Source organism: Streptomyces pseudovenezuelae (assembly GCF_029892565.1).
Lineage (GTDB): Bacteria > Actinomycetota > Actinomycetes > Streptomycetales > Streptomycetaceae > Streptomyces > Streptomyces pseudovenezuelae_A.
In genome coordinates this window covers 225,227-282,009 of record NZ_JARXVH010000007.1, presented here as the reverse complement: position 1 = coordinate 282,009, position 56,783 = coordinate 225,227, and the positions used below count along the sequence as shown (strand labels likewise).

Genomic DNA, 56,783 nt, shown 5'->3' with positions numbered 1-56,783 from the left:
CGGGCCGAGTTGGTGGAGCGCGGCCATGACCTGACCTCCGAGACGGACACCGAGGTGGTCGCGCACCTGTTGGCGGAGGAGTTCTCCGTGACCGCCGATCTCGCGGAGGCGATGCGGTTGGTGTGCCGGCGGCTTGAGGGGGCGTTCACGCTGGTCGCCGTCCATGCCGACGCGCCGGACGTGGTGGTGGGGGCGCGGCGGAACTCGCCGTTGGTGGTGGGTGTCGGCGAGGGGGAGGCCTTTCTCGCCTCGGACGTCGCCGCGTTCATCGCCCACACGCGGTCGGCGGTGGAGTTGGGGCAGGACCAGGTGGTGGAGCTGCGGCGGGACGGGGTGACGGTCACCGGGTTCGACGGCAGTCCGGCCGAGGTCCGCTTCTACCACGTCGACTGGGACGCCTCCGCCGCCGAGAAGGGCGGCTACGACTACTTCATGCTCAAGGAGATCGCCGAGCAGCCGAAGGCCGTCGCCGACACGTTGTTGGGCCGCATCGACGCGGAGGGGCTGCTGAGGCTGGACGAGGTCCGGATCCCCGTGCATGAGCTGCGGGAGGTCGACAAGGTCGTCATCGTCGCGTGCGGTACGGCCTTCCACGCCGGGCTGATCGCCAAGTACGCCATCGAGCACTGGACGCGGATTCCGTGCGAGGTGGAGTTGGCGAGCGAGTTCCGGTACCGGGATCCGATTCTGGGGGCGCGTTCGTTGGTGATCGCGATCTCGCAGTCCGGGGAGACCATGGACACGCTCATGGCGCTACGGCACGCCCGTGAGCAGGGTTCGAAGGTGCTGGCCATCTGCAACACCAACGGGTCGACGATTCCGCGGGAGTCGGACGCGGTGCTGTACACGCACGCGGGTCCGGAGGTCGCGGTCGCGTCGACGAAGGCGTTTCTGACGCAGCTGGTGGCGTGTTACCTGGTGGCGCTGTATCTCGGTCAGGTGCGGGGCACCAAGTGGGGCGACGAGATCGGGGCCGTCATCCGGGACCTGGCGCAGATCGGCGGCGAGGTCGAGCGGGTCCTGGAGACCATGGAGCCCGTACGGGAGTTGGCGCGGTCCCTCGCCGACAAGAACACGGTGCTGTTTCTGGGCCGGCATGTCGGCTACCCGGTCGCGCTGGAGGGCGCGTTGAAGCTGAAGGAACTCGCCTACATGCACGCGGAGGGTTTCGCGGCGGGAGAGCTGAAGCACGGGCCGATCGCTCTGATCGAGCCGGATCTGCCGGTCGTGGTGGTCGTGCCGTCGCCTCGGGGGCGGTCCGTGCTCCACGACAAGATCGTGTCCAACATCCAGGAGATCAGGGCCCGGGGCGCGCGGACGATCGTCATCGCGGAGGAGGGGGACGAGGCGGTGGTGCCGTACGCCGACCATCTGATCCGGATCCCTGCCACACCGACCTTGCTGCAACCGCTGGTGGCCACCGTGCCGTTGCAGGTCTTCGCGTGTGAACTGGCCACGGCGCGGGGCAACGAGGTGGATCAGCCGCGGAACCTGGCGAAGTCGGTGACGGTGGAGTGAGCGGGTTGTCTTGAGCGCGGGAGGGGCGGACGGCTGTGTGCCGTCCGCCCCTTGCACGGTCCTTCAGTCGAGCAGTCGAGCGCCGGTCAGTACGTGCAGGTCTTCGTGACCCAGCCCGTCTTGGAGCCGTAGCCGCCGTAGTACCACTGATCGCTCGTCTTGCCGCAGGCCGTGTACGAGCCGCCCTTGTAGGACTTGCCGTCGTTGCAGATCGCACCGCCCTTGCCCTTGGGCCAGACGCCGATCGCCGTGGCGGACGTCTTCGGGCTGGTGCGGATGTTGACGCTTTCCTTGGGCTTGATGGGGCTCAGGACCTTGCTGCAGTCCGTCGGCAGCGCGGCGGCCGACACGGCGGCGGGCCGGGCGGTCGTCTGGGCGACGGCCACCCCGCCGGTGAGCGTCGTACCGACGAGCGCGACGGCCGCTGCCGCGGTTCCGAGTGCCTTCAACTTCATAGCTTGCGTTCTCCCGTTGACGTGCGTTCGCGTCCGCAACCGCGGATGCGGGTCAGGGGGAACGTTACTTGGGGCGCGGGCATGTCATGATCGCGGGTCCTTCAGGGACTTGAGGTACTCGGCCTTTAAGGTGCTCGGCATGAGCATCATCGGGGTCGGTATCGACGTGGCCGAGATCGATCGGTTCGCGGCGTCGCTCAAGCGGACGCCTGGGATGGCCGAACGGCTCTTTCTGGAGAGCGAGTTGTTGTTGCCCAGCGGGGAGCGTCGGGGGGTTGCCTCGCTGGCCGCACGCTTCGCCGCCAAGGAGGCGTTGGCCAAGGCGCTCGGGGCGCCGGCCGGGCTGCTGTGGACGGACGCCGAGGTGTACGTCGAGGAGAGCGGGCAGCCTCGCCTGCGGGTGAAGGGGACCGTCGCCGCGAAGGCGGCCGAGTTGGGTGTGCGGTCCTGGCATGTGTCGCTCAGCCATGACGCGGGGGTCGCGTCGGCCGTGGTGCTCGCCGAGGGCTGATCCGTCCGCCCGGGTGCGTTGATCCGCGCCTGCGCGAGAGACTCGACCCATGCGTACTGCGTACAGCGTGGAGACGGTAAGGACCGCAGAGCGGGCGCTCATGGCGCGGCTTCCCGAGGGGGCGCTGATGCAGCGCGCCGCCGCCGGGCTCGCCGTCGCCTGTGCCGAGTTGCTCGGGCGCGTCTACGGGAGCCGGATCGTTCTGCTCGTCGGGAGCGGGGACAACGGGGGCGACGCGCTGTACGCCGGCGCGCGGCTCGCCCGGCGGGGCGCGGGGGTCGCCGCCGTACTGCTCGCTCCCGAGCGGACCCATGCCGGAGGGCTCGCGGCGTTTCGGCGGGCCGGGGGGCGCACCGTCGATCCGGCCGATGGCGAGGAGACCGTCCTCCGTGCCGACCTCGTCGTCGACGGCATCGTCGGGATCGGCGGCACCGGCGGGCTGCGGCCCGACGCCGAACGGCTGGCCGGGTTCGCCGCCGAAGCCCGCGTTCCCGTCGTCGCCGTCGATCTGCCCAGTGGCGTCGAGGCGGACACCGGGGAGGTGCGCGGGGCCGCCGTACGGGCCGATCTGACCGTGACCTTCGGGACGCACAAGCCGGCGTTGCTGATCGATCCCGCGCGGGAGTACGCCGGGTCGGTGCGGCTCGTCGACATCGGGCTGGGGGACGTACTCCCCGAAGAGCCCGGGTTGGAGGCCTTGCAGCATGTGGACGTGGCCGCGCTGCTGCCCGTGCCCGGCGCCGAGAGCGACAAGTACCGGCGCGGTGTCGTCGGGATCGCGGCGGGGTCGGCCCGGTATCCGGGCGCGGCTGTGCTTGCCGTCGCCGGGGCACTCCGGGGTGGTGCCGGGGCCGTGCGGTACGTCGGGCCGGCCGCGGACGCGGTGATCGCGCGGTTCCCCGAGGTGCTCGTGTCCGACCAGGGGCCCAAGCACGCCGGGCGCGTACAGGCGTGGGTCGTCGGGCCCGGGGCCGGGGACGACGCCTCGGTCGTCGGCGAGGTCGTGTCGGCCGACGTGCCGGTGCTGATCGACGCGGACGGGCTGCGGCTCGCGGACCGGGATGCCGTACGGGCCCGTACCGCGCCGACGCTGATGACCCCGCACGCCGGTGAGGCCGCCGCGCTGCTCGGCGTGGCCCGCGAGGAGGTCGAGGGGGCGCGGCTGGCGTCGGCCCGGGAGCTGGCGGCGCGGTACGGGGCGACCGTCCTGCTCAAGGGGTCGACCACGCTGATCGCCGACGCCGCGGGCGGTGCCGTACGCGTGAACTCGACCGGCACCGGGTGGCTGGCCACCGCCGGGAGCGGGGACGTGCTGTCCGGGCTCGCCGGGTCACTGCTCGCGGCCGGGCTCAGCGCGCTGGACGCGGGCAGCGTCGCCGCGTATCTGCACGGGCTGGCCGGGAGGCTCGCGTCGGACGGGGCGCCGGTGGGGGCGCATGACGTGGCGGAGGCGGTCGTACGGGCTTGGCGGGATGTGCGGGACCAGTAGGAGGGACAGGGGGAGGGACCAGCGGGAGGGACCAATGAGGGGGTGTACGCGGCTACGTATGGGTGACCCCGTCCGCGTGCCACCCCGGTCCCGGCCCCCGGGCGCGTTTCTCTGATCGCATGATCAGCAGACGTATCGCATGTCGAAGTGTTGCCGTGGTCCTGGCCGTCGTGACGGCCCTTCCCGTGACCGCCCTCTCCGGCGGTACCGCCTGGGCCGCCGATCCCGTGCCGCCCGCTCCCGCGCCCCCTGCCCCGGCGCCGCCCGTCTCCGGACCCGAGACCGAGCTTGTGCCCGGGGTCGCTCCGGGGCCGTATCAGCCCTGGCAGATCGATACGCCCGACCAGGTGTTGCCGCCGCAGGTGTACACGCCGACGCGCGCGGAGGACGCCGTGGAGCCGCGGGACGCCGCGGAGGGGACGTACGACCTCGTCGAGTACGTGCCGCTCGGGGACGCCGTCGCGAAGGTGGCGTGCAGCAAGCGGACCGGGCCCTATCAGCGGCCGGTCGAGCGGTGGCTGAAGCTGAAGGCGGACGGGAAGCAGTCGGTGGCCGACTGCAAGGCCATCCGGAAGTTCCAGCAGAAGCAGAAGATCAAGCCGGCCATCGGGTTCGCCGGCCCCGTTACCTGGGCGACCATGCAGTTCATCGGTGCCCGGAAGAATCCGAACGCCAAGAAGTTGTGCCCGGTGAAGTCGTACCGGGTCGCCTGTGTCGATCTCAATCGCGAGCTGACCTGGGTGCAGAAGGGCAAGAAGGTCGTCTTCGGGCCGGTGCCGATGCGCAGCGGGCGCACCGGACACCGGACCCGGCCCGGGTGGCACAAGGTCTTCTGGAAGCACAAGAACCACTGGTCGACGCTCTACAACTCGCCCATGCCGTATGCCCAGTTCTTCGACGGCGGGCAGGCCTTTCATGCCGTCTACGGCAGCATTTACACCACCACCGGGTCCTGGGGCTGCGTCAACCTGCGCCTCGGCGACGCCCGGAAGCTGTGGGGTGTGCTGAAGAAGGGCGACCGGGTGTACGTCTGGGGGCACCGGCCCGGGAGCTAGGACCCCGGCGGCGGGCGTTAGTCGGTGGGCGGGGTGAAGTACCGGCGCGGGTTGTCCACCAGCATGGTCGTCAGCTGTGCCTCCGTCACACCCGCGGAGCGCAACGCCGGGAGCACCTCGTCGTGCAGGTGCGTGTAGTGCCAGTTCGGCGCGATCTGCTCGCGTACGCCCGGCGGGAACCAGTCGATGTGGCAGGACGCGTCGTGCGACAGCACCATCCGGTCGGCGAAGCCCTCGCCCGCGAGCTTCGCGACGGTCGCCACCCGCTGGTCGCCCGGCAGCAGGATGTCGAGGCCGAAGCGGTCCATGCCGACGTACGAACCGTTGTCGATGAGCCGGTGCAGGTAGTCGAGGTCGGCGGTGTCGCCGCTGTGGCCGATGACGACCGCCGCGAGGTCCACGCCCTCGCTGCGCAGGATGTCCTGCGCGACCAGGCCGGTGCGGGCCTGCGCGCTGGTGTGCACGGTGATGGGGGCGCCGGTGCGCAGATGGGCCTGGGCCACCGCGCGCATCACCCGCTCGACGCCCGGGGTGAGTTCGTTCTCGATCGCGCACTTGAGGAACGCGGCCCTGATGCCGGTGTCCGCGATGCCCACGGTGAGTTCGCGCACGAACAGCTCGGTCATCGCCTCGGGGCCGCCGAGGATCGTGCCGGGCCCGTGGTACTGGAAGAAGTGGGGGACGTCGGTGAGCGTGTACACGCCGGTCGCCGCGACGATGTCGAGGTCGACCTGCGCGTTCACCTCGGCCACGCGCGCGACGTTGCGGCCGAGCCCGATGACGGTGGGATCGACGATCGTGGTGACGCCGGTCGCGGCCAGGGCCTTCAGCCGGGTCACCGCGTCGGCGATCCGCTCCTGCTCGTCCCAGGTCTCAGGCAGGCTCTGCCGGAGTTCCTCGGTGAGGACGAAGACGTGCTCGTGCATCAGGACGGTGCCGAGGTCGCTTGCCGCTACGGGGCCGCGGACGGTCTGTACTTCCGGAGACGAGGGCATGCGGATCCTTAGACGTGATGTGCGGTGGGGTGCGGTGATGTGCCGGGGCAGCGTGGAGGTGCCCTGATGTGCTCGACGTTCACGACTCTCGCAGCGGCCCGGCGACGCCGTCTTTCGCGCCGGCGCGCATTCCTTTCCCGGGGACGCGCGCTCCGGGAAAGGAATGCGGAAGCGCCCTCGCGCCGGACCACCGGGTGTGTCCCCGGTGTTGTCGCACCCCTCTGAGAGACTGGGGACGCCATGAATGAGACAGCCACCGCCCCGACCGCACCCCTTCGCGCCCGTGCCGAGATCGATCTGGCCGCCCTGCGGGCCAATGTGCGGGCCCTGCGCGCCCTCGCGCCCGGTGCGCAGCTCATGGCCGTCGTGAAGTCCGAGGCGTACGGCCATGGGGCGGTGCCGTGCGCCCGCGCGGCCGTCGAGGCGGGGGCCGGCTGGCTCGGCACGGCGACGCCCGAGGAGGCGCTTGCGCTGCGGCGGGCCGGTGGGCTCACGCCCGAGCGGGTTCGGATCATGTGCTGGCTGTGGACTCCCGGCGGGCCCTGGCGGGAGGCCGTCGAGGCCGACATCGACGTCTCCGTGAGCGGTATGTGGGCGCTGGAGGAGGTCACCGCGGCCGCCCGCGCCGCCGGCATCCCCGCGTGCGTGCAGCTCAAGGCCGACACCGGGCTCGGGCGGAACGGGTGTCAACCGGGCGACGACTGGGCCGAGTTGGTGGGCGAGGCCCTGCGCGCGGAGGCGGAAGGACTGGTCCACGTCACCGGGCTCTGGTCCCACTTCGCCTGCGCCGACGAGCCGGGGCACCCCTCCATCGCCGCCCAGCTCACCCTCTTCCGGGAGATGCTCGCGTACGCCGAGGGCCAGGGCGTGCGCCCCGAGGTGCGGCACATCGCCAACTCGCCCGCCACGCTCACGCTCCCCGAGGCCCACTTCGACCTCGTCCGCACCGGGATCGCCGTCTACGGCATCTCGCCCAGCCCGGAGGTCGGCACCCCGGCCGACTTCGGACTGCGCCCGGTGATGACGCTCGCGGCGAACATCGCCCTCGTGAAGCGCGTCCCCGGGGGCCACGGCGTCAGTTACGGGCATCACTACACCACCCCCGGCGAGACGACCCTCGGCCTCGTGCCCGTCGGCTACGCGGACGGCATCCCGCGGCACGCCTCCGGCACCGGTCCCGTCCTGGTCGACGGCAAGTGGCGGACGGTCGCGGGGCGGGTCGCGATGGACCAGTTCGTCGTCGACCTCGGCGGGGACGAGCCGCCGCCCGGCACGGAGGCGGTGCTGTTCGGACCCGGCGACCGGGGCGAGCCCACCGCCGAGGACTGGGCGCAGGCCGCGGGCACCATCGCGTACGAGATCGTCACGCGCATCGGAACGCGCGTTCCTCGCGTCTATGTGAATGCGTCTCCGTGAATGCGACTACTTGAATGAGGAACCAGCCGTGAACCGGGAACAAGTGGGGTAACCCCTCGGAGGGCACCTCACCGGTGGCATCTGTCACTGGGGCACCACCGGCATCCCGGGTATCACCTGCATTACGGGCATCACCCGCATCACCCGATCCAGCGAACAGCAAGCAGTCCGGCGAAAGAGGAGCAGTACACGTGAGCGAGAGCAGTGCGGAGGCCGTCGGGGCCGTCGCAGCCGTAGCCTCCGCCACGGCGGCGGGCGGCAACTGGCGCCGGGCGACCGGGATCGCGGGCGCCGCGATAGGCGTGATCGCCGCCGGCGCGGCGGCAGGCGTCGCCATCGAGCGGCTCACGGTCGGCCGCGGCATGCGCGAGAAGGCCAAACTCGCCCTCGACTCGACGGGACCGTATGGCGGTCTGCGCGGCATGCCCGGCAGGGCGTACGCCGAGGACGGCACCGAGCTGTACTACGAGGTCGACGACGTCGACCCCGAGGCCGTGCCGTCGATCGGTCCGCGCCGGCGCCGGCTGTTCGGCCGCAAGGCGCCCGCCCCCGTCACCGTCGTCTTCAGCCACGGCTACTGCCTCAGCCAGGACTCCTGGCACTTCCAGCGTGCCGCCCTGCGCGGTGTCGTACGCGCCGTGTACTGGGATCAGCGCAGCCACGGCCGGTCCGGGCGGGGCGTGCAGCAGCATCAGGACGGCGTGCCGGTCACCATCGACGAGCTGGGCCGCGATCTGAAGGCCGTGCTCGACGCGGCCGTGCCCGAGGGGCCGATCGTGCTGGTCGGGCACTCCATGGGCGGCATGACGGTGATGGCCCTGGCCGACCAGTTCCCCGACCTGATCCGCGACCGTGTCGTCGGCGTCGGGCTCGTCGGTACGTCGTCCGGGCGGCTCGGCGAGGTCAACTTCGGGCTGCCGGTGGCCGGGGTCAACGCGGTGCGGCGGATCCTGCCGGGCGTGCTGAAGGCGCTGGGCACGCAGGCCGCGCTGGTGGAGAAGGGGCGGCGGGCCACCGCCGATCTGTTCGCCGGGATCATCAAGCGGTACTCGTTCGCCTCGCGGGACGTCGACCCGGCGATCGCGCGGTTCGCCGAGCGGATGATCGAGTCCACGCCGATCGACGTGGTCGCCGAGTTCTACCCGGCCTTCACCGACCACGACAAGACCCTGGCCCTTGCCCACTTCAAGGACCTGCCGGTGCTGGTGCTGGCCGGCGTCAAGGACCTGGTGACGCCCAGCGAGCACAGCGAGGCCATCGCCGACCTGCTGCCGGACGCCGAGCTGGTGCTGGTCCCGGACGCCGGGCACCTGGTCATGCTGGAGCACCCCGAGGTGGTCACCGACCGGCTCGCGGACCTGCTGACCCGCGCGGGCGCCGTGCCCGCAGGAGCTACCGTGGGTGGCTATGGAAGCACCAGCGGCACCGCACAGCCGGGCTGAGACCGAACTGACCGTCACCTCCCCCGACCAGATGCGGGAGTTGGGCCGCCGCCTGGCGAAACTGCTGCGCGCCGGTGACCTCGTGATGCTCAACGGGGAGCTCGGCGCGGGCAAGACGACGCTCACCCGGGGACTCGGCGAGGGGCTCGGGGTGCGGGGCGCGGTCACCTCGCCGACGTTCGTGATCGCGCGCGTGCATCCGTCGCTGGGCGAGGGGCCGCCGCTCGTCCACGTCGACGCGTATCGCCTGGGCGGCGGGCTCGACGAGATGGAGGACCTCGACCTCGACGTCTCGCTGTCCGACTCGGTGATCGTCGTGGAGTGGGGCGAGGGCAAGGTCGAGGAGCTGACCGACGACCGGCTCGACATCGTGATCCACCGCGCCGTCGGGGACACCACGGACGAGGTACGGCACGTGACGGTGACGGGGCTGGGGGAGCGGTGGGCTGCCGCGGACCTCGGTGTGCTGTCCGCCTGAGCGTGCGGTGTGCCTGAGAGCCCTGCCGGTCCGACGGTGGCCGATGGTCGGTTTTGATGAAGGTTCCGACAACGCGTCGGCAAGATATTGCGTTCGATGTCTCGTACGTGGTCACATGGTACCCAATCCGTAGTTAGGTCTGCCTAACTACGTCCGCCCCCGAGCTCAGGAGGCGTCCATGGCGGTCACGGAACGAATGGAACAGGACGAGGCGTCGGCGCGCCGGGCGTCCGGGGTGTCCATGCGGGACCTGCTGGCCTCGTGCGCCGCGGCGCGGGCCGTCTCCACGCCGCCGCGCCTGCCGGACCCCGAGGTGGCTCAGCCGCCGGCCGAGCACCGCAAGGCAGCCTGACCGCTCAGCGGATCACCACGACCGGCTGGCCGATCGTCGCGAACATCCACATCGCGTCGCCGTCCGCGCGGGACTCGCGGATGCCGCCGGTGCGCACGTTCGCGCCGGGGGTCGGGCTCGCCGCGTTCTCCACGGCCGCGCTGAAGCCGATGGCCACGCCGTCCGCCGTGGCGAAGCGCACCACGTGTTCGATGGGGGTGCCGTCCGTGCCGGTGATGGCGTTCGAACGGGACGTGACCGCGTAGCTCCCCAGGGACGGGTCGATACGGCCCGGGGTGACCTTGAAGGTGCGCTTGACCTTGTCGTGCGCGCCGACCAGCCACACCCGGTCGTCGTCCACCGAGTACACGACCCGCTCGCCCGTGCCGGAGCCGGCGGGCAGGGCCACGGGGTTCTTCTTGTCGCGGGGCGCCTTCGACGCGGCCACCGAGGGCTTGCCGCTCTTCTGCGGGCCCGCCAGGTCGGCCGGGACGCTCGCGGACGCCTGGTAGGCGAGGAAACCGACCGACGCGAGCGCCGCCGTGGTGAGTCCCAACACGAACCCGGAGCTGCCGCCTGCCACCGTCGCCCACCTCAGCCATTCACGTCGTACGCCGTACTCCCGGGCGACCGTAGCAGTCCGCACCCGCCCCTCCGGGCCGTCGCCGCCGGGGACACGGGCCCTTTCGGGCGGACCTCCTGCGCGATCGGGGCGTCCGGCCGGTGCGTCCGACAGGGGGCGTGGGGAGCCGTAGGCTGTTTGTGTGCTCTTGCTCGCTCTGGATACCGCCACCCCTGCCGTCACCGTCGCGCTGCACGACGGCACGGACGTCATCGCCTCGTCGAGCCAGGTGGACGCGCGTCGGCACGGGGAGCTGCTGCTGCCGGCCGTCGACCGTGTGCTCGCCGACGCCGGACTGAAGCTCGACGCCGTCACCGGGATCGTCGTAGGGATCGGGCCCGGTCCGTACACGGGCCTGCGCGTCGGGCTGATGACCGCCGACACGTTCGGGCTCGCGCTCGGCGTCCCCGTGCACGGACTGTGCACGCTGGACGGTCTCGCGTACGCCGCCGATGTCGACGAGGGGCCCTTCGTCGTCGCGACCGATGCCCGGCGCAAAGAGGTCTACTGGGCGACCTACGCCGACTCCCGCACCCGGCTGACCGACCCCGCCGTGGACCGGCCCGCCGAGATCGCGGAGCGGGTGGCCGGACTGCCGGCCGTCGGCGCGGGCGCGCTGCTGTACCCCGAGACCTTCCCGCGCGCGTACGAGCCGGAGCACGTGTCGGCCGCCGCGCTGGCGGGGCTGGCCGCCGAGAGACTGGCGGCCGGCGAGGAACTGCCCGCGCCACGGCCGCTGTATCTGCGCCGGCCCGATGCCCAGGTCCCCAAGAACTACAAGGTGGTCACCCCCAAGTGACCACACCCGCGACACCTCGACTGCGCGAGATGCGCTGGTGGGACATCGACTCCGTGCTGGAGCTGGAGAAGGAACTCTTCCCCGAGGACACCTGGTCCCGGGGCATGTTCTGGTCCGAACTGGCCCACGCGCGCGGCGCCGAGGCGACCCGCCGCTATGTCGTCGCCGAGAACGGCGCCGGCCGGATGATCGGGTACGGCGGCCTCGCCGCCTCCGGTGACCTCGGTGACGTCCAGACCATCGCGGTCGCCCGCGACCACTGGGGCACCGGCCTCGGCGCGCTGATCCTCACCGAACTGCTGCGGGCGGCGACGTCCTTCGAGTGCGCCGAAGTGATGCTGGAGTGCCGCATCGACAACATCCGCGCCCAGAAGCTGTACGAGCGCTTCGGCTTCGAGGCCATCGGATTCCGCCGCGGCTACTACCAGCCCGGCAATGTGGACGCGCTCGTGATGCGTCTGACCGACCCCACGACAGTGCGAGGAACCGAGATCAATGGCTGACACCCGGGACGAGCCGCTCGTCCTCGGCATCGAGACCTCCTGCGACGAGACCGGCGTCGGCATCGTGCGCGGCACCACGCTGCTCGCCGACGCCGTCGCCTCCAGCGTCGACGAGCACGCCCGCTTCGGCGGGGTCGTGCCCGAAGTGGCCTCCCGTGCCCACCTTGAGGCGATGGTGCCGACGATCGAGCGCGCGCTGAAGGACGCGGGGGTGAGCGCGAAGGACCTGGACGGCATCTCGGTCACCGCCGGTCCCGGTCTCGCCGGCGCCCTCCTGGTCGGCGTCACCGCCGCCAAGGCATACGCCTACGCGCTCGGCAAGCCCCTCTACGGCGTCAACCACCTGGCCTCCCACATCTGCGTGGACCAGTTGGAGCACGGCCCGCTGCCCGAGCCGACGATGGCGCTGCTGGTGTCCGGCGGGCACTCCTCGCTGCTGCTGTCGACCGATATCACCTCCGACGTCCGCCCGCTCGGCGCGACCATCGACGACGCGGCGGGCGAGGCCTTCGACAAGATCGCCCGCGTGCTCAACCTCGGCTTCCCCGGCGGCCCGGTCATCGACCGGTACGCGAAGGAGGGCGACCCGAAGGCGATCGCGTTCCCGCGCGGGCTCACCGGGCCGCGCGACTCCGCCTACGACTTCTCCTTCTCCGGGCTCAAGACGTCCGTGGCCCGGTGGATCGAGGCCAAGCGGGCAGCCGGTGAGGACGTGCCGGTGCGGGACGTGTCCGCGTCCTTCCAGGAGGCCGTGGTGGACGTACTGACCCGCAAGGCGGTGCGGGCCTGCAAGGACGAGGGCGTCGACCACCTGATGATCGGCGGCGGCGTGGCCGCCAACTCGCGGCTGCGCGCGCTGGCCCAGGAGCGCTGCGAGGCGGCCGGCATCCGACTCCGGGTGCCGCGGCCCAAGTTGTGCACCGACAACGGCGCGATGGTCGCCGCCCTCGGCGCGGAGATGGTCGCGCGGGGCCGCGCCCCCTCCGACTGGGACCTCTCGGCGGACTCCTCGCTGCCGGTGACCGAGCCGCATGTGCCGGGGCACTCGCATGACCACGATCACGTGCACGAGGTCAGCAAGGAGAACCTGTACTCGTGACCGTCGCGTTGATGTGGGAGGCGCGGGCCGTCGAGGGGCGGGGCGCCGAACTGCTGGCCTGGGCGCGGGAGTTGGAGCTGCCCCTGACGCCCGTGCGCCGGGAGTCCTTCCGGGGCCCGCAGGACCGCGTCCTCGTCATCACCTGGTGGGACGCGGCCTACGACGCCGAGCTGCCCGAACTCCCGGAGCCGGACGGCGAGTTGGTCACACGGCCGGTCCATCGGTGGCGGTTCGAGTCGCTGGGGTCGGACTGACGGAGGAGTACGACAGCTTCCACGGCTCGTCCCTGTTGTGCCCGCGCCACAGCACCCGCCCGTTCCTGCGCTCCCAACGGGCGCCCACCACACCCTTGGTGAGCCAGTCCAGGGCCATCACCAGCGGGACGACCACCGCGTCCCCGAGGTACGAGGTGAACACGGCGGCGAGCGCGAACAGGCCGGCCATCCGCACGTAGTAGGCGCGGTCGAGCGGCATCGCGCCGGCCCCCGGCCTCGGCACCGCGGCCTCGAACTCCCGTACCTCACCGACCCACTTGAGCCGGCTCGACCTGAGCAGCGCCGACACGACGAGGAACGCGACCGCCAGGGCGGCCGTCACGGCCACACCACCGCCCCGCATCGACTCCTCGTCCCGTACGCCGACCGCCACCGCCACCCCGACGGCGATGCCGGCCAGCAAAGCCAGCGCGGCCAGCAACTCCTGATACACGTACCTGCCCATCACGTCCCCCGTGTCCCCCGTTTACTGGATCTCCCCAACGGTAGTTCCAGGGTGCCCGGTTCTACCAGCCTTGCACCGGAACGGCGCGTCTCCGCTCAGGGCTTCGGCCAGGTGCCGAGAATCTGGGCGTCGGTCATCGCGGGGGGCGCCTGCGTCTCCGTCGCGGGTTCCAGGCCGAAGCCCCGCAGCAGGACGTCGACATAGCGGCGCCAGGCGTCCGGGGCGACGTCGTGGGTGCGGTCGGCGATGGCGCCGATCATGTAGAGGTAGGCGTACACGTCACTGCTGGCGAAGCCCTCGTGGACCGCGCCCGCGGCCAGGGCCCGCTCGACCAGGGCGTCCACCCGGCGGCCGAGTTCCTCGCGCATCCCGGCGGTAGGCGCCGCTTCCAGGTCCGCGTGGGCGAGGATCACGTCCAGTGCCGGGTCCCCGGCCCGCCAGCGCGCCGCCTCGACCAGGTAGTGGCGCATCGCCTCCCCGGGTTCCGCAAGCTCCGCGGCCGTCTCCGCGAGCTGGAGAAACGTGGTGAACCGCTCGGCGAACAGCGCGTTCATCAGTGACACGAGGTCCGGGAAGCGGCGGTACACCGTGCCGACCCCGACACCGGCCTCATGGGCGATCTCGTTGAGCGTGGCCACCGAGCCCCGCTCAGCGAACATGCGCTCGGCCGTCTCCATGATCTGCCGCCGGTTGCGTTCCGCGTCCGCGCGCAGCGGTCGTTCCTTGTCCTCGCTCACGCCACGACATTCTCCACCACGGCCGGTCGTCGCAGGTTGCTTGCCAGCAGCAGAACGCCCGTCACGACGCTCCACAGCAGCCACGAGTAGACGCCGCCGCGCTCGAACGCCCCGGCCGTGCTCTCCGAGATCCCCGCGCCCAGCACACCCAACGGGCCGAGCACGCCGACCGTCATGCTGAAGACGCGGTACGGCCTCGGCAGGTCCAGGTTCTTCACCCGCCCCGCCATGAACACCAGCGCGTTCGCGGACAGGACGCCGATCAACGCCCCCACGAGATGCAGGGCCAGCACGTACGACGCCCCCTCCGGGGAGCCGTGGAAAGTCCCGATCATCACGAACCCCACCGCGTGCGCGACCGCGAGCAGATCTCACGGCCCTGGAACACCACACCGCAGTCGGGTACGCCCAGGTCGCTGATGTAGTTGCCGCCGTAGCTGTAGGGCGGGGTCTTCCACGCGCCGGCGGTGACTGCTTCGGCGATGACCCACTGGAGAGCGTTCACCACCAGGACTACGGCTCCCAGGGAGAGCCAAGTTCTTCTCTGTGTCATGAGGCCCACGGTAGCAGTAAGTGGATGAATCTATCCGTTTACGCGATTCGGGTGCGCGGTGAGCTGGAGTTCGTCACCCTGTGTGCATGAGTGGTGGCATCGAGGTGGGCGGTGAGCCCGAGGCGTCGGACAGCATGAGGACGTTCGGGGCGTTCGTGCAGGGGCTGCGGGAGCATGCGGGGATGAGTCGGGAGGAGTTGGGGGAGCGGGTCCATCTGTCCAAGCACTCCATCGCGTCCATCGAGTTGGGGCGACGGTTGGCGGACGAGCAGTTCGTGGAGATGGCGGAGCCGGCGCTGGGCAACACGGGTGCCTTGCGGAAGGCGTTCGGGAGGGTGGGGCGGCAACCGGGGTTTGCGGCGTGGTTCCGGAGGTGGGCCGCGCTGGAGCGGGAGGCGGTGAGCCTGGCGACGTATGAATGCCGGTTGGTTCCGGGTCTGTTGCAGTCCGAGCCGTATGCGCGAGCGGTGTTCGGGAACAGCATTCCGCCGTTGTCGGATGAGCAGGTGGATGTGCAGGCGGTGGCCCGCATGGAGCGGCAACGGATGCTTACCGAGCGCCCCAACACGTCCTTCAGCTTCGTCGTGGACGAGCACGTCGTGCGGCGGCAGTTGGGCGGCGCAGAGGTTGCCCGCGTCCAGTTGGACCACATGCTGGGCTACGCGCAACTCCGCAATGTGGAGATCCAGGTCATGCCGCTCGACTGCCAGGTGCACGCGGGCCTGGATGGCCCGTTGGCCCTGCTGGAGACTCCGGATGCAAAGCATCTCGCGTACTCGGAAGGGCAGCAGACAGGGCAGTTGATCTCTGACGCAAAAGAGGCCGCCATCCTGCACCGCCGCTATGCGACACTCCGCTCACAGGCTCTCAGCCCCCTGGACTCGGTGAGCCTGCTGGAGCGGATCAGAGGAGAGCTATGAGCGGCATCACCGACCTGACGTGGTTCAAGTCCAGCTATAGCGGCACCCAGGGTGACAACTGCATAGAGGTCGCCCTCGCCCCCATCACTATCCACATCCGCGACACCAAAGACCGCACCCGCCCCCACCTCACCGTCACCCCCGCCGCCTGGTCCGCTTTCGTGGCGCAGCCACCCCGCTGACTACGACACCTCCGTCTCGCACCGCAGCACGCGCGACCCGTCCAACTCTCGTACAGCGCCGCCCAGTTGCAACCGCACCGCGTGGCGCACATCGGCGCTCGACGCGCTCAGCCGTAGCTCCAGCGCACCCGGTTCCACCACCCGGACACCCCGCCGATCGGTGAACGCCGACAGGTCCGCGTGGAAGTGGAACGTCACCCGGCGAGACTCACCCGGCTCCAACTCCACGCGCTGGTAACCGATCAGGCGGACATCAGGGCGGGTCACCGAGGCGACCGGATCGTGCAGGTACAGCTGGACGACCTCCGCCCCCGCCCGCTCACCGGCGTTCCGGACGGTCAGCGCGAGATCGTACGTACCGTCCGTGCCGATCTCCCGCTGAGGGTCGCCGACGAAGTCCTCCCAGGTGAACGTCGTGTAGGACCGCCCCTCGCCGAAGGCATACAGCGGAGTCGGGTCGAGGTTGCTGACCTCGCCCGCGAGGCCGAGGGGCGGCTGGAGGTAGGTCCACGGCTGGCCGCCCGGGACGCGGGGGACGCTCACCGGCAGCCGCCCGGACGGGCTGACGCGGCCCGACAGCACCCCCGTGACCGCCGGACCGCCCTCCTCCCCGGGGAAGAACGCCTGCACCACGGCGGCCAGTCGGCCCTGCCAACGGCCCAGCGCGTAGGGGCGGCCGGTCAGCAGGACCAGCACGACCGGGACCTCCGTGGCGACCAGCGCGTCCAGCAAGTCGCCCTGGATACCCGGGAGTTGCAGGTCCGCCACATCGCAGCCCTCGCCGGACGTGCCGCGCCCGAACAGGCCCGCCCGGTCGCCGAGCACCGCCACGCACACGTCCGCCTCCACGGTGCGCGCCACCGCCTCCGTGAAGCCCGAGTCGTCCGGGTCGGACACCCCGCAGCCCTCGGCGAACGTCACCTTGGCGTCCGGGAGTTCGGCCCGCAGTGCTTCCAGGACGGTCGGGATCTCGATGCCCATCGGCACTTCGGGGTGGTGGGTGAGCACGTGGGACGGGAAGGAGTAGCAGCCGAGCATCGCAAGCGCGTCGGCGGCGCGGGGGCCGACCACGGCGATCCGGGTGTCGGGGGAGAGGGGCAGGATGCCGTCCGGGTTGTCCAGCAGCACCACCGACTCCTCGGCCAGCCGCCGGGCGATCGCGCGGTTGGCGGCCGAGTCGAGGTCGATGGACTCGGTCGGCTCCGGGCTCCAGTCCTCGTCCAGCAGCCCCAACTCGCACTTCTGCACCAGCACTCGGCGAGCGGCCCGGTCGATCAGCTCCTCGGGCACCTCACCCGCCCGTACCGCGTCGAGCAGCGGTTCTCCGTAGCACTTCAGCGTCGGCAGCTCCACGTCGATCCCGGCGGCCAGCGCCGCGTGCGCGGCCTCGGCCGGGGTGCCCGCCACCCGGTGCAGGGTCTGCAGGAAGCCGATGCCGAAGTAGTCGGCGACCACGGTTCCGGTGAACTCCCATTCCTCGCGCAGGAGTTGCGTGAGCAGTCCGGGGTCGGCCGAGGCGGGCACGCCGTCCGTGTCGGTGTACGCGGCCATCACCGAACGGGCGCCGCCCTCGCGCAGGGCCAGTTCGAAGGGCGGCAGGGTGATGTCCGCGAACTCGCGGACGCCCGCGCGCACGGGGGCGAGATTGCGGGCGCCCGCCGAGGAGGCGTACCCGGCGAAGTGCTTGAGCGTGGCGATGACCCCGGCCGACTCCAGGCCCCGGACGTAGGCCGCGCCGACGGTGCCGACCAGGTACGGGTCCTCGCCGATGGTCTCCTCGACGCGGCCCCAGCGTGGGTCGCGTACGACGTCCAGGACGGGGGCGAGGCCCTGGTGGACGCCGGCCGTGCGCAGGTCGTGGCCGATCGCGCGGGCCATCTCCTCGACCAGGGGCGGATCGAAGGTGGCGCCCCAGGCCAGCGGTACCGGGTAGGCGGTGGCGCCCCAGGCCGTGAAGCCGGCCAGGCACTCCTCGTGGGCGACGGCAGGGATGCCGAAGCGGCCGGCCGCGGCGATCCGGCGCTGGGCGCGGGCCAGTGCCCGCGCGCCGAGGGCCGGGTCGACGGGGGCGGTGCCGAAGGAGCGGGTGAGCTGGCCCAGGCCGTGGGTGATCAGCTCGTCCCAGTCGTAGGCGGCGGTCATCTCGCTCTGCAGGGGCGCGACTCCGTCGCCGTCCGTGGCGGCGCCCACCCAGACGCCGTACAGCTGGGCGGTCTTCTCCTCAAGGGTCATCCGGGAGAGGAGGTCGTCGACGCGGGCGGCGGCGGGCAGGGCGGGGTCACGCCAGGGGGCGGTGGTCATGAAACTCCTGCTCTGGTCGAGTGGGTGGCAGGCCCGCTCACGAATGTTTCGATATGCATCTCGAATGTTCCGGGAACCTAGGGCGGTGCGAGGGGTTCGTCAAGAGGTCGCGCAGGGATACGATCGCCGCCATGACACCCCCGGAGCCCGTTGAAACCCGGACGGCGACGCCGACGACAGGCCGGTCGTCGCAGACCGCGACGCTCGCGGAGATCGCCCGCGAGGCCGGCGTGTCCGCGCCGACTGTTTCGAAGGTCCTCAACGGCCGTGCGGACGTGGCCCCGGCCACCCGCAGCCGCGTCGAGGACCTGCTGCGCGCGCACGGCTACCGGCGCCGCCGCGCCGAGGCCAGCCGCTCGCCCCTGATCGACCTGGTCTTCCACGAACTGGAGAGCGCCTGGGCGATGGAGGTCATCCGGGGCGTGGAGAACGTGGCCCGGGACAACGGCCTGAGCGTGGTGCTCAGCGAGAGCGCGGGGCGGCTGACGCCCGGGCGGACCTGGGCCGACCAGGTCGCCGCCCGCCGGCCGCACGGCGTGATCCTCGTACTGTCCGGTCTCGACGAGTCCCAGCGGGCCCTGCTGACCAGCCGCTCCATCCCGTTCGTGGTGATGGACCCGGCCGGCGACCCCGGCGTGGACGTGCCCTCGATCGGCGCCACCAACTGGCAGGGCGGCCTGGCCGCCACCCGGCACCTGGTCGACCTCGGCCACACCCGCGTCGGCGCGATCACCGGGCCGACCCGCATGATGTGCAGCCGCGCGCGTGTGGACGGCTACCGGGCCGCACTTGAGACCGCCGGGCTGCCGGTCGACCCGACGCTGATCGTGACCGGCGACTTCCACCACGAGGCCGGCTACCGGCAGGGCCTGGAACTGCTGCGCCGCCCGGACCGCCCCACCGCCGTCTTCGCCCTCAACGACCTCCAGGCGCTCGGACTCTACGAGGCCGCGCGGGAGTTGGGGCTGCGCATCCCGGAGGACCTGAGCGTGGTCGGCTTCGACGATCTGCCGGTCGCGCGCTGGGTGGGGCCGCCGCTGACGACCGTACGACAGCCCCTGATGGAGATGGCCGAGGCGGCGGGCAAGCTCGTCCTGGACCTGGGGCGCGAGGACCAACCGCCGGTGGCCACGCGGGTCGAGCTGGCGACGAGCCTGGTGGTGCGCAGCAGTACGGGGGCGCCGCCGGTGGCCGGAAGGTGACGTATTGACGGGTGGTGCGGGCGTGCCCACACTCCTCCGAAGCCAATCGGTTATTCAACCGAAACTTTCGGAGGCACCCGCAATGAGATCTCTGAGAACAGGCTTTCGCGGTACGGGCTTATCGCTGGCGGCAGTTGTCACCGGCGCGGCGCTGCTGCTGACGGCGCCCGTGGCGCACGCGGCCGACACCCCGCTGCGCGACCTGGCCGCCGCCAAGGGCAAGGTCATCGGTACGGCGGTCACGGGCTCCAAGCTCACCGGGTCGTACGGCGACATCGCCGGGGCGCAGTTCAACTCGCTCACCCCCGGCAACGCCATGAAGTGGGGGTCGGTCGAGCCGACCCAGGGCTCCTTCAACTGGACCGAGGCCGACCAGATCGTCGCCTTCGCGCAGGCCCACAACCAGCAGGTGCGCGGCCACACCCTGGCCTGGCACAGCCAGAACCCGAGCTGGCTGACGAACGGCACATGGACCTCGGCCCAGCTCAGCACCCTCCTCCAGAACCACATCAACACCGAAGTCGGCCGCTACAAAGGCAAGATCGCCGCCTGGGACGTGGTCAACGAGCCCTTCAACGAGGACGGCACCTACCGCTCGACGCTTTGGTACAACGGCCTCGGTGCCAACTACATAGCGAACGCCCTGACTTGGGCGCGGGCCGCCGACCCGGCGGCCAAGCTCTACATCAACGACTACAACGTCGAGGGCGTCAACGCGAAGTCGACCGCCCTCTACAACCTGGTCAAGTCCCTGAAGGCGGCGGGCGTCCCGATCGACGGCGTCGGTCTGCAGGCCCACCTGATCCTCGGCCAGGTCCCCGCCACCCTCCAGCAGAACATCCAGCGCTTCGCCGACCTCGGCGTCGACGTGGCGATCACCGAGCTGGACGTGCGGATGGCGCTGCCGGCCGACAGCACGAAGCTCGCCCAGCAGGCCGCCGACTACAAGGCGGTGCTCGCCGCGTGCGTGGCCGTCACCCGCTGCGTCAACGTCACCGTCTGGGGCTTCACCGACTCCGACTCCTGGGTGCCGAGCACCTTCCCGGGCTACGGGGCGGCGACGCCGTACGACGAGAACTACGCGCCGAAACCGGCGTACTACGCCATCGCTGAGGCCCTCGGCGGCGGTACGACGACCCCGCCGACCGGCGCCTGCACGGCGACGTACGCGGTGGGCAGCCAGTGGAACACCGGGTTCACGGGCCAGGTGACGATCGCCTGCTCCGGAGCCTCCCTCTCGTCCTGGCACGCGAACTGGACCTTCGGCGCGGGCCAGCAGGTCACCCAGGCCTGGAACGCCATCTGTACTCAGTCCGGCACGGCCGTGAGCTGCGCGAACGCCTCGTACAACGGCTCGGTGCCGGACGGGGGCTCGGTAAGCTTCGGGTTCAACGGGTCGTGGAGCGGGAGCAATCCGGTGCCGACGGTGACGCTGGGTTGAGGTGGTGTCGCTCGGTGGAGGCGGTGTCGCTGGGGCTGAAGAGGTGTCGCGGAGGGTCGGAAACGTGAGATTTTCCGAAGAAAACCGTCCTGAGGCGCTTCCCCTAACAGTCTCCTAATAATTCGGACTTACGTTCCTTCCGTGACCGGAGAAGAGAGCGGCGACGAGGGCAGACGGTCAGGTCGGCGGTCGCGTGTGCTGAAGACCGTCGGCCTGACCCTCGCGGGCGTGCTGGTGCTGACCGTGGCGGCGGCCGGCTGGGCGTACTGGCATCTCAACAACAACATCAAGAGCGTCGACATCAACAGCGCGCTCGGCGACGACCGCCCGCCCAAGGGGGTCACGACCCCGTCCGCCTCGGCGAGCGCGTCGGCCTCCCCGCTGCCCACCGGTGCCGTGAACATCCTGGTCCTGGGCTCGGACTCGCGCAGCGGCAAGGAGAACCAGGCGCTCGGCGGGGGCGACAGCTCCGGTGCCCGCTCCGACACGGCGATGGTCGTGCACATCGACGCCGGACGGACCAGCGCCACGGTGGTCAGCATCCCGCGCGACACCCTCGTCACGCGCCCGTCCTGCCCGCTGTCGTCCGGGGGTTCGACGTCGGTGGCGTACAACTCGATGTTCAACAGCGCCTATTCGCTCGGCGGGCCGGTGTGCGCGGTCAAGACGGTCGAGTCGATCACCAACGTCCGCATGGACCACTACATCGAGATCGACTTCGCGGGCTTCGCGAAGCTGGTCAACGCCCTCGGCGGCGTCACCGTCACCACCGACGAGGACATCGACGACGACGACAGCCACCTGCACCTGAAGGCGGGCAAGCACCACCTCAACGGCACGCAGGCGCTGGCGCTGGCCCGCACCCGGCACGGCATAGGCGACGGCAGCGACCTGGGCCGCATAGGCCTCCAACAGAAGCTGGTGAAGGCCCTGTTGACCCAGATCTCCACCACCAACCTCCTCACCGACCCCGCCAAGCTCTACGAGGTCGCCGACGCGGTCACCGACAGCCTCACCACCGACACGGGCCTGAACTCGCTGAGCGAACTGATGCGGCTGGGCCAGAGCCTGAAGAGCCTGCCGGTGAGTGACCTCAAGACGGTGATGATGCCGGTGGTACCGGCGCCGTCGGACTCGAACCGGGTGGTGGCGAAGGAGCCGGCGGCGAGTGAGTTGTGGGAGTCGTTGCGCTGAGGGTGAGCGCTATGCGTCAGGGCTGGCGGTGCGGCCGCCGGTGGGCAGCAACCCGTCCACCACGCCCCGCAGTTGCCCCTCGATGTCGTACCCCCCGGTGATCTCCTCCCACCGCCCCGCCACCACCGCCAGATGCGGAAACTCCCCGGCGTCCTCCTCCGTGACGAGGGAGGACATGAAGGGGCGGCGGTCGGGGGCGGCGGCCCGGCGTTCTTCCGCGCGGTGGAAGACCAGGGCGCCGTAGACGACGTACCAGATGGTGCGGTAGACGTGGACCGCCTCCGTCGGGGACAGCCCGCATTCGACCGCCGCGCCGATGATCTGCTCCGGGATCCACAGGGCGCTGCGGTCGGTGAGGTCGCCGAGGCTCAGGACGTCGACGATCCAGCTGAACCGGCTGATGCCCGTGTAGGTGTGGAGGGCGATCGTGACGATTCGCTCGCGTGGGTCGTCGGGGAGGACCGGGCGCGGGATCGAGGCCGCCATGCCCGACAGCGTGAGCATCAGCAGTTCGTCCTTGTCGCGGACGTGGTGGTAGAGCGCCATCGGGGTGGCGCCCACCTCCTTGGCGACCCGGCGCATGGAGACCGCCTCGACGCCCTCCTCCTGGAGGATGCGCCGGGCCACCGCCACGATCTGGTCCGCCTCGATGCGGCGCGGGCGGCCGACGGCGCGCTTACGAGGCTCCTGGCTTGGTTCGTCTCCCACGGGCGCATTCTCTCCCGGCCGGTTCCGGGCGCCCCTCCACATCCGTCCGGGCACCCCTCTGGATAATTTCTGTACGCGTATATTAATCTGTTGGGCATGGTGGACTCGCAGACACGCACGTCCGGTTGGCTGCTGCCGGTGTTGCTGACCGTGCAGTTCCTGGTCTCCCTCGACATGTCGGTCGTCAACGTCGCCCTGCCGGACATGGGTACCGGTCTGGGCTTCGGCGGTGACTCGCTGTCGTGGGTCGTGAACGCGTACGCCCTCACCTTCGGCGGGCTGCTCATGCTGGGTGGGCGGCTGGCCGACGTGGTGGGGCGGCGGCGGACGCTCATCGCCGGGTTCGCGGTCTTCGGGGCCGCGAGTCTGGCGGGCGGACTCGCCCAGGCGCCGGGGCAGTTGATCGCCTTTCGGGCGGTGCAGGGCGTCGGGGCGGCCGCGCTCGCACCGGTCGCGCTGACCCTCATCACCGTCAACTACCCGGAGGGCGGCGCCCGTTCGCGCGCCCTCGGGCTGTGGGGCGCCTCCGGTGCGGCCGGTGGGGCCGTCGGTGTGCTGGCCGGCGGACTGCTCACCGACTGGGCCGGCTGGCGGGCCGTCATGCTCGTCAACGTGCCGGTCGTGATCGCCGTCCTGGTCCTCGCGCGTACCGCCGTACCCGCCGACCGTCGGTCCGAAGGGCCCAGGGCGCGGCTCGACCTGGTCGGGGCGTTCCTGGTCACCGCCGGGACCACGCTGCTGGTGCTGGGGCTGGTGCGCACCGAGGCGTACGGCTGGACGGCCTGGCAGACCGAGGCGTCCCTGGGCGCCGCCGTCCTCCTGCTCGCCGCCTTCGCCGTGGCCGAGCGACGGGTGCGGCGGCCGCTGCTGCGGCTCGGCCTGCTCAGGGGCGGTCCGGTGCTCGCGGCGAACGTCTTCGCGCTGATGATGACGGCCGGCCAGTTCGCCGCCTTCTACTTCACGTCCCTCTATCTGCAACAGGTTCTCGGGTATGGCGCGACGGCCACCGGCAGCGCCTTCCTGCCGTTCTGCGTCGGGATCGTGGTCGCCTCGGTGGTCGCCGCGAAGACGGTCGCGCGGGTCGGGCCCCGGGCGCTGCTGGTGACGGGCGGGCTGCTCGCGGCGGCGGGGATCGCGTGGTTCGCGGCGGCCCTGGCGGTCGACGGCGGCTTCTGGTCACCATCCTCGGTCCGTCCCTCGTCGCAGGCCTCGGCATCGGGCTGTGCTTCGTGCCGCTCGGTACGGCGGCCACGGCCGGGGTCGCCTCGGAGGAGACCGGCATGGCCTCCGGGCTGCTCAACAGCTCGCGCCAGGTCGGCGGGGCCGTGGGGCTCGGCGTGCAGGTCACGGTCGCGGCGAGCGTCGGCGGGAGCGTGGGCGGGGCCCAGGGGCTCGTCGACGGGTTCTCGGCGGCGTACTGGGTGGCCGCCGGGCTGCTGGCCTTCGGCGCCCTCGCGGGCGGACTGCTGTACGGGAAAACGTCCCTGCCTGCGGAAACGTATGCCGCGGAAAAATCTTCGAAGAATTCCGGCGACCGTGTCGATCCGGCCGGATCCCGATCGACGCAGGGGTGAGAGGCCGGGAAGGACCCGGCCCCGCATCCACCGAGGAGGGCACCATGCCCCGCTACCTGTCGCTCGTGCAGATCGACGAGAAGACCGCCCCCGCCGAGGGCCCCAGCGCCGAGCTGATGCAGCGCATGGGCGAGCTGATCGAGGAGGTCACCAAGGCCGGGGTGATGCTCGACACCGCCGGTCTGACCCCGTCCGCGCAAGGCACGAAGGTGCGCTGGGAAGGCGGCGAGATCAGCGTCACCGACGGACCCTTCACCGAGTCCAAGGAGGTCGTCGGCGGCTACGCGATCATGCAGTGCAAGGACCGGGCCGAGGCCCTGGAGTGGACCAAGCGGTTCCTGAAGGTGCACGAGGAGTTCTGGACGGTGACCTGCGAGGTGCGGGAGATCGCGGAAGGCTAGATCGCCGAGGGCTGAGCGTCCCTCCTTGGAGATGTGCCGGTCCGGGTGTCGAATGGGGGGCTGTGAGCCAACAGCCCCCCGGCCGACAGCCCGACGACCGACAGCCACCGGCCGACCCCCTCGGCGCCGCCGACCCCGGTCACGCCATCGAGACCGTCTTCCGCATGGAGTCCCCGCGCATCATCGCCGGCGTCGCCCGCATCGTCCGTGACGTCGGGATCGCCGAGGAGCTCGCCCAGGACGCCCTGGTCGCCGCCCTGGAGCAGTGGCCGCGGGACGGGGTGCCGGACAACCCGGGCGCCTGGCTCATGGCCGCCGCCAGGCACCGCGCCGTCGACCTGATCCGGCGCCGGGAGAACTACGCCCGCAAGCTCCAGGCGATCGGCCGCGACCTGGAGACCACCGCCCCGCCGGAGGAGCCGGCCGACCCGGAGGACATCGACGACGACCTGCTGAGGCTCGTCTTCACCGCCTGCCACCCCGTGCTGTCCGCCGAGGCCCGCATCGCCCTCACCCTGCGCCTGCTCGGCGGCCTGACGACGCCGGAGATCGCCCGCGCCTTCCTCACCCCCGAACCGACGGTCGCCCAGCGCATCGTCCGCGCCAAACGCACCCTCGCCACCAAGAACGTCGACTTCGAGGTGCCCTACGGCCCCGAGCGCGCGGCGCGGCTGGGCTCCGTACTCGACGTCATCTACCTGATCTTCAACGAGGGGTACGCGGCCACCGCGGGCGACGACCTGCTGCGCCCGGCGCTGTGCGAGGACGCGCTGCGCCTTGCCCGCGTGCTGTCCGGGCTGATGCCGAAGGAGCCCGAAGTGCACGCCCTGACCTCGCTGTTGGAGTTCCAGGCGTCCCGCACCGCCGCCCGCACCGGCCCGAACGGCGAGCCCGTCCTGCTCCGGGACCAGAACCGCCGCCGCTGGAACCGCATGCTCATCGCCCGTGGCATCACCGCCCTGGGTCACGCCGACGCCACCTCCACCGGCGCCCCCGGCCCGTACGCCCTCCAGGCCGCCATCGCCGCCTGCCACGCGCACGCGTACACCTACGAGGAGACCGACTGGCGCACGATCGCCACGCTGTACGGCCTGTTGGCCGCCCGCGCGCCCTCGCCCGTCGTCGAACTCAACCGCGCGGTCGCCGTGTCGATGGCCGAAGGACCGGCCGAGGGCCTCGCGCTCGTCGACGCCCTCGCGGCCGAACCCGCCCTGAAGGACTACCACTTGCTGCCCAGCGTCCGCGGCGACCTGCTGGAGCGGCTGGGGCGTACGGCGGAGGCCCGCGAGGAGTTCGTACGGGCGGCGGGGCTCGCGCGCAACGAGCGGGAGCGGGAGATGCTGCTGGGGCGGGCCGGGAAGTGCCGTTCGTGACCTGGGATCACACGGCCGTTCATTCGTAACTCTGTTCCCCTGTCGTCCCGTTGGGCACTACAGTGATCCGGCCGCTGAGCAATGGCTGTGTGGTCGCCTGGGGGACAGACGCCGACCCGGCCGCGCGCGGCATCGAATCGACCGGACATCGACCGGATGACGTCATCCGATCCGTGGGGGAGACGACAACTTGAGACCGTTCACGCGCCGCCATGTCGCGGCGCTCGCCACCGCGGCCGCACTCGCCGCCGTAGGAACCCTGGCCACCGCACCGGGCGCCGTCGCCGACGACGCCGGGCCCTGGCCGGGCACCGAGGGCAGGATCCTGACCGACGGGCCGTGGCTGGTCGACCCGGCCACCGGCGCGGCCACCGCGGTCCCGGGCGCCGGCTCGGGGGAGTACGCGGCCTGGGCACCGGACGGCAGCCGGTTCGCCGTCGTCAACGGGCAGACGATCACCAGCGTCCGCACCGCCGGCTCCACGAAGATCACCCTGCCCCCGGCGACGGGCATGCGCTCCAGCGCCGTCTACACGGACCTGACCTTCGGGTGGGGCGGTCGCTACGTGGCCTTCGCCACCGGCGGCCAGCTCGCCTACGGTCCCTCCGACGGCTCCTGGGCGCCCATCCCGCTGCTGTCCAACTCCCTTGAGCCGTCCACGGTCTGCGACACCGAACCGACCGTGAACACCGCCGGGCTGGTCGCCTTCGAGCGCCGCACCGGCAACTGCTCAAGCACTCCCGGTGTGTACGTCTACGAGGCGTCCACGAAGACGGTCAAGCGCGTCCTCACCGACGCCACGCAGCCCGTCTGGTCGCCGGACGGCACCAAGCTGGCCTTCGTCCGCGCCCGCCAGATCTTCACGGCGAACGCCGACGGCAGCGGCGTCGAGCAGCTCACCACCGACGCCCGCTCCTACGCCAACCCGTCCTGGTCGCCCACCGGCACCCGGATCGTCTTCGACGTGCACGCCTCGGCGAACGGCGTCGACACGCACACCACCGAGTACGCGGACCTGGCCTCCGGCGCCCTCACCGTGGTCCCGGGCGGCACGCGGGGCAGCAACCCCAGCTGGCAGCCGCTGCGCAAGAACACCACCGCCCGCGTCTGGGGCAGCGACAGCTACGCCACCGCGATCGCCGCCTCCCGCTGGAGCTGGAACACCCTCGGCACCAGCTCGCCGGGCCTGCTGGACGCCAAGTCCGCGGTGCTGATCAACCGAGACAGCACGGCGTACTCGCTCACCGCGCCCGCGCTGGCCGGCAAGAAGCGGGGCCCGGTGCTGATGACCCCGAAGACGGGGCTGTCGACGGCGGTGAAGAACGAGCTGAAGCGCACCCTGAAGAAGGGCACGTCCGTCTGGATGCTGGGCGGCACCTCGACCCTCGCCACCAACGTCTCCACGCAGCTCAAGGCGCTCGGCTACGTCCCCAAGCGGCTGTCCGGCGTGGACCGTTACGACACCTCGGTCAAGGTGTCCAAGGCGATCACCACCGCCCCGAAGTACGTGTTCCTGGCCAGCGGCACCGACTACAAGGCGGCCCTCCCGGCCGCTGCTGCTGCGGGCTCCGACGGCACCGCGAGCACAGCCACTTTCGTCCTCAGCAACGGCAAGAAGCTGACGGCGGCGGTGAAGTCGTACCTCAACGGCGTGAACCCCGACAAGACCATGGTCATCCCGGTCGGGTCGGACGCGAAGTACGCGCTGACGCACACCTCGTTCTCCAAGTGGCCGTCGACGTACTACTACTACCCGGTCACCTCGGGCACGAGTGAGGGCCTGTCGGTGGCCCTCGCCAAGTTCTGGTGGACCGTGCCCAGTCAGGTGGCGTTCGCCTACACCGGCGCCTGGCGGGACGGCGTCTCGGCGGGCGCGGCGATGAACATCTACGCGCCGCTGGTGTGGACCTCACGGCCCGACCTGTCCGCCGACCCCAAGAGCTACCTGCTCCGTGAGTCCGCGGGCACGCAGGCCGCGGTCGCCTTCGGACCCACGTCCTCGGTCACGGCGGGCACGCTGAACACGGCCGGCGCCGCGATGAGCGCGAACGGCAGCCAGTTCACGTACGTGCCGTTCTACAACGGGGTCGGGGCCGCGAGCACGCGGTCACTGCGCGCGGACACCGCCGCACCCGCCTCGCCGGTCAAGTCAGGCCCGGTTTCGGCTGACCCGAACCTGAGCCCCCTCAGGACGGCCAAGCACCAGTAGCACGGCGGCAGTCACGCCTTACGCGGGGGCGCCGACCAGCATGGTCGGCGCCCCCGCCACGCGCGTCAGGAACACGGTCGCCGAGTTCGGCCCCTGCGGCTTGACCTTCCTGCGCAACTCCTCCGGCTCCACCGCCGACCCCCGCTTCTTCACGGTCAGGATCCCGACCTCCCGCTCCCGCAACAGCGCCTTCAACTTCTTCAGATTGAAGGGCAGTTGATCGCTGATCTCATAGGCGGTGGCATACGGGGTCACGTGCCGCTCGTCCGCGGTGACGTAGGCGATGGTCGGGTCGATCAGGCCGCCGTCCAACTCCTCGGCCACCTCGGCGACCAGATGGGCACGGATGACGGCGCCGTCGGGCTCGTACAAGTAGCGCCCCACGGGCCGGACCTGGGGGTCCGGCAGGCCTCTGCCGAGCAGGGTGCGCGGGCCCGGCAGCAGCGTCGCGCGCACCGCGCCCGGCTCGGTCCCGAACCACAGCACCGCTTCCTTCACGTCCCCGCCGTCCGAGATCCACTCGGCCTCGGCCGCGCCGGGCACCGCCTCGTGCGGGATGCCGGGGGCGACCTTCAGCGCGGCGCGGGGTGCCTTGAGCGCGGCCTCGACGGCCCAGGACAGCGGCGGTGAGTAGGCCTCCGGGTCGAAGATCCGGCCGCGTCCGCCACGCCGGGCCGGGTCCACGAAGACGGCGTCGTAGCCCTCCGTACCCACCTCCGTGACGTCCGCCTCCCGCACCTCGATCAGCTCGGCGAGACCCAGCGCCGCCGCGTTCTCCCGCGCCACGGCCGCCGTCACCGGATCACGGTCCACCGCGAGCACCCGGATCCCGGCCCGCGCCAGCGCGATCGCGTCCCCACCGATCCCGCAGCACAGGTCGGCGAGCGAGCTCACCCCCTGCGCCTTCAGCCGCTCGGCCCGGTACGTCGCCACACTCGCCCGCGTCGACTGCTCGACCCCGTTCGGCGTGAAGAACATCCGCCCCGCGTCCTCGGTCCCGAACTTCGCCGCCGCCCGCTGCCGCAGCCGCGCCTGCCCGAGCGCCGCCGACACCAGCTCGGCGGGGTGCTCGCGGCGCAGCCGGGTGGCGACGGTCAGTTCGTCGGCCGGGGCCGTGTCGCGCACCTCGTCGAGGAGGGCGCGGCCTTGCGAGGTGAGGAGGAGGGCGAGGTCGTTCACCGGGTCATTGTGGGCCAGTCGGTGGACGGTGCGTTGCCGGCCGCGGTGTCGGGCCGGGAGCAGGGGCCTGGCCTGCGAGGATCCGGCACCATGCGAGCAGTCGTACAAAATGACAAAAATGGGTCGTTCTTGGGTCGGCGGGTCCGTGGCGGAATCGCCGTGCTCGCCGTCTCCGCCCTCGCCGCCGGTTGTGCGCAGGGCGACGGGCGGGACGGAGGGCATGGGCATGGTGTGCGGCCGGCCCCGGGCCAGCAGGTGCTCAAGGCGCCCCCGGCCCGCGCCCTGGCCGCGTACGCCACGAAACTGCGCGTCGCCCACGCCGCCCGGGTCGCCGCCGCGAAGCGCTGGGGCCTGCGGACGGTCCCGCTGACCGCGCCGGCCGCCCCCGCGCACAAGCCGGAGATCACCGCCCGCAAGGGCTTCGAGGTGGACGAGCAGGAGGAGTTGAACCTCCCGCCGGTCTTCACCACGATCCCCACCAAGGAGAAGGTCGTCTTCCTCACCATCGACGACGGCGCCGAGAAGGACCCGGCGTTCCTGCGGATGATGAGCGACCTGAAGATCCCCTACACGGCCTTCCTCAGCGACTACCTGATCAAGGACGACTACGCCTACTTCAAGAAGATGCAGGGCCGGGGCATCGTCCTGAACAACCACACCCTCCACCACCCCTACCTGCCGGCGCTGTCCTACAGCCGCCAGAAGCACGAGATCTGCGGCATGCAGGACGTGATCGAGAAGCAGTACGGCAAGCGTCCCACCCTCTTCCGCCCGCCCTTCGGCAACTACAACCAGGACACCCTGCGCGCCGCCAAGGACTGCGGCATCAGGTACGCGCCGATCTGGGACGAGGAGGTCTTCGTCGACCACTGGGAGTACCGCGAGTGGGACCGGGACCTGCACCCCGGCGACATCGTGCTCAGCCACTTCCGGGGCCGCGAGGACTGGAAGGGCACCATGCCCGACATGGTCCGCCGCTTCCTGGACAAGGTCACGGCCCAGGGCTACGCGGTGGCCCGGCTGGAGGACTACCTGTGAAGCCGCGGCGGCCACCGGGACCGCGCGCCCTGGTGGCCACCGTCCTGGCCGCCGCGCTGCTCACCGGCTGCGCCCAGTCCGTCGACCCCATCGAACGGCTGGGCAGGAAAGCGGCCCAGCGGGTACACCCGCACGGACCGGCCGGCGCCGCGCAACTGCCGTACCGCCGCTGGGGTCTGACCGCCCCGCTGGCCCCGGCCCCTCGGGCCGCCCGTCTCCCGGCCGCCCGCTCGGCGGGTCCCGGGCTGCCCCCGGTCGTCTCCCGCGTGCCGACCCGCGACAAGGTGGTCTTCCTCACGTACGACGACGGCGCCGAGCAGGACCCGCGGTTCGTCGACATGGTCCGTGAACTCCGGCTGCCCGTCAGCATGTTCCTCACGGACAGCGTGGTGGGGCCGGGCTACGGCCACTTCGCGCGCCTCCAGTCGGTCGGCGCGACCATCCAGAACCACACCCTCGACCACGCCGCCCTGCGCGGCCTGCCCTACCTCGGCCAGCGCGCCGAGATCTGCGGCCAGCAGGACAAACTCCGCAGCCGCTTCGGCCTCCGCCCCCGCCTGTTCCGCCCGCCCTACGGCACGTACGACACGACCACGCTCCGCGCGGCGGGGGACTGCGGGGTTTCGGCGGTGGTGCTGTGGAGAGCCGCGTCGGAGGACGGCCCGCTCACGTTCACGGGCAGCGACCACCGGCTGCGCCCCGGCGACATCGTCTCGCTGGCGTCGGGCGAGGCGGCGGGTCCGACCCTGCGGGAACGGACGACTCGGGTGCTGCGGGAGGCGGAGCGGGCGGGGCTTACGGTGGGGCGGCTGGAGGACTACGTCTAGGGCCGCGTCCCGATGCCGGGCAGCATTTCTCAGCCCGTCCGGCGGTTGAGGACGAGGCCGTTCAGGCCGACAAACCCCGCTGACGCGCCGCCGGCATTGGCACTCCGCTTGACCGAGTGCTAATCGCGGTCATAGTCTCGGGTCTGGCACTCCCCGTAGGAGAGTGCCAATAGCGACGGGCAGGTCCGGCACCCGCGACGACGGATCCACCTGGTCGCCACCTCAGACAGTTAACCCCGTGAGATCTCCGAAGGGGGAGGTCGGATCGTGACGACCACCAGCTCCAAGGTTGCCATCAAGCCGCTTGAGGACCGCATTGTGGTCCAGCCGCTCGACGCCGAGCAGACCACGGCCTCTGGCCTGGTCATCCCGGACACGGCCAAGGAGAAGCCCCAGGAGGGCGTCGTCCTGGCCGTGGGCCCGGGTCGCTTCGAGAACGGCGAGCGCCTGCCGCTCGACGTCAAGACCGGCGACATCGTGCTGTACAGCAAGTACGGCGGCACCGAAGTGAAGTACAGCGGCGAGGAGTACCTCGTCCTCTCGGCTCGCGACGTTCTCGCGATCATCGAGAAGTAATTCACCCAGTTTTGCAGTGAGCTGCGCCCCTGGCCCCCGCGACCTTATGAAGCCGGGCGTCGGGGGCGTAGTTCGTTTCACCCACGTTTTTCGAGAGGGCTGAACCGCTCCCATGGCGAAGATCCTGAAGTTCGACGAGGACGCCCGTCGCGCCCTCGAGCGCGGCGTCAACAAGCTTGCCGACACGGTCAAGGTGACGATCGGCCCCAAGGGCCGCAACGTCGTCATCGACAAGAAGTTCGGCGCACCCACCATCACCAACGACGGTGTCACCATCGCCCGCGAGGTCGAGCTCGACGACCCGTACGAGAACCTCGGCGCCCAGCTGGTGAAGGAGGTGGCGACCAAGACCAACGACATCGCGGGTGACGGTACGACCACCGCCACCGTGCTGGCCCAGGCGCTCGTCCGCGAGGGCCTGCGCAACGTCGCCGCCGGCGCCTCCCCGGCCGCCCTGAAGAAGGGCATCGACGCCGCCGTCAAGGCCGTCTCCGACGAGCTGCTCGCCACCGCGCGCCCGATCGACGACAAGGCCGACATCGCGGCCGTCGCCGGTCTGTCCGCGCAGGACAGCCAGGTCGGCGAGCTGATCGCCGAGGCGATGGACAAGGTCGGCAAGGACGGTGTCATCACCGTCGAGGAGTCCAACACCTTCGGTCTGGAGCTGGACTTCACCGAGGGCATGGCCTTCGACAAGGGCTACCTGTCGCCGTACTTCGTCACGGACCAGGAGCGCATGGAGGCCGTCCTCGACGAGCCGTACATCCTCATCACGCAGGGCAAGATCGGTGCGATCGCCGACCTGCTGCCGCTGCTGGAGAAGGTCATCCAGGCCAACTCCTCCAAGCCGCTGCTGATCATCGCCGAGGACGTCGAGGGCGAGGCCCTGTCGACCCTGGTCGTGAACAAGATCCGCGGCACCTTCAACGCGGTCGCGGTCAAGGCCCCCGGCTTCGGCGACCGCCGCAAGGCGATGCTGGAGGACCTGGCGATCCTCACCGGCGCCACGGTCGTCTCCGAGGAGGTCGGCCTCAAGCTCGACCAGGTCGGCCTGGACGTGCTCGGCTCCGCCCGCCGCGTCACCGTCACCAAGGACGACACCACGGTCGTCGACGGTGCCGGCGACTCCGGCGCGGTCACCGGCCGCATCGCCCAGATCAAGGCCGAGATCGAGAACACCGACTCCGACTGGGACCGCGAGAAGCTCCAGGAGCGCCTCGCGAAGCTGGCCGGCGGCGTGTGCGTGATCAAGGTCGGCGCCGCCACCGAGGTGGAGCTCAAGGAGAAGAAGCACCGTCTGGAGGACGCCATCTCCGCGACCCGCGCCGCGGTCGAGGAGGGCATCGTCTCCGGTGGTGGCTCCGCGCTCGTCCACGCCGCGAAGGTGCTGGAGGGCGGCCTGGGCAAGACCGGCGACGAGGCCACCGGTGTCGCCGTCGTGCGCCGCGCGGTCGTCGAGCCGCTGCGCTGGATCGCGGAGAACGCGGGCCTCGAGGGCTACGTCATCACCGCGAAGGTCGCCGAGCTCGAGAAGGGCCAGGGCTTCAACGCCGCCACCGGCGAGTACGGCGACCTGGTCAAGGCCGGCGTCATCGACCCGGTCAAGGTCACCCGCTCCGCCCTGGAGAACGCCGCCTCCATCGCCTCCCTCCTCCTGACGACCGAGACTCTGGTCGTCGAGAAGAAGGAAGAGGAAGAGCCGGCCGCCGCCGGTCACAGCCACGCCCACTGACGCAGGTCGGTGAATCGTCGAAGGCCCGGCACCTCTCAAGGGGTGCCGGGCCTTCGCGTCGCCGTCACCGCGGCCCGTACTTCCGCCCCGTCTTCGAGGTGATCCCGCCGAGCAGCGCGCGGGGCGTCACCTTCACCACGCCCATCAGCACCTTGTAGCGCGGATCCGGGATCGACAGCGACTTCCCGCGCGCCAGATCCTGCAGCGCCGCCGCGACCAGCTTGTCGGCGTCGAGCCACATCCAGCCCGGGATGTTGCCCGTGCCCATGCCGGCCCGCTCGTGGAACTCCGTCCGCACGAACCCCGGCGCCAGCGCCATCAGCCGCACCCCGCTGCCGGCCAGGTCCTTCGCCGCACCCTGCGTGAACTGCACCACCCACGCCTTGGACGCGCCGTACGTCCCGCGCGGCACGAAGGCCGCCACCGACGCCACGTTGACGACCCCGCCCCGCCCGCGCTCACGCATCGCCTCGGCCGCCGCCGACGTCAGCCGCAGCACCGCCTCGCAGTGCACCTTGAGCATCCTCAGCTCGTCGGCCATCGGTACGTCGAGATAGCGGCCCTTGTTGCCGAAGCCGGCGTTGTTGATCAGCAGGTCGACGGGGTTCTTGCGGTCGGACAGCCGCGCGGCCACCGCGTCGATGCCCTCGTCCGTGGCGAGGTCGGCGGTCAGCACCTTCGCCTCGATGCCGTGCCGGTCGTGCAGCTCGGTCGCCTGCCGGCGGAGCCGCTCGGTGTCCCGGGCCACGAGCACCAGGTTGTGCCCGTCGGCCGCCAGCCGCCGCGCGAACGCGGCGCCGATGCCCGCGGTCGATCCCGTAATCAGAGCCGTTGTCATGGCGCAAGATTAGTGACCTGGAACGCATTCGCCCGATTGCTGCACACGGCCTCCCGATAGGTGAAGGCGCGGCGAACAGAGCTCGCCGGGGGCGGTCAGCCGGCGTGCTGCGCCGCGTACTCCCGCGCCTGCGCCAGCGACTCCGGATGCAGCGCCTCGCCCGCGGGCAGCAGCCGCGGCAACAGCTCACGGCGCGTGGTGGCCGCGCGGAACTGCAGGGCCACGGTCACCTCGTGGTCCGGGCGGTGCACGACCTCGATCGGATCGCCGGCCCGGATCTCACCCGGCACGATCACCCGGAAGTACGCACCCGGCGCACCCCGCTCCGTGAACCGCTTCACCCAGCGCTTCTCACCCAGATGTTCCTGGAACGTCCGGCACGGAATCCGCCCGCAGGTCACCTCCAGGACCACGTCGGGCCCGATGCGCCAGCGCTCGCCGATCCGCGCCCCGGACACGTCCAGGCCCAGCGTCGTCAGGTTCTCCCCGAAGGAGCCGTTCGCCAACGGACGCCCCAACTCCCGTTCCCAGTCGTCGAGATCCTCGCGCGCGACCGCGTACACCGCCTGGTCGTCCCCGCCGTGGTGCCGCTTGTCGCACACCTGGTCCCCGGCCAGCCCGCTCGCGCCGACCCCCTTGGGCCCGGGCGCCGACACCCGCACGGGTCCGGCCACCGGCCGCTTGTCGATGCCGGTCACCCCCATGTCCGCGTACGGCACGGCCCGCGCGTGTCCCACGTTCAGCGACAGAAGCTCCATGACCTCACGGTAGCGAGCCCGATACCAAAGCGTCGACGCATTTTTCGACGACGTGTCAAAGGCCGGCTTATCCTCGAAGGGTGATCGAGGCACGTCATCTCCGCGTCCTGCGCACCGTCGCCACCACCGGCTCCTTCTCGGCGGCGGGGCGCGCGCTGGGCTGCACCCAGCCCGCGGTCAGCCAGCAGATGAAGGCCCTGGAGGCGTCCGTGGGTACGCCGCTGCTGATCCGCAGCGGGCGCGAGATGCGGCTGACCCAGGCGGGCGAGGCGCTCGTACGGCACGCGGGCGGCATCCTCGCCGGGCTCACCGCCGCCGAGGAGGAGGTCGCCGCGATCGCGGGCCTGCGCGCCGGCCGGGTCCGCCTGGTCTCCTTCCCCAGCGGCAGCTCCACCCTCGTACCGACCGCGCTCGCCGCCCTGCGCGCCGCGCACCCCGGCACCCGCGTCTCCCTGGAGGAGGCCGAACCACCCGCCTCCGTCGAGCTGTTGCGCGAGGGCGACTGCGACATCGCACTCGCCTTCCGCTACGAGGGAGCGGCGGGCGCGGAGGAGTGGGACGACCTCGTCGTACGTCCCCTGCTGACGGACCGCCTGGTCGGGCTCGTGCCCGAGCGGCACCGGCTGGCGGGGGCCGGCACCGTGGCCATCGGCGAACTCGCGGACGAGCCGTGGATCGCCGGATGCCCGCGCTGCCGCGGGCAGTTGGTGGAGGTGTGCGAGGGCGCCGGCTTCACGCCCCGCATCGACTTCGCCACCGACGACTATCCGGCCGTCGTCGGCCTCGTCGGCGCCGGTCTCGGCGTCGCCGTACTGCCCCAGCTCGCGATCGAGTCCGTACGGCCGCGGCACACGCGCGTGCTGACGCTGGAGCCGGCGGTGCGGCGGGAGATCGTCGCACTGACGCTGCCCGACCTGGCCCAGGTACCGGCGGTCGCGGCGACGCTGGAGCAGCTCGGGCGGGCGGCCGCACGGTAGTTGGTCCGTAGACAAGGCGATGGGCACGCGCATGCGTGCCCATCGGCCTGACGTGTCCAGGAGCTGTTCCGGAGCCCTGGATCGCAGAAACGTTCCTTCAGTTGTTCGAGACGCCGTCCCCGGCGCCGGCCGACGCCGACACCAACCGGTTCCGCGCCCGACCCATCAGCTCTTCGCGCTCGTCCTCGGTCAGCCCGCCCCACACGCCGTACGGCTCTCTGACCGCCAACGCGTGTGCCGCGCACTGCGCGCGGACCGGGCACCTCATGCAGACCTCCTTGGCCGAGTTCTCGCGAGCGCTCCGGGCCGCACCGCGCTCGCCCTCCGGATGAAAGAAGAGCGAGCTGTCCACCCCGCGGCAGGCAGCCAGAAGCTGCCAGTCCCACAGGTCCGCGTTCGGTCCAGGAAGGCGGGAGAAATCTGCCATTACGTGACCCCTTGTAGCCGTGCTGAGCGGATACGGTGCCCACGACCGTACATCTACTATCTAAGGAGATGAAAATATGACTCATTGCGAATCTAGCCTCAGACACCAGCAGAAGGGAAGAAATAGAGCTAAATGGGGCACCGGTTGTGATGAAACGTTGTGGGTCGGCGCCGGACGTCTGCTCTGTATCCGCCCCCTCACGTAGAGTGCCGAAGATGGCACACGGCCCCGTAACTCTTTCGAGTGACCATCGTTGAGAGTGGCGGAGGCGGTTGGAACAACGAGTGCTCGGGCAGGCGTCCGAGACGGTCGACCGCACAGGTGACGATTTCGTACCAGCCTGGAGGCTCAAGGTGACGTGCATCAGCTGCGGAGGGCGGCCATGACATCCGTCCTCGTCTGCGACGACTCCCCGCTTGCCCGAGAGGCGCTCCGCCGCGCGGTCGCGACCGTGCCCGGCGTCGAGCGCGTGACGACCGCGGCCAACGGCGAGGAAGTCCTCCGCCGCTGGGGCGCCGACCGTTCGGACCTGATTCTGATGGACGTACGCATGCCCGGTCTGGGCGGCGTCGAGACCGTCCGGCGGCTGCTGTCCGCCGACCCGGGTGCGCGCATCATCATGCTCACCGTCGCCGAGGACCTGGACGGCGTGGCCCTCGCGGTCGCCGCCGGGGCGCGGGGCTATCTGCACAAGGACGCCTCGCGCGCCGAGTTGCGGGCGACCGTCACGCAGGCCCTCGCCGATCCGACCTGGCGGCTCGCTCCGCGGCGGTTGCGGTCCGCCGAGATGGGGGCGGCGCCCACGCTCACCGCGCGTGAGATTCAGGTCCTTGAGGGGATGAGTCACGGGCGGTCGAATGCCGAGATCGGGCGTGAGCTTTTCCTTTCCGAGGACACCGTGAAGACGCACGCTCGGCGGCTGTTCAAGAAGCTGGGTGCGTCCGACCGGGCGCATGCGGTGGCGCTCGGTTTCCGGTGGGGTCTGGTTCGCTGAGAGCTCGGTTCCAAAGAGTTCGGTCCTACAGGCTGTCGCTTTGGTGCGGGTCGTTTGTGGCTGGTCGCGCAGTTCCCCGCGCCCCTTTCGGGGCGCGGATGCCGGCGCCGGTCGAATGGTCCTGTCGGCGTCCGCTGCTCGTTTCGGCGCGGATGCCGCATCCTTGAGGTGTGGAGTCTCTCGGGGACGAGTCGGTCGAGCGGAAGGGGAGGGCGCAAGGGATGAGTTCCGGCGCACCTGCTCATAACGCTTCGGCACACAACATCGGACGCGGTGCCACGGACCGCACGGCCGCAAGGCACCATGGACCGATGCGCGACGACGAGGCGGCCGGGGCCGCAGGGGCGATCGGTGCACTCGTCCATCGCGCCGTCGACGGGGACGAGCAGGCCACGCACGACCTGCTCGCCCATGTCCACCCCCTCGCGCTGCGCTACTGCCGCACCCGTCTGTCCCGGCTGCCGGGCGACGCCCGGCACTTCGTGGAGGACCTCGCGCAGGAGGTCTGCGTCGCCGTCCTGCTCGCGCTGCCGCGCTACCGGGACACCGGACGCCCCTTCGAGGCCTTCGTCTTCGCCATCGCCGCGCACAAGGTCGCCGACCTGCAGCGGGCGGCGATGCGGCACCCCGGCTCGACGGCGGTCCCGTCCGACGAGATGCCGGAGCGGCCGGACGACTCGCTCGGCCCGGAGGAGCGCGCGCTGCTCAGCAGCGACGCCGAATGGGCCAAGAAACTCATGGCCAACCTGCCGGAGAACCAGCGCGAACTGCTCCTGTTGCGGATCGCGGTGGGCCTCACGGCCGAGGAGACCGGCCAGATGTTGGGAATGTCACCCGGCGCGGTCCGGGTGGCGCAGCACCGTGCGCTGAGCCGGCTGCGGGCGCTCGCGGAGCAGTAGGGCGAGGCCACGCGGCAGGGTCGGTGAGCCGTGGGGCTCTTCTTGAACGGCCCGTCGGTGGGTTGCGTACGAACATACGAGGCCCGGGGGCGGCCGCAATCGTGGAATTTGGGACCCGTGCTTCCCGTTAGCATGGACATCCGCACCGATCAAGGCCATTTGGGGAAGGTGTCATGACTGCGAACGTCGACGGAGTGCCCGGAAAATTCGCGACACTCGGGCTGACCTACGACGACGTGCTGCTGCTGCCGGGCGCATCCGAGGTGCTCCCCAACGCGGTCGACACCTCGTCCCGCATCTCCCGCAACGTGCGGGTGAACATCCCGCTGCTCTCGGCGGCGATGGACAAGGTGACCGAGTCCCGGATGGCGATCGCGATGGCCCGCCAGGGCGGCGTCGGCGTGCTGCACCGCAACCTCTCCATCGAGGACCAGGTCAACCAGGTCGACCTCGTGAAGCGCTCCGAGTCCGGCATGGTCACCGACCCGATCACGGTGCACCCCGACGCGACGCTGGCCGAGGCCGACGCGCTGTGCGCCAAGTTCCGCATCAGCGGCGTCCCGGTGACGGACGGCAACGGCAAGCTGCTCGGCATCGTCACCAACCGCGACATGGCCTTCGAGTCCGACCGCTCGCGTCAGGTGCGTGAGGTCATGACCCCGATGCCGCTGGTCACCGGCCACGTCGGCATCTCCGGCAGCGACGCCATGGGGCTGCTGCGCCGCCACAAGATCGAGAAGCTTCCCCTGGTCGACGAGGCGGGTGTCCTCAAGGGCCTCATCACGGTCAAGGACTTCGTCAAGGCCGAGCAGTACCCCGGTGCCGCCAAGGACTCCGAGGGCCGGCTGATCGTCGGCGCCGCCGTGGGCGCCAGCCCCGAGGCGCTGGAGCGGGCCCAGGCCCTCGCCGAGGCCGGCGTCGACTTCCTGGTCGTCGACACCTCGCACGGTCACAACAGCAACGCCCTCAGCTGGATGTCGAAGATCAAGTCGAGCGTGCGTGTCGACGTGATCGGCGGCAACGTCGCCACCCGTGACGGCGCCCAGGCGCTGATCGACGCCGGTGTCGACGGCATCAAGGTCGGTGTCGGCCCCGGCTCCATCTGCACCACCCGCGTGGTCGCCGGCATCGGCGTCCCGCAGGTCACCGCGATCTACGAGGCCTCCCTCGCCGCCCGCGCGGCCGGCGTCCCGCTGATCGGCGACGGCGGCCTGCAGTACTCCGGCGACATCGGCAAGGCGCTGGCTGCCGGCGCCGACGCGGTGATGCTGGGCTCGCTGCTCGCCGGCTGCGAGGAGTCGCCCGGCGAGCTGCAGTTCATCAACGGCAAGCAGTTCAAGTCGTACCGCGGCATGGGCTCGCTCGGCGCCATGCAGTCCCGCGGCCAGGGCAAGTCGTTCTCCAAGGACCGCTACTTCCAGGCCGAGGTGTCCTCCGACGACAAGCTCGTGCCCGAGGGCATCGAGGGCCAGGTGCCCTACCGCGGCCCGCTGGCCAACGTCCTGCACCAGCTCGTCGGCGGCCTGCGCCAGACCATGGGTTATGTGGGCGCCGCCGCCATCGACGAGATGGAGTCCAAGGGCCGCTTCGTCCGGATCACCTCGGCGGGCCTCAAGGAGAGCCACCCGCACGACATCCAGATGACGGTCGAAGCGCCGAACTACAGCCGTAAGTGACGCGTACGCACGCGTGAAGCATGTCGAGGGCGGTCCCGGAGCATCCGGGGCCGCCCTTGTCGTACCCGTCGGCGATACTGGAAGACGCTGAACGAAGAGGGAAAGGCCACAGACGTGACTGAGATCGAGATCGGGCGCGGCAAGCGCGGCCGGCGGGCGTACGCCTTCGACGACATCGCCGTCGTCCCCAGCCGCCGTACGCGGGACCCGAAGGAGGTCTCGATCACCTGGCAGATCGACGCCTACCGCTTCGAGCTGCCCTTCCTGGCCGCTCCCATGGACTCGGTCGTCTCCCCGGCCACCGCGATCCGCATCGGTGAGCTCGGCGGCCTCGGCGTGCTGAACCTCGAAGGGCTGTGGACGCGGTACGAGGATCCGCAGCCGCTGCTCGACGAGATCGCCGAGCTGAACCCGGACGCGGCCACCCGGCGCCTCCAGGAGATCTACTCCGCCCCCATCAAGGAGGAGCTGATCGGCGCGCGCATCAAGGAGGTGCGCGACTCCGGCGTGGTCACGGCCGCCGCGCTCTCCCCGCAGCGCACGGCGCAGTTCTCCAAGGCCGTGGTCGACGCGGGCGTGGACATCTTCGTCATCCGCGGCACGACGGTCTCGGCGGAGCACGTGTCGGGTTCGCACGAGCCGCTGAACCTGAAGCAGTTCATCTACGAGCTGGACGTCCCGGTGATCGTCGGCGGCTGCGCCACGTACACCGCGGCCCTGCACCTGATGCGCACCGGCGCGGCCGGCGTCCTGGTCGGCTTCGGCGGCGGCGCCGCGCACACCACGCGCAACGTGCTGGGCATCCAGGTCCCCATGGCCACCGCGGTCGCCGACGTGGCAGCCGCCCGCCGGGACTACATGGACGAGTCCGGCGGCCGGTACGTGCACGTGATCGCGGACGGCGGCGTCGGCTGGTCCGGCGACCTCCCCAAGGCGATCGCCTGCGGCGCGGACGCGGTCATGATGGGCTCCCCGCTCGCCCGCGCCACGGACGCGCCGGGCAAGGGCCACCACTGGGGCATGGAGGCGGTCAACGAGGAACTGCCCCGTGGCAAGAAGGTCGACCTCGGCACGGTCGGCACGATCGAGGAGGTCCTGACGGGCCCGTCCCAGATCCCCGACGGCTCCATGAACTTCTTCGGCGCCCTGCGCCGCGCCATGGCCACCACCGGCTACAGCGAACTGAAGGAGTTCCAGCGGGTGGAGGTCACGGTGGCGGACTCGCAGCACAAGCGGTGACGCCGCGCTCGGCCTGACCGGCGTGAGCGACAGACAACAGACAGGGGCCCGGACCGTCGGCCGACGGTCCGGGCCCCTGTGTTCGCTGCGCTGTGCTCAGAGGCGGTGCGCCGCCCCCGTGGGTGTCGCGCCTCGGGTGTCGAGGAGGAGTTGGGCCTTCACCGACAGGCCCTGGAGGTCGTAGGTGCGGTGGTGCTGGAGGAGGATCGTCAGGTCGGCGTCGGCGGCGGCCTCGTAGAGGGAGTCGGCGCGGGGGACCGGGCGGTCCAGGACGCTCCAGGACGGGACGTGCGGGTCGTGGTAGCTGACGGAGGCGCCGAGTTCCATCAGGCGGACGGCGATCTCGCGGGCGGGGGTGGCCTGTTGGTCGGCGAGGTCGGGCTTGTAGGTGACGCCCAGGAGGAGGACGCGGGCGGCGCGGGCCGACTTGCCGTGCTCGTTGAGGAGGGCCGCGGCGCGCTGGATGACGTAGCGCGGCATCTGGGTGTTGACCTGCTGGGCCAGTTCGACCATGCGCAGGGTGCGGCCGGCGTGGCCGGTCAGGTCCTGGGGGACGGCGTGGCCGCCGACGCCGGGGCCGGGGCGGAAGGCGTGGAAGCCGAAGGGCTTGGTCTCCGAGCAGCGGATGACGTCCCACAGGTCGACGCCCAGGTCGTGGCAGAGGACGGCCATCTCGTTGACGAGCGCGATGTTGACGTGCCGGAAGTTGGTCTCCAGGAGCTGCACGGTCTCCGCCTCGCGCAGGCCACGCGCGCGTACCACCTTGTCGGTGAGGCGGCCGTAGAACGCGGCGGCCGACTCGGTGCACGCGGGCGTGAGACCGCCGATCACCTTCGGGGTGTTGGCCGGGGTGAAGTCGCGGTTGCCCGGATCCACCCGGCTGGGGGAGTAGGCGAGGTGGAAGTCGCGGCCCGCGCGCAGCCCGGAGCCCGCTTCGAGGATCGGGCGCAGAATCGTCTCCGTGGTGCCCGGGTGCACGGGCGACTCCAGGATCACGGTGGTGTGCGGGCGCAGCTGTGCGGCGAGGGTGCGGGCGGCCGTCTCCACCGGGGTGAGGTCGAGGCCGCCGTCCGCCCCGCGCGGGGTGGGCACGCAGATGACCGCGGTGCGCACCCGGCCGAGCTCGGCCGGACTGGTCGCGTGCCGGAAGCCCCCCGAGAGCATCCGGCGCAGTTCTGCGGGGCTGAGCGAGCCGGGCTCGGGCCCGGTCCGGTAGCCGAGGGTGGAGATGCCGGCGGCGACGGCGGCCTGGGCCAGCGGCAGGCCGAACGGGCCGAGTCCGATGACGGCGAGATCTGCGGGCATGGCGTGGGCCGTCCTTCCCAGTAACCGAAGCGGGACAGGTGCGCAAGCCCTGTGGACAGAATGAGCGAGCGCAATGTCAGACTAGGAGTAAATATGACCGATATGCGGGATTGGTCGGCTGTGTTTTCCGGCAAGCCCGTGATTGTTGTCCACAGGCTGGGGGCGAGTAGTGGCTGAAGTTGGGCAACACGGTCAGAATTTGGGCAGGAGGGGGACGTAGGAAGCTGGACAGGGGGGAGAGGGAACGGGAACGGGCTTCGCCCGACGGGTGCGGCCGGCGCTACCGAAAGCGGAAAGCGGGAGGCAGCTGTGAGGACAGCGACACTGGGGCCGGCGCAGCGGGCCGAGTCACTGGCGGGAATGGCCGAGCGCGAGCTGGACGTGCTGGTGGTGGGCGGCGGTGTGGTCGGCGCGGGCACCGCGCTGGACGCCGTGACACGCGGCCTGTCGACGGGCCTGGTCGAGGCGCGCGACTGGGCCTCGGGCACGTCCAGCAGGTCCAGCAAGCTCATCCACGGCGGCCTGCGCTACCTGGAGATGCTCGACTTCACCCTCGTACGAGAAGCGCTGAAGGAGCGCGGGCTGCTTCTGGAGCGGCTCGCCCCGCACCTGGTGAAGCCGGTGCCGTTCCTGTACCCGCTCCAGCACAAGGGCTGGGAGCGCCTGTACGCCGGATCGGGCGTCGCGCTCTACGACGGCATGTCGATGGCCCGGGGGCATGGCCGGGGTCTGCCCATGCACCGGCACCTGAGCCGCCGTCACGCCCTGCGCGTGGCACCCGCGTTGAAGAAGGACGCGCTGGTCGGAGCGTTGCAGTACTACGACGCCCAGATGGACGACGCCCGCTACGTGGCCACCCTGGTGCGCACGGCGGCGGCCTACGGCGCGAAGGTCGCCAACCGCGCGCGCGTGACGGGCTTCCTGCGCGAGGGCGAACGGGTCGTCGGCGCGCGCGTGCAGGACGTCGAGGCGGGCGGCGAGTACGAGATCCGCGCCAAGCAGATCGTCAACGCGACGGGCGTGTGGACCGACGACACCCAGGCGCTGGTGGGCGAGCGGGGCCAGTTCCACGTACGGGCCTCCAAGGGCATCCACCTCGTCGTACCGAAGGACCGCATCAACTCCTCCACCGGCCTGATCCTGCGCACCGAGAAGTCCGTCCTGTTCGTCATCCCCTGGGGCCGGCACTGGATCGTCGGCACCACCGACACCGACTGGGACCTCGACAAGGCGCACCCCGCCGCGTCCAGCGCGGACATCGACTACCTCCTGGAGCACGTGAACTCGGTGCTCGCGGTGCCGCTGACCCGGGACGACGTCCAAGGCGTCTACGCCGGGCTGCGCCCGCTGCTGGCCGGCGAGTCCGACGCCACCAGCAAGCTGTCGCGCGAGCACACCGTGGCGCATCCCGTGCCGGGACTCGTCGTCGTGGCGGGCGGCAAGTACACGACGTACCGCGTGATGGCCAAGGACGCCGTGGACGAGGCGGTGCACGGCCTCGACATGCGCGTCGCCGAATGCGTCACGGAGGATGTTCCCCTGATCGGGGCGGAGGGGTACCGGGCGCTGTGGAACGCGCGGGCGCGGATCGCGGCCAAGACCGGCATCCATGTGGTGCGCGTGGAGCACCTGTTGAACCGGTACGGGTCGATGGCGGAGGAGCTCGTCGACCTCATCACCGCCGACGCCTCGCTCGGCGAACCCCTGCAGGCCGCCGACGACTATCTGCGCGCCGAGATCGTCTACGCCGCCTCGCACGAGGGCGCCCGGCACCTGGACGACGTGCTGACCCGGCGCACGCGCATCTCGATCGAGACGTTCGACCGGGGGACGCGCAGCGCCCGTGAGGCAGCGGAGTTGATGGCGCCGGTGCTCAGTTGGGACAAGGACCAGATCGAGCGGGAGGTCGAGCACTACCAGAAGCGGGTGGAGGCCGAGCGGGAGTCGCAGCGCCAGCCCGACGACCTGACGGCGGACGCGGCGCGGTTGGGGGCGCCGGACATCGTGCCGCTCTAGGAACGCCGGGGGCAGTACGCCGCCAATTCCGTGCGGGCTCGGTGGCGGGTCCGCCGGATCACTCGAACGAGTGTCGTGAACCGGGATCTTCGTTCGGGATCGGGTCGTTCTACGAGGTGCGGGGGCAGAACTCGGCGGCGAGCAACCGGGGTTCGAGGTCGGGGTCTGCGATCGCGGTCGTGTTCACGCGGAAGGTGAGGACGCGACGGCCGTCGACGGTGGCCGCGGTGCGCACGTAGCTGCCGTTGATGCGTCCGTTGTGCCCCCACACCGTGGTGCCGCACGGCAGCTTCACGGGAAACAGGCCCATGCCGTACGAGCCGTGTGCGGCCCGGGTGTCGCGCATCTCGCGCAGCCAGCGCGGGGGCAGCAGTCCGCCGCCGAGCAGGGCCGCGTAGAAGCGGTTCAGGTCGGTGAGCGTGGTCACCAGCTCGCCCGCGGCGCCGGCCACCCGCGGGTCGAGTTCGGTGACGTCGGTTCCGTCGGCGGTGTAGGCGCGGCCGTGCGGGGAGGGGAGCGTGGTGCGGGAGCCGGGGAAGGAGGTGCCGGTCAGACCCAGCGGAGCGATGATGCGGCGCTCGGCCTCGGCGGCGTAGGAGCGGCCGGTGACCTGCTGGACGACCATGCCGAGCAGGACGTAGTTGGTGTTCGAGTAGGCGAAGCGGCCGGGGTCGGCCGGAGGGTGGGTGAGTGCGATACGTACGGCCTGAACGGGAGTGACGGGGACGGCGCCCGCGGTGTCGCGTGTGTAGTCGTACAGGCCGCTGGTGTGGGTGAGCAGGGCGCGCAGGGTCAGGGTGCGGCCGTCGTTGCCCGCGCCGCGGACGAGGCCGGGCAGGTGGTCCTCGACGGTGTCGGACAGGGACAGCCGGTGTTCGGCGGCCAGTTGGAGGACGACCGTCGCGATGAAGGTCTTCGTGATGCTGCCGGCGCGGAAGTGGTCGGCGCGCGAGATGCCGGTGCCTGCGGCGGCGTAGCGGGTGCCCGACTCCTCCTGGGCGAGCAGTGCCGCGGTGGGGGCGGCGCCCTGGGTGACCAGGAGGGGAAGGAGCATGTCCGTGGCCGGTGGCTCGGGGGCCGAGGAGGCCGCGGGGGTCAGGGCCAGGAGTGCGAGGGACACGAGGGACACAGGCAGGGCCAGTAGCGTCCGTAGCGGTGGCATCGCGGGTCCCGTCGTGGGTCCTTCTCTGTTGGGGTCATCATGCAGGGCGGGTGGGGGTGGGGTTCAACTGGGCCTGGGGGCCTTGGCGCGCGCGCCTTCGGGTGGGCGGGATTTGGGGCCAGAGGTGCTTGAGGTGCCGGGCTTCGGGTGCTTTGTTACTGCGGGTTCGGGTGTGTGGAAGCTGAGGTTCCGGGTGGGTGGGGTCTGTGGGGCAGGTGTTCGGGTCCGGGTGGGGCGTCAGAGGCACCCTGGGCGTAGGGCACTTGTCGGGTGAGGGACAATGGAGGCTCTGTCAGGGCGGGTTGTATGAGGGGACGCATGTCGGAGGCGGAGCGGGCGGGCACATCTCGCCAGGACACTCGTCAGGACAAGAGCGAGCGTCTTCTCGCCGGGCGGTACCGCCTGGGAGGAGTGCTCGGCCGCGGTGGCATGGGCACGGTCTGGCGGGCCGAGGACGAGACACTGGGCCGGACGGTCGCGGTCAAGGAATTGCGGTTCCCGTCGAGCATCGACGACGAGGAGAAGCGGCGGCTGATCACGCGGACGCTGCGCGAGGCCAAGGCGATCGCGCGGATCCGTAACAACAGCGCGGTGACGGTCTTCGACGTGGTCGACGAGGACGACCGGCCGTGGATCGTGATGGAGCTCGTCGAGGGCAAGTCGCTCGCCGAGGTCATCCGCGAGGACGGCCTGCTGGAGCCGAAGCGTGCGGCGGAGGTCGGTCTCGCGATACTCGACGTGCTGCGTTCGGCGCACCGCGAGGGCATCCTGCACCGCGACGTGAAGCCGTCGAACGTGCTGCTGGAGTCCGAGACCGAGCGCGTCGTGCTCACCGACTTCGGTATCGCCCAGGTCGAGGGCGACCCGTCCATCACCTCGACCGGCATGCTCGTCGGCGCGCCCTCCTACATCTCCCCGGAGCGGGCGCGCGGGCACAAGCCCGGTCCGGCGGCGGACCTGTGGTCGCTGGGCGGGTTGCTGTACGCGGCGGTCGAGGGTGCGCCACCGTACGACAAGGGTTCCGCGATCGCGACCCTCACCGCGGTGATGACGGAGCCGTTGGAGGACCCGAAGAACGCGGGGCCGCTGAAGGACGTCATCTACGGGCTGCTCACCAAGGACCCGGCGCAGCGGCTCGACGACGCGGGTGCCCGGCGGATGCTCAACGCGGTGATCCACGCGCCCGAGCCGAAGGCGGCCGAGCCGGAGCCGCCGCTCGACGCGACCAGGGTCGTGCCGTTGCCGGCGCAGCCCGACGGGCGTGGGGGCAAGGGGAGTTCGAGCTCGACGGGTTCCGGCGGCAAGCGTGGCGAGGAAGCCGCGGAGAAGCTGCGTGGGGCGTTCCGTTCCGTGAAGAAGGCGGCGGTGGCGGCCGGGGCCGCCGGGTCGGCGGCTGCGGCGCGGACCAAGTCGGGGAGCGGGGCGGAGGGTTCGAAGGCTGGGAGTGGCAGTGGGGCCGGGACGCCGGCTGGTACCGGGTCCGGGACTGGGACTGGGACTGGGACTCGGGCTGGGAGCGGGAGCGGGACTGAGGCGCGGAACGATGGTGTCGGTGGGGCGGGTGCCGGTGGCTCGGGCGGGGCGGTGGCTTCTTCGGCCTCTGCGGAGCCTGTTGCTTCGACGACCCCTGTCGCTCCCGTAGCTCCCTCGGCTCCGGCTGTTCCCGCGGCTCCCAAGGCTCCGCCCGCGTCTGGCAGTTCGCCTTCTCGGGGTTCTTCTCGCGGGGCCTCGACAACGTCGTCGCCGACTTCGGGGGTGCCCTCGTCCTCGGCTGCGTCGGGGGCCAACGCTTCGGGCGGTGGGCGGAGTTCGGGGTGGCCCGTGATGACGCCGCCGGATCTGCCGCCGCGGGCGGTGCCGAGGGCGCCGATCACGGATGTGGTGCCGAGGCGGACGTTGGTGATCATCGCGGTGGTCGTGGTGCTCGCCGTGCTCGCCGTCGTGCTGGCCTTCACGCTCGGTGGGGACGACGACGGGTCGAAGGGCGGCAAGAGCGGGGGCGAGAAGGCCGCCGCGAGTGCGGGTTCGAGTGCGAAGGCGAGCTCGGGTTCCGGGTCGGGGGAGGACACCAAGGAGGACGCGGGCAGCGGTACCGGTAAGGACGAGTCCTCGTCGGGAGACACCGGTTCCGGGGGCGCGGCGAACGCGACCGAGAGTGCGAACGCGTCCGGCGACGGGTCGAGTTCGGGCGGTTCGAGTGGGTCGTCCGGCGGCGGCGCTGCCGTGGAGTCGACACACAAGGGCAGCCAGGGGTACTCGATCGGACTGCCGGCGGGGTGGAAGTACCAGTCCTCGGACAGCGCGGGGGACCGGTTCACGGGCCCCGACGGGCAGAAGCTGCTGGTCGCCTGGACGTCCACGCCCAAGGGTGACGCGGTCGCCGACTGGGAGAACCAGGAGCGCTCCATGACGCGCTCGCAGTACACGAGGATCCGAATAGAGAGGGTGGACTACCGCAGCTGGAACGCAGCCGACTGGGAGTTCACCTACGTGGATGGCGGCACCAAGTACCGGACGATCGACCGGGGGTTCGTGGTCAACGGCAGTCTCGGGTACGCGCTGATGTACACGGCGAAAGCCGCGAACTGGGACAGTGACCTCCGCAAGGCCACGTGGCAGACGCTCGCGAAGACGTTCGAACCCAAATCGTGAAGTGACTGGCCCGTGTTTGGGGCGTGAGATCTGGCATCCCCTCTTTGCGAGTTGCCTCCGGCACGTATCGTGAAGGTTCGCGGACCGTACGCATCCGGGTATGCGTCGGAACGGGACGCAAGGCGAACGGAATTGACCAACCGGGCGGCTGGGGGAGGCAACGTGGACGAATACGCGGGACGAGTCCTCGCCGACCGCTACCGCCTGCCGCTGCCGCCGTCCGACGAGTACGAACTGACCGAGACCCGGGCCTTTGACACCTACAGCGGGCAGGAAGTCCTCGTCCGTCAGGTGCCGTTGCCGGAGGTCGTCGAGGCCGAGGTGCTCGACGCGGAGGGGTTGCCCGAGGGATTCACGGCGCGGGATCGCGGGGCGCGACGGCCCGCGGCGCGTGGTGGGTCGCGGCGGCCCGCCGATCCGGCCGTGCGGCGCGCGGTCGATGCCGCGCAGGCCGCGGCCCGGATTCCCGACCACCCCCGGCTCGACCAGGTCTTCGACGTGTTCGCCGAGGGCGGGTCGTTGTGGATAGTGAGCGAGTTGGTGCCCGCGAGGCCGCTGGCCGCGCTGCTCGCCGAGAAGCCGTTGACGCCGTATCGGGCGGCCGAGGTCGCGTCCGACGTCCTCATGGCGCTGCGGGTGCTGCACGCGCACGGCTGGGTGCACCGGAACATCACCGCGCGCACGGTGCTTGTCTGCGACGACGGCCGCGTGATGCTGACCGGGCTCGCGGTGGGGGCCGCGGAGGAGGCGCTGTGCGGGTACGACCCGGTGCCGCCGCCGGAGGATGACGGTGCGGGTGGCGGTGGCATTGGTAGTGGTGGCGGGGTTGGGAGTGGGCCGCAGGGGGCGGCGGGGCACGGGCATCTGCAAGGACTTGGGCAGGGGCAGGGGTCAAGGTCTGGGGCGGGGCAGGGACTTGGGAGTTCTGGAGGGTCCGTAGGTCAGGGACTCGTAGGGGCCGGTGGGCAGGCAGGCGGGCCTGGCGGTTCCCGTGGCGGCGTCGGTGGTCGTGGTGCCGGTGCCTTAGGAGTGGGTGACTCCCCGGGGGTCGCGGGGAGTCAGGGTGGTTCGGGTGGTGCCGGGGCCGGGGGCGTTGACCCCGAGGCCGCCCGGCGTGCTGCCATCAACGCGCGTGCGGCGGGCGGGTTGCCGCCGGCCGGGACGGAGACGGCGGCCAACGGGACGGGGACGTCGGGCGCCCTCGCGCCGAAGGCACTGGAGGGCGGCGGGGACATCAGGGCCGCGCGGGCCGGGGCGATCGCGGCGTACCGTGCCGGTGCCCGTGCCGCGGCCCGGGTCCAGGAGGCGCAGCAGCATGGGCGGGCGGCCCTGCCAGGAGCCCGGCCGGCGCCCGAGGTCGGGCCCGGCTCGCAGACCAACGGCTCGTCACAGCCGTATCCCTCCGAGGGTGGCGTGGAGAGCGGGCCCGGTGGCGGACCGCCGCCGGGGCAGATTGCCGACCCCTATGGCGTGGGCGGCACCTCCTGGCACGGTGCGACGCCTCGCGGGGCGACCCCGGTGACGGAGGGGCAGGACCGTACGGCGCTTCCGCCTGGCGGCGACCCCGGTGTCCATCCCGGCGGCGCTCCCGGCACCCACCCAGGTGACACCGTCGGCGAAGGCCCCGCCGCGTACGCGCCTGGTCCCGGCGCGGGTGGCGGCCCCGGCTTCAACATGCCCCCCGCGCCCGGTGCGCCCGCTCCCGGCCTGGGCGCGGCCCCCGCGACGGGCGTTCCGACACCCGGCACCCCCGGTTTCGGCGAACAGCCCATGACCGGGCCGGGCCAGCGCGGCCCAGGTACTCCCGGTGCCGGTACCCGCGATCTGCCCGGGCCCGGGCAGCCTGGATCCGGCGTCGGCGTACCCGGGCAGTCTGGGCCCGGCGTACCCGGCCGGCCCGGTTTCGGCACCCACCCCGACACGTCCGGTCACCCCGACTCCCTGTCCGGTGCGCCCGGCCTGCCCGGCCCGGGCTCGCACCCCGGTCACCCGGGACACCCCGGCGCCCATCGCGGAGCCCCCGGCACCCCTGCCCTTCCCTCCGCAGGTCATACCGCGCCCGGTTTCGAGGCCTCGGGTCCCGGCGCGCCCGGTTTCGGGGGCCCCGGCCCCACCGCGCCCGGCTACTCCACCCAAGGGCTCCCGGCCTCCGGCACCACCCCGTCCACCCAGCCCGCCCACCCCCCGAACCGCTGGGACGACCTCCGCGCAGAGGTCCCGGCTCGTCGTGGCCCCGCCACTCCGCTCGCCGCCGAGCGGGCGCGGCAGGCTCGGATGGCTGTGGTCGGGCCCGTGACCGAGCGGTGGGCGCCCGAGCAGGCCGGCCCTGTGCATGAGAACTGGCAGTTGGCGGCGCCGATCGGGCCGGCCACTGACCTGTGGGCGTTGGGAGCGTTGCTGTACCGGGCCGTGCAGGGGCATGCGCCGTATCCGGAGGAGTCGACGGCCGAGTTGGTGCAGATGGTGTGCGCCGAGCCGCCCGCCTTCGCGGAGGAGTGCGGTCCGCTGCGGCCGGTCGTCGAGTCGTTGTTGCGGCAGGATCCGACCGAGCGGCTGGAGTTCGAGGAACTCAGGGGCTGGCTGCGGTCGTTGGTGCGGTCCGCGCCCGAGGCCGAGGCCGGGGTGAACGTGGTGGCCGCGCCGCCCGCCGACTCCAGCCGGCTACCCATCGTGCGCCGTCGGGGCGAGCTGGTGCGCAGGCGGCGTGCCGGGCTGCCCGCGACCTCCCCGCACGGGCGGCACAAGCGGGCCAAGGAGGAGGCGAAGTCGCCGCGTCACCTCGGCCGCATCCTCCTGCTGCTGATACTGCTTCTGCTGGCCGGGGCCGTCGCGTACGCCCTGATGTTCATGCCGAAGTCCGGCGACGACGGCGCGACCGGCGGTGACCGGACCGGCGCCGCGGGGGAGGCCAGTCCCGAGCCGAAGCGGTCGGACGTGACCGCGAGCAGCGAGCCGCGGCCGGACCAGACCTCGCCCAAGGCGGAGCAGACTCCGTCGAAGTCGGCGTCGGCAAGCGCCAGTGAGACGGCGACCAGCGGGCCCGACGTCGGTGCCGGCTTCACGCTCCGCAAGGACCCCGAGGGCTTCCAGGTCGCCGTGGCCAAGGGCTGGACCCGGACGCCCAAGAACTCCTGGAACCAGGTCGTGTACTCGCACGGCGACTTCCAGCTCGTCCTCGTACCCGGCCGCGACGGCGCGGTGACCTACGGCAGCGACCCGATGGCGTACCAGCGGGACACCGAGCACGAGTTGCAGCCGTACCGCACCTCCAGTTGGGCCACCGCCACCGGGCTGAAGACGATCACGGTGGGCGAGCGGGCCATGGCCGAGGGGCAATTCACCTGGAGCGACGATTCGGGGCGCGACCTCTTCGTACGGAATCTCGCGATCCTGATCAACGGGCGGTACCACGTGGTGCAGGTGCGCGGGCCCGAATCCGAGCGGGACGAGGTGACACGGCTGTACGAGCAGGCGTCCGCCACCTACGAGTTCACGCGCTGACCTCCGAACCGGGTGACGGCCTGACCTCCGATCCGGGTGGTGGCCCGACCTCCCGGCCACCTCAAAGCCTGACCTCCACTTATGGACAGTCCGTGAAGGGCTCGATCGGTTCACTGTCCGGGCAAGAAGCGACAACCGTCACAGTGCGGTTTCCTTGGGACCCCCCTGGTTCCCTGGATGCGGACCGGTCCTTAGTCTGAGCCTGTCAAGACCATTGCGGGGCAACGTGAATCAGATGCAGGGCCAGCTTGTCGCCGGACGTTACCGGCTCGCCGAGTCGATCGGCAGCGGTGGCATGGGCCGTGTGTGGCGCGCGCATGACGAGGTGCTGCACCGGGCCGTCGCGATCAAGGAGTTGACCGCCGCGCTCTATGTGTCCGAGGGCGACCAGGAGCGGTTGCTCGCGCGGACCCGGGCCGAGGCGCGCGCCGCCGCGCGGATCAACAACTCCGCGGTCGTCACCGTGCACGACGTGCTGGAACACGACGGCCGGCCGTGGATCGTGATGGAGCTCGTCGAGGGCTACTCGCTGGCCGACGCGGTCAAGGAGCGCGGGCGGATCGAGTCCGCCGAGGCCGCCCGTATCGGCCTGTGGGTGCTGCGGGCGCTGCGCGCCGCGCACACCGCCGGCGTTCTGCACCGCGACGTGAAGCCCGGCAACGTGCTCATCGGGCACGACGGGCGGGTGCTCCTCACCGACTTCGGCATCGCCCAGATCGAGGGCGATTCGACGATCACGCGCACCGGAGAGGTCGTCGGCTCGGTCGACTACCTCGCCCCCGAGCGCGTCCGTGGCCACGACCCGGGCCCCGCCTCCGACCTGTGGGCGCTGGGCGCCACGCTGTACACGGCGGTGGAGGGCAGGTCGCCGTTCCGCCGCACCTCGCCGCTGTCCACGATGCAGGCGGTCGTCGAGGAAGAGGCCGCCGAGCTGCGCCACGCCGGCCCGCTCGCCCCCGTCATCACCGCCCTGCTGCACAAGGACCCGGCCCTGCGCCCGGACACCGCCGAGGCCGAGCAGCTGCTCGCCGAGGCGGCGGAGGGGCGCAGGCCGCACGGGGCGCAGGTGTACGTGCCGACGCAGCACGGGGGCGTCCGCCACGACCCGGAGGCCGGTACGGCCGGCTCGCAGGCGGGATCGAGGACCGGTTCACAGACGGGGCAGGGCGGAACCGGCTCGCAGGCGGGTCCCGGCGGGACGGGCGCGCAGGCCGGTTCCGCGATGCCGCCCTACGCGACAGGCTCGGGCGGTTCCTATCCCTCCGGCTCCGGTGGCTCGTATCCGCCCGGTTCGGGTACTCCGGGTACGGGGTATCCGGCGGACTCGGCGGCCGGGTACCCATCCGCGTCGGGCAGTGCCCATCCCTCCGGCTCGGCCACCCCGTACCCGCCGGTGACCGGTCCGACGGCGGTCGGGCCGAACGGGACGGGACCGGGAGCGCCCACCGGCCACGGCCCCGCGCCCAAGCGCCGTCGGCTGCGGACCTTCGTGCTCGCCGTCGCCCTCGCGGCGCTCGTCGGCGGGGGGACGGTCGTGGCGCTGCAGAAGTGGGACGAGGGGCGGCAGAGCGACGGGTCCGGCTCGGTGTCGTCGAGCCCGCAGCCGTCGGCGTCGTCGACGTCCACGGAGAACGCCAACGGGGCGGTGCCGGCCGGGTGGCAACGGTACGACGATCCGTGGGGCTTCAGCCTTCATCTGCCCAAGGGGTGGACGCGGTCGGTCCTCGGGGTCGACGGCGATCTGCGGCAGGTCGACTACTCGCCCGACGGCGGCAAGCACTTCGTCCGCATCGCCATCGACAAGTCATCGGACTTCGCCGACGCCAAGGCGCACCAGGAGGACCTGGAGCAGCAGCTCCAGGATCTGGTCGACTACCAGCGGGTGACCATGGAGGAGAACACCTACCGCGACCGCAAGGGCTCGCTGTGGGAGTACACCTGGACGGCGCTGGCCAAGGACCCGCCCTACGTCGCCGGGCCGCGCCACGCCGTCGAGGAGACGTATTTCTCGCGGGACGGCGTCGAGTACGCGATCTACATGTCATCGCCGGAGAAGGACTGGGCGACGACGAGCAAGCAGTTCAAGTGGGTTCTGCAGAGCTGGCAACAGCCGCAGTAGGAACGGCAGTTGGTCCCCTGTTACCCTTCCGGGCAGGCGTGATGTGAGCATGCCATCGGCCATCTGAGCGGTTACTACGGGGAGTCAAGGTTGAAGAAGAAGACCATTGTTCGGCTGCTGTCGATCGTCGCGGCCACCGCGGCGATACCCGCGTTGCTGGTCACGCCTGCCAACGCGGCGGCGACCGACAGGTGCGGGGAAGGCTACTCGGACAAGGACGGCAGTGCTTGGAAGGCCACGGGAAGCGGGGGCAACATCCGTTCGGGCCCCAGCACCTCCTGCTCCATCGTCGGCAAGGCGAGCAGCGGCCACAAGCTGGACTACCACTGCTACCTGTATCTGGATGAGGCGTACTTCTGGACCTACCTGAGGGACGACAGCACCGGCAAGTACGGCTGGGTTCGCGGCGATCTCCTCTCGGACCACGGCAGCTTGAAGCACTGCTGACGACGCGGTGACCGGCCCCGGGGGGGAACACGAGTTCTCTCCCGGGGCCGTTCTGTCGACCTGAGGAGAAGCCTCGGACGGCGACCGGATTTCGAGGGCACCGACGCCATCTGCGGCAGGATGGGGCGCATGGGGACCGAGGGGGCAGGCGTCCGCGTCATCGCGGGCCGTTACCGGCTGGAGTCGAGGCTCGGCCGCGGCGGCATGGGCGTGGTCTGGCGGGCGACCGACGAACTGCTCGGCAGGCAGGTGGCGGTCAAGGAGATACCGCTCGACCTCGACGAGACGCTCTCCGTGGAGGAGACCCGGCGCCAGCGCGACCGCACCCTGCGTGAGGCCCGTGCCGTGGCCCAACTCCGGCACCCGCACATCATCGTCGTCCACGACGTCGTCGAGCAGGACGAACGCCCCTATCTCGTCATGGAGTTGATCGACGGCGGCTCCCTCGCCGACCGGATCTCCAGGCGCGGCCCGGTCGACGCCCCCGAGGCCGCGCGGATCGGCATCGCCCTGCTGAGCGCGCTGGCCACGGCGCACGCGGCCGGCGTCCTGCACCGCGACATCAAGCCCGCCAACGTCCTGTTGGGGTCCGAGGGAGACCGGGTCGTCCTCACCGACTTCGGTATCGCGCAGGTCGCGGGCGCCACGACGCTCACCGAGACCGGGGCCTTCGTCGGCTCGCCCGAGTACACGGCGCCGGAGCGGATGTCGGGGGCGCGGACCGGCCCGGAGTCCGACCTGTGGTCGCTGGGCGGGCTGCTGTGCACGATCCTCAGCGGTGAATCCCCGTTCCGGCGCGACTCGTTGGGCGGCATCCTGCACGCCGTCGTCTTCGACGAGATCCGCCCACCTGCCCAGGCAGCGCCCCTACTGCCCGTCGTACGGGGCCTGTTGGAGCGGGACCCGGACCGGCGGCTGGACGCGGCGCGGGCCGAGCGGATGCTCCGGGTCTATCTGGAAACCGGCCGTACGCCCCAACTCCCGCCCGACTACACGCCTACCCGGCAGGATGTGCCCGGACCGACGCCCGCCCCGACGACGACGCCCACACCGCCCTCTCCGACGGTCGAGACCCGGCGCTCCACCCGGGGCGTGCTGGTGGCCGGGCTGCTCGTCGCCGCGATGGCTGGGGCGGGGGTGTCGGCGGCGGCGCTGCTCATGAACGGGGACGGGGGAGGGGGCGGAGGCGGGGTGCCGAAGAGTTCGGGGCCCGGGGTGTCGGTGAGCGCGACGTCGGCTCCTGGTTCGCCTACTTCGCTTACGTCCGCGCCGAGTACGCCGGTGAGCGGTACGCCGACCGCCGGTACGGCGACACCGAGCGCGTCCCGCCCTTCCTCCCCCGCGCCGACCGGCGGAACCCACGCCTCCGCGCCCTCCGGCTACCGCGTCGCCGACGACCCCGCCGGCTTCTCGCTCGCCGTCCCGGAGGGCTTCACCCGCACGCTCCAGGGCGAGCGCGTCTTCTACATGTCGCCGGGGCAGACCTTCCGCCTCGGCATCAAGGTCACCGATCCCCAGACGGGCGGCCCGCTCGCGGTGATGCGGCGCGCGGCGGCCAAGGGCCCGGACACCAACCCCGGTTACCACGACGGCCGGGTCACCGAGACCACGCACCACGAACTCCCCGCCGCCCTCTGGGAGTTCACCTGGAACGGCTTCAGCACGGCCGAAGGTCCCCGGCACACCTACGACCTGTGCTGGGAGGAGGGCGGCCGGCTGTACGACGTGTGGGTGTCGGCGCCGGTCGGGAAGGTGCGGGAGGCGAAGGAGTACTTCGATGTCGCGGTGGACACGTTCGTCCGCTCATAACGGGAAATAAGCGGCGAGCTGAGTCACGGGTCTGTGACCGCTGTGCGTTCTGTGTGGATGCGGGGCCGCATGGCGCGATATGGATGGTGGCATGAGCAGCAACGGGGGATCCGGGCACGAGTCCGACGAGACGACGAGTTTTGTTCTGCAACCGCCGAATCCGGTCGCCGTGCATACGCAGGTCGTGCCGTCCGACCAGGTCGCGCCGCCCCAGCAGGCCGTGCCGCCGCAGGAGCCCGGCACCGGCCGCCTCATCGCCAGTCGCTACCGGCTTCTGTCCAAGCTGGGGCACGGTGGCATGGGGACGGTGTGGCGGGCCAAGGACGAGACGGTGGACCGTGAGGTCGCCGTCAAGGAACCCCGCGTCCCGGACACGCTTCCCGA

Annotated in this window: 51 protein-coding genes and 1 pseudogene (2 of these 52 running past the window's edge); 37 read left to right on the top strand and 15 right to left on the bottom strand. The window is 71.3% G+C overall.

The window, feature by feature from the left end; all coding sequences use genetic code 11:
* Positions 1 to 1,518 carry the 3' portion of a glutamine--fructose-6-phosphate transaminase (isomerizing) gene (gene glmS / locus M2283_RS24135; RefSeq protein ID WP_280878437.1) on the top strand. 330 nt of this gene lie to the left of the window's left edge, so the window shows 1,518 of its 1,848 coding nt (coding positions 331-1,848); its start codon lies beyond the left edge, outside the window; it ends in the stop codon at positions 1,516 to 1,518.
* A gap of 86 nt (positions 1,519 to 1,604) precedes the next feature.
* On the opposite strand, the gene M2283_RS24130 is transcribed toward glmS, so the two are convergent.
* Entirely contained in the window at positions 1,605 to 1,973 is a 369-nt protein-coding gene (locus M2283_RS24130) for a hypothetical protein (RefSeq protein WP_280878436.1), read from the bottom strand.
* A gap of 139 nt (positions 1,974 to 2,112) precedes the next feature.
* On the opposite strand from M2283_RS24130, the gene M2283_RS24125 reads away from it, so the two are divergent.
* The 3 genes from M2283_RS24125 to M2283_RS24115 all read left to right on the top strand — a co-directional run bounded on the left by M2283_RS24125 (position 2,113) and on the right by M2283_RS24115 (position 5,028).
* Positions 2,113 to 2,484, top strand: a complete 372-nt coding sequence (locus tag M2283_RS24125) for a holo-ACP synthase (protein WP_280878435.1) — start codon at positions 2,113 to 2,115, stop codon at positions 2,482 to 2,484.
* A gap of 49 nt (positions 2,485 to 2,533) precedes the next feature.
* A complete protein-coding gene (locus tag M2283_RS24120) occupies positions 2,534 to 3,973 on the top strand; it encodes an NAD(P)H-hydrate dehydratase (RefSeq protein WP_280878434.1) in 1,440 nt (479 codons plus the stop codon).
* A 155-nt stretch (positions 3,974 to 4,128) separates the two neighbouring features.
* A complete protein-coding gene (locus tag M2283_RS24115; protein ID WP_432423116.1) occupies positions 4,129 to 5,028 on the top strand; it encodes a L,D-transpeptidase in 900 nt (299 codons plus the stop codon).
* A gap of 17 nt (positions 5,029 to 5,045) precedes the next feature.
* Here the strand turns inward: M2283_RS24115 and M2283_RS24110 are convergent, their stop codons facing one another.
* Positions 5,046 to 6,023, bottom strand: coding sequence for a phosphotriesterase family protein (locus M2283_RS24110; RefSeq protein ID WP_280878432.1), 978 nt, complete (start codon positions 6,021 to 6,023; stop codon positions 5,046 to 5,048).
* A gap of 240 nt (positions 6,024 to 6,263) precedes the next feature.
* Between M2283_RS24110 and alr the strand changes: the two genes are divergently transcribed.
* From alr to M2283_RS24090, 4 genes are all read left to right on the top strand, one after another.
* Entirely contained in the window at positions 6,264 to 7,439 is a 1,176-nt protein-coding gene (alr, locus tag M2283_RS24105) for an alanine racemase (RefSeq protein WP_280878431.1), read from the top strand.
* Positions 7,440 to 7,630: 191 nt separating this feature from the next.
* On the top strand, positions 7,631 to 8,881 hold the full coding sequence (locus M2283_RS24100) for an alpha/beta fold hydrolase (protein WP_280878430.1): 1,251 nt from the start codon (positions 7,631 to 7,633) through the stop codon (positions 8,879 to 8,881).
* A complete protein-coding gene (gene tsaE / locus M2283_RS24095) occupies positions 8,847 to 9,359 on the top strand; it encodes a tRNA (adenosine(37)-N6)-threonylcarbamoyltransferase complex ATPase subunit type 1 TsaE (RefSeq protein WP_280878429.1) in 513 nt (170 codons plus the stop codon). Before M2283_RS24100 ends, tsaE begins: the two co-directional genes overlap by 35 nt.
* A 178-nt stretch (positions 9,360 to 9,537) precedes the next feature.
* Positions 9,538 to 9,711, top strand: a complete 174-nt coding sequence (locus M2283_RS24090) for a hypothetical protein (protein ID WP_280878428.1) — start codon at positions 9,538 to 9,540, stop codon at positions 9,709 to 9,711.
* A 4-nt stretch (positions 9,712 to 9,715) separates the two neighbouring features.
* On the opposite strand, the gene M2283_RS24085 is transcribed toward M2283_RS24090, so the two are convergent.
* Positions 9,716 to 10,273: a hypothetical protein gene (locus M2283_RS24085; RefSeq protein WP_280878728.1), complete on the bottom strand. Its 558-nt coding sequence runs from the start codon at positions 10,271 to 10,273 to the stop codon at positions 9,716 to 9,718.
* 181 nt (positions 10,274 to 10,454) lie between these two features.
* On the opposite strand from M2283_RS24085, the gene tsaB reads away from it, so the two are divergent.
* Genes tsaB through M2283_RS24065 form a run of 4 tightly spaced genes read left to right on the top strand, consistent with a single transcriptional unit; the run spans position 10,455 to position 12,967 of the window.
* A complete protein-coding gene (tsaB, locus tag M2283_RS24080; RefSeq protein ID WP_280878427.1) occupies positions 10,455 to 11,111 on the top strand; it encodes a tRNA (adenosine(37)-N6)-threonylcarbamoyltransferase complex dimerization subunit type 1 TsaB in 657 nt (218 codons plus the stop codon).
* Complete coding sequence (rimI, locus tag M2283_RS24075) at positions 11,108 to 11,614, top strand: ribosomal protein S18-alanine N-acetyltransferase (RefSeq protein WP_280878426.1); 507 nt, start codon at positions 11,108 to 11,110, stop codon at positions 11,612 to 11,614. Before tsaB ends, rimI begins: the two co-directional genes overlap by 4 nt.
* Positions 11,607 to 12,713 (top strand): tRNA (adenosine(37)-N6)-threonylcarbamoyltransferase complex transferase subunit TsaD, encoded by a 1,107-nt coding sequence (gene tsaD, locus M2283_RS24070; RefSeq protein WP_280878425.1) that lies wholly within the window; start codon positions 11,607 to 11,609, stop codon positions 12,711 to 12,713. Before rimI ends, tsaD begins: the two co-directional genes overlap by 8 nt.
* The gene (locus M2283_RS24065; RefSeq protein ID WP_280878424.1) at positions 12,710 to 12,967 is read left to right on the top strand and encodes a hypothetical protein; all 258 of its coding nucleotides are present in this window, start codon (positions 12,710 to 12,712) and stop codon (positions 12,965 to 12,967) included. Before tsaD ends, M2283_RS24065 begins: the two co-directional genes overlap by 4 nt.
* Here M2283_RS24065 and M2283_RS24060 read toward each other — a convergent pair.
* From M2283_RS24060 to M2283_RS24045, 4 genes are all read right to left on the bottom strand, one after another.
* Positions 12,918 to 13,433, bottom strand: coding sequence for a hypothetical protein (locus M2283_RS24060; protein WP_280878423.1), 516 nt, complete (start codon positions 13,431 to 13,433; stop codon positions 12,918 to 12,920). The two genes, M2283_RS24065 and M2283_RS24060, sit on opposite strands and share 50 nt — an antisense overlap.
* 95 nt (positions 13,434 to 13,528) lie before the next feature.
* Positions 13,529 to 14,170, bottom strand: coding sequence for a TetR/AcrR family transcriptional regulator (locus M2283_RS24055; protein ID WP_280878422.1), 642 nt, complete (start codon positions 14,168 to 14,170; stop codon positions 13,529 to 13,531).
* Entirely contained in the window at positions 14,167 to 14,505 is a 339-nt protein-coding gene (locus M2283_RS24050; protein ID WP_280878421.1) for a hypothetical protein, read from the bottom strand. The genes M2283_RS24055 and M2283_RS24050 overlap by 4 nt, the downstream gene beginning before the upstream one ends.
* Positions 14,505 to 14,723, bottom strand: coding sequence for a hypothetical protein (locus tag M2283_RS24045; protein ID WP_280878420.1), 219 nt, complete (start codon positions 14,721 to 14,723; stop codon positions 14,505 to 14,507). The genes M2283_RS24050 and M2283_RS24045 overlap by 1 nt, the downstream gene beginning before the upstream one ends.
* An 86-nt stretch (positions 14,724 to 14,809) precedes the next feature.
* Here M2283_RS24045 and M2283_RS24040 point away from each other — a divergent pair, with 86 nt between their 5' ends.
* Positions 14,810 to 15,643, top strand: a complete 834-nt coding sequence (locus M2283_RS24040) for a helix-turn-helix domain-containing protein (protein ID WP_280878419.1) — start codon at positions 14,810 to 14,812, stop codon at positions 15,641 to 15,643.
* Complete coding sequence (locus M2283_RS24035) at positions 15,640 to 15,825, top strand: DUF397 domain-containing protein (protein WP_280878418.1); 186 nt, start codon at positions 15,640 to 15,642, stop codon at positions 15,823 to 15,825. The genes M2283_RS24040 and M2283_RS24035 overlap by 4 nt, the downstream gene beginning before the upstream one ends.
* Here the strand turns inward: M2283_RS24035 and M2283_RS24030 are convergent, their stop codons facing one another.
* The gene (locus M2283_RS24030; RefSeq protein ID WP_280878417.1) at positions 15,826 to 18,126 is read right to left on the bottom strand and encodes a glycoside hydrolase family 3 N-terminal domain-containing protein; all 2,301 of its coding nucleotides are present in this window, start codon (positions 18,124 to 18,126) and stop codon (positions 15,826 to 15,828) included.
* A 131-nt stretch (positions 18,127 to 18,257) separates the two neighbouring features.
* On the opposite strand from M2283_RS24030, the gene M2283_RS24025 reads away from it, so the two are divergent.
* The 3 genes from M2283_RS24025 (at position 18,258) to M2283_RS24015 (ending at position 21,963) form a co-directional block, all read left to right on the top strand.
* Entirely contained in the window at positions 18,258 to 19,328 is a 1,071-nt protein-coding gene (locus M2283_RS24025) for a LacI family DNA-binding transcriptional regulator (protein ID WP_280878416.1), read from the top strand.
* An 82-nt stretch (positions 19,329 to 19,410) separates the two neighbouring features.
* Positions 19,411 to 20,769 (top strand): endo-1,4-beta-xylanase, encoded by a 1,359-nt coding sequence (locus tag M2283_RS24020; protein WP_280878415.1) that lies wholly within the window; start codon positions 19,411 to 19,413, stop codon positions 20,767 to 20,769.
* Between the two features lie 141 nt (positions 20,770 to 20,910).
* Positions 20,911 to 21,963, top strand: coding sequence for an LCP family protein (locus M2283_RS24015; RefSeq protein WP_280878414.1), 1,053 nt, complete (start codon positions 20,911 to 20,913; stop codon positions 21,961 to 21,963).
* 9 nt (positions 21,964 to 21,972) lie between these two features.
* On the opposite strand, the gene M2283_RS24010 is transcribed toward M2283_RS24015, so the two are convergent.
* A complete protein-coding gene (locus M2283_RS24010) occupies positions 21,973 to 22,671 on the bottom strand; it encodes a TetR/AcrR family transcriptional regulator (RefSeq protein WP_280878413.1) in 699 nt (232 codons plus the stop codon).
* 96 nt (positions 22,672 to 22,767) lie between these two features.
* Here M2283_RS24010 and M2283_RS24005 point away from each other — a divergent pair.
* The 4 genes and pseudogenes from M2283_RS24005 to M2283_RS23990 all read left to right on the top strand — a co-directional run bounded on the left by M2283_RS24005 (position 22,768) and on the right by M2283_RS23990 (position 28,228).
* A pseudogene (locus M2283_RS24005) lies at positions 22,768 to 24,245 on the top strand (MFS transporter).
* Positions 24,246 to 24,289: 44 nt separating this feature from the next.
* A complete protein-coding gene (locus M2283_RS24000) occupies positions 24,290 to 24,646 on the top strand; it encodes a YciI family protein (protein WP_280878412.1) in 357 nt (118 codons plus the stop codon).
* A gap of 164 nt (positions 24,647 to 24,810) precedes the next feature.
* Complete coding sequence (locus tag M2283_RS23995; protein WP_280878727.1) at positions 24,811 to 26,019, top strand: RNA polymerase sigma factor; 1,209 nt, start codon at positions 24,811 to 24,813, stop codon at positions 26,017 to 26,019.
* A gap of 190 nt (positions 26,020 to 26,209) precedes the next feature.
* Positions 26,210 to 28,228 (top strand): cell wall-binding repeat-containing protein, encoded by a 2,019-nt coding sequence (locus M2283_RS23990; protein ID WP_280878411.1) that lies wholly within the window; start codon positions 26,210 to 26,212, stop codon positions 28,226 to 28,228.
* An 18-nt stretch (positions 28,229 to 28,246) separates the two neighbouring features.
* Here M2283_RS23990 and M2283_RS23985 read toward each other — a convergent pair whose 3' ends face one another.
* Complete coding sequence (locus tag M2283_RS23985; RefSeq protein ID WP_280878410.1) at positions 28,247 to 29,407, bottom strand: class I SAM-dependent methyltransferase; 1,161 nt, start codon at positions 29,405 to 29,407, stop codon at positions 28,247 to 28,249.
* A 90-nt stretch (positions 29,408 to 29,497) separates the two neighbouring features.
* Here M2283_RS23985 and M2283_RS23980 point away from each other — a divergent pair, with 90 nt between their 5' ends.
* From M2283_RS23980 to groL, 4 genes are all read left to right on the top strand, one after another.
* Positions 29,498 to 30,445 carry a polysaccharide deacetylase family protein gene (locus tag M2283_RS23980; RefSeq protein WP_280878409.1) on the top strand — a complete coding sequence of 316 codons (948 nt, stop codon included), beginning with the start codon at positions 29,498 to 29,500 and terminating at the stop codon, positions 30,443 to 30,445.
* On the top strand, positions 30,442 to 31,272 hold the full coding sequence (locus M2283_RS23975; RefSeq protein ID WP_280878408.1) for a polysaccharide deacetylase family protein: 831 nt from the start codon (positions 30,442 to 30,444) through the stop codon (positions 31,270 to 31,272). Before M2283_RS23980 ends, M2283_RS23975 begins: the two co-directional genes overlap by 4 nt.
* 267 nt (positions 31,273 to 31,539) lie before the next feature.
* Positions 31,540 to 31,848, top strand: a complete 309-nt coding sequence (groES, locus tag M2283_RS23970; protein WP_019066754.1) for a co-chaperone GroES — start codon at positions 31,540 to 31,542, stop codon at positions 31,846 to 31,848.
* A gap of 112 nt (positions 31,849 to 31,960) precedes the next feature.
* Entirely contained in the window at positions 31,961 to 33,580 is a 1,620-nt protein-coding gene (groL, locus tag M2283_RS23965; RefSeq protein ID WP_280878407.1) for a chaperonin GroEL, read from the top strand.
* Positions 33,581 to 33,644: 64 nt separating this feature from the next.
* On the opposite strand, the gene M2283_RS23960 is transcribed toward groL, so the two are convergent.
* The gene (locus M2283_RS23960; RefSeq protein ID WP_280878406.1) at positions 33,645 to 34,418 is read right to left on the bottom strand and encodes an SDR family NAD(P)-dependent oxidoreductase; all 774 of its coding nucleotides are present in this window, start codon (positions 34,416 to 34,418) and stop codon (positions 33,645 to 33,647) included.
* 95 nt (positions 34,419 to 34,513) lie between these two features.
* Positions 34,514 to 35,176: an MOSC domain-containing protein gene (locus tag M2283_RS23955; RefSeq protein ID WP_280878405.1), complete on the bottom strand. Its 663-nt coding sequence runs from the start codon at positions 35,174 to 35,176 to the stop codon at positions 34,514 to 34,516.
* An 80-nt stretch (positions 35,177 to 35,256) separates the two neighbouring features.
* On the opposite strand from M2283_RS23955, the gene M2283_RS23950 reads away from it, so the two are divergent.
* Positions 35,257 to 36,153: a LysR family transcriptional regulator gene (locus tag M2283_RS23950; protein WP_280878404.1), complete on the top strand. Its 897-nt coding sequence runs from the start codon at positions 35,257 to 35,259 to the stop codon at positions 36,151 to 36,153.
* 97 nt (positions 36,154 to 36,250) lie between these two features.
* Here M2283_RS23950 and M2283_RS23945 read toward each other — a convergent pair whose 3' ends face one another.
* The gene (locus M2283_RS23945) at positions 36,251 to 36,580 is read right to left on the bottom strand and encodes a WhiB family transcriptional regulator (protein ID WP_123998261.1); all 330 of its coding nucleotides are present in this window, start codon (positions 36,578 to 36,580) and stop codon (positions 36,251 to 36,253) included.
* Positions 36,581 to 36,962: 382 nt separating this feature from the next.
* Here M2283_RS23945 and M2283_RS23940 point away from each other — a divergent pair, with 382 nt between their 5' ends.
* The 4 genes from M2283_RS23940 (at position 36,963) to M2283_RS23925 (ending at position 41,388) form a co-directional block, all read left to right on the top strand.
* Positions 36,963 to 37,574, top strand: coding sequence for a response regulator transcription factor (locus M2283_RS23940; protein WP_003948568.1), 612 nt, complete (start codon positions 36,963 to 36,965; stop codon positions 37,572 to 37,574).
* Between the two features lie 311 nt (positions 37,575 to 37,885).
* A complete protein-coding gene (locus tag M2283_RS23935; RefSeq protein WP_123998260.1) occupies positions 37,886 to 38,473 on the top strand; it encodes a sigma-70 family RNA polymerase sigma factor in 588 nt (195 codons plus the stop codon).
* 173 nt (positions 38,474 to 38,646) lie between these two features.
* Positions 38,647 to 40,149, top strand: a complete 1,503-nt coding sequence (gene guaB / locus M2283_RS23930) for an IMP dehydrogenase (RefSeq protein ID WP_280878403.1) — start codon at positions 38,647 to 38,649, stop codon at positions 40,147 to 40,149.
* Positions 40,150 to 40,263: 114 nt separating this feature from the next.
* Positions 40,264 to 41,388 carry a GuaB3 family IMP dehydrogenase-related protein gene (locus M2283_RS23925; RefSeq protein WP_280878402.1) on the top strand — a complete coding sequence of 375 codons (1,125 nt, stop codon included), beginning with the start codon at positions 40,264 to 40,266 and terminating at the stop codon, positions 41,386 to 41,388.
* 96 nt (positions 41,389 to 41,484) lie between these two features.
* Here the strand turns inward: M2283_RS23925 and M2283_RS23920 are convergent, their stop codons facing one another.
* Positions 41,485 to 42,693, bottom strand: coding sequence for a nucleotide sugar dehydrogenase (locus M2283_RS23920; protein WP_280878401.1), 1,209 nt, complete (start codon positions 42,691 to 42,693; stop codon positions 41,485 to 41,487).
* Between the two features lie 309 nt (positions 42,694 to 43,002).
* Between M2283_RS23920 and M2283_RS23915 the strand changes: the two genes are divergently transcribed.
* Entirely contained in the window at positions 43,003 to 44,709 is a 1,707-nt protein-coding gene (locus M2283_RS23915; RefSeq protein ID WP_280878400.1) for a glycerol-3-phosphate dehydrogenase/oxidase, read from the top strand.
* A gap of 109 nt (positions 44,710 to 44,818) precedes the next feature.
* Here the strand turns inward: M2283_RS23915 and M2283_RS23910 are convergent, their stop codons facing one another.
* The gene (locus tag M2283_RS23910; protein ID WP_280878399.1) at positions 44,819 to 45,871 is read right to left on the bottom strand and encodes a serine hydrolase domain-containing protein; all 1,053 of its coding nucleotides are present in this window, start codon (positions 45,869 to 45,871) and stop codon (positions 44,819 to 44,821) included.
* Positions 45,872 to 46,189: 318 nt separating this feature from the next.
* On the opposite strand from M2283_RS23910, the gene M2283_RS23905 reads away from it, so the two are divergent.
* The 6 genes from M2283_RS23905 to M2283_RS23880 all read left to right on the top strand — a co-directional run.
* Positions 46,190 to 48,523: a serine/threonine-protein kinase gene (locus tag M2283_RS23905; protein WP_280878398.1), complete on the top strand. Its 2,334-nt coding sequence runs from the start codon at positions 46,190 to 46,192 to the stop codon at positions 48,521 to 48,523.
* Between the two features lie 162 nt (positions 48,524 to 48,685).
* Positions 48,686 to 52,024, top strand: a complete 3,339-nt coding sequence (locus M2283_RS23900) for a protein kinase (RefSeq protein WP_280878397.1) — start codon at positions 48,686 to 48,688, stop codon at positions 52,022 to 52,024.
* A gap of 235 nt (positions 52,025 to 52,259) precedes the next feature.
* The gene (locus tag M2283_RS23895) at positions 52,260 to 54,143 is read left to right on the top strand and encodes a serine/threonine-protein kinase (RefSeq protein WP_280878396.1); all 1,884 of its coding nucleotides are present in this window, start codon (positions 52,260 to 52,262) and stop codon (positions 54,141 to 54,143) included.
* 90 nt (positions 54,144 to 54,233) lie between these two features.
* Entirely contained in the window at positions 54,234 to 54,590 is a 357-nt protein-coding gene (locus M2283_RS23890; RefSeq protein WP_280878395.1) for an SH3 domain-containing protein, read from the top strand.
* 129 nt (positions 54,591 to 54,719) lie between these two features.
* Positions 54,720 to 56,399 (top strand): serine/threonine-protein kinase, encoded by a 1,680-nt coding sequence (locus M2283_RS23885; protein ID WP_280878394.1) that lies wholly within the window; start codon positions 54,720 to 54,722, stop codon positions 56,397 to 56,399.
* 91 nt (positions 56,400 to 56,490) lie between these two features.
* Positions 56,491 to 56,783, top strand: partial view of a serine/threonine-protein kinase gene (locus M2283_RS23880; protein WP_280878393.1) — the 5' portion only. It continues 1,345 nt past the right edge of the window; 293 of the gene's 1,638 nt are visible here — the first part of the coding sequence; the start codon lies at positions 56,491 to 56,493; its stop codon lies beyond the right edge, outside the window.

What these genes read in the sequence shown, in the direction of transcription:
- M2283_RS24130 (WP_280878436.1), bottom strand. Translation starts at nt 1,973, where the DNA reads ATGAAGTTGAAGGCACTCGGAACCGCGGCAGCGGCCGTCGCGCTCGTC.
- M2283_RS24125 (WP_280878435.1), top strand. Translation starts at nt 2,113, where the DNA reads ATGAGCATCATCGGGGTCGGTATCGACGTGGCCGAGATCGATCGGTTC.
- M2283_RS24120 (WP_280878434.1), top strand. Translation starts at nt 2,534, where the DNA reads ATGCGTACTGCGTACAGCGTGGAGACGGTAAGGACCGCAGAGCGGGCG.
- M2283_RS24110 (WP_280878432.1), bottom strand. Translation starts at nt 6,023, where the DNA reads ATGCCCTCGTCTCCGGAAGTACAGACCGTCCGCGGCCCCGTAGCGGCA.
- alr (WP_280878431.1), top strand. Translation starts at nt 6,264, where the DNA reads ATGAATGAGACAGCCACCGCCCCGACCGCACCCCTTCGCGCCCGTGCC.
- tsaE (WP_280878429.1), top strand. Translation starts at nt 8,847, where the DNA reads ATGGAAGCACCAGCGGCACCGCACAGCCGGGCTGAGACCGAACTGACC.
- M2283_RS24090 (WP_280878428.1), top strand. Translation starts at nt 9,538, where the DNA reads ATGGCGGTCACGGAACGAATGGAACAGGACGAGGCGTCGGCGCGCCGG.
- tsaD (WP_280878425.1), top strand. Translation starts at nt 11,607, where the DNA reads ATGGCTGACACCCGGGACGAGCCGCTCGTCCTCGGCATCGAGACCTCC.
- M2283_RS24060 (WP_280878423.1), bottom strand. Translation starts at nt 13,433, where the DNA reads ATGGGCAGGTACGTGTATCAGGAGTTGCTGGCCGCGCTGGCTTTGCTG.
- M2283_RS24050 (WP_280878421.1), bottom strand. Translation starts at nt 14,505, where the DNA reads ATGATCGGGACTTTCCACGGCTCCCCGGAGGGGGCGTCGTACGTGCTG.
- M2283_RS24045 (WP_280878420.1), bottom strand. Translation starts at nt 14,723, where the DNA reads ATGACACAGAGAAGAACTTGGCTCTCCCTGGGAGCCGTAGTCCTGGTG.
- M2283_RS24040 (WP_280878419.1), top strand. Translation starts at nt 14,810, where the DNA reads ATGAGTGGTGGCATCGAGGTGGGCGGTGAGCCCGAGGCGTCGGACAGC.
- M2283_RS24035 (WP_280878418.1), top strand. Translation starts at nt 15,640, where the DNA reads ATGAGCGGCATCACCGACCTGACGTGGTTCAAGTCCAGCTATAGCGGC.
- M2283_RS24030 (WP_280878417.1), bottom strand. Translation starts at nt 18,126, where the DNA reads ATGACCACCGCCCCCTGGCGTGACCCCGCCCTGCCCGCCGCCGCCCGC.
- M2283_RS24025 (WP_280878416.1), top strand. Translation starts at nt 18,258, where the DNA reads ATGACACCCCCGGAGCCCGTTGAAACCCGGACGGCGACGCCGACGACA.
- M2283_RS24020 (WP_280878415.1), top strand. Translation starts at nt 19,411, where the DNA reads ATGAGATCTCTGAGAACAGGCTTTCGCGGTACGGGCTTATCGCTGGCG.
- M2283_RS24000 (WP_280878412.1), top strand. Translation starts at nt 24,290, where the DNA reads ATGCCCCGCTACCTGTCGCTCGTGCAGATCGACGAGAAGACCGCCCCC.
- M2283_RS23995 (WP_280878727.1), top strand. Translation starts at nt 24,811, where the DNA reads ATGGAGTCCCCGCGCATCATCGCCGGCGTCGCCCGCATCGTCCGTGAC.
- M2283_RS23980 (WP_280878409.1), top strand. Translation starts at nt 29,498, where the DNA reads ATGCGAGCAGTCGTACAAAATGACAAAAATGGGTCGTTCTTGGGTCGG.
- groL (WP_280878407.1), top strand. Translation starts at nt 31,961, where the DNA reads ATGGCGAAGATCCTGAAGTTCGACGAGGACGCCCGTCGCGCCCTCGAG.
- M2283_RS23960 (WP_280878406.1), bottom strand. Translation starts at nt 34,418, where the DNA reads ATGACAACGGCTCTGATTACGGGATCGACCGCGGGCATCGGCGCCGCG.
- M2283_RS23955 (WP_280878405.1), bottom strand. Translation starts at nt 35,176, where the DNA reads ATGGAGCTTCTGTCGCTGAACGTGGGACACGCGCGGGCCGTGCCGTAC.
- M2283_RS23945 (WP_123998261.1), bottom strand. Translation starts at nt 36,580, where the DNA reads ATGGCAGATTTCTCCCGCCTTCCTGGACCGAACGCGGACCTGTGGGAC.
- M2283_RS23940 (WP_003948568.1), top strand. Translation starts at nt 36,963, where the DNA reads ATGACATCCGTCCTCGTCTGCGACGACTCCCCGCTTGCCCGAGAGGCG.
- M2283_RS23935 (WP_123998260.1), top strand. Translation starts at nt 37,886, where the DNA reads ATGCGCGACGACGAGGCGGCCGGGGCCGCAGGGGCGATCGGTGCACTC.
- guaB (WP_280878403.1), top strand. Translation starts at nt 38,647, where the DNA reads ATGACTGCGAACGTCGACGGAGTGCCCGGAAAATTCGCGACACTCGGG.
- M2283_RS23920 (WP_280878401.1), bottom strand. Translation starts at nt 42,693, where the DNA reads ATGCCCGCAGATCTCGCCGTCATCGGACTCGGCCCGTTCGGCCTGCCG.
- M2283_RS23910 (WP_280878399.1), bottom strand. Translation starts at nt 45,871, where the DNA reads ATGCCACCGCTACGGACGCTACTGGCCCTGCCTGTGTCCCTCGTGTCC.
- M2283_RS23905 (WP_280878398.1), top strand. Translation starts at nt 46,190, where the DNA reads ATGTCGGAGGCGGAGCGGGCGGGCACATCTCGCCAGGACACTCGTCAG.
- M2283_RS23895 (WP_280878396.1), top strand. Translation starts at nt 52,260, where the DNA reads ATGCAGGGCCAGCTTGTCGCCGGACGTTACCGGCTCGCCGAGTCGATC.
- M2283_RS23885 (WP_280878394.1), top strand. Translation starts at nt 54,720, where the DNA reads ATGGGGACCGAGGGGGCAGGCGTCCGCGTCATCGCGGGCCGTTACCGG.